Source organism: Bradyrhizobium sp. UFLA06-06 (genome assembly GCF_054820065.1).
This window is the reverse complement of record NZ_JADFUD010000021.1, coordinates 54,563-107,893: the sequence shown is the minus strand read 5'-3', so window position 1 is coordinate 107,893 and position 53,331 is coordinate 54,563. Positions and strand designations below refer to the sequence as shown.

Sequence of the window (53,331 nt, the reverse complement as noted above, 5' to 3'; positions counted from 1 at the left end):
GGAACGCATCGTCGCCGATCCAGCCCGGCGTCACCACCGCTTCGCGCAGCAGCGGCAGCACGACGTGGCCGCCGCCGAACACCAGCGCGCCCGAGCGGTAGAAGGCCTCGAACAGGCCGAGGCCGGGCCATGTCCGCGACAGCAGCGGCAGTCCGACCAACAGCGCGACGAACAGGATCAGCGCTGCGACGCCAACGCGGCGCGATACCGGCATCGCGATATGGGTGACCCCGTTGGCCTGTTGCGCCCGGCAGAACCAGAGCCCGGCGACGGCGCCGAGCACGATGGCGCCGATCTGCGCGATCGACGACGAACTGGCGAGGATGACGAGTGCCGCGACGGTCGTGATCGAGGCGCGTTCGCGGTCGGGGCAGAGCGAGCGCGCCATGCCCCAGACGGCCTGGGCGACGATCGCCACCGCAACCAGCTTGAGGCCGTGCACCAGGCCGGTACCCGCAGGGCCGCTCAATCCGCTGGCGCCGAAGGCAAACAGCACCAGCGCGATCGCCGAGGGCAGCGTGAATCCGGTCCAGGCCGCCAGCGCCCCCAGGTACCCGGCGCGCATCAGGCCGAGCGAAAAGCCAACCTGGCTGCTCGCCGGGCCCGGCAGGAATTGGCAGAGCGCGACCAGATCCGCATAGGCCTGTTCGTCAAGCCAGCGGCGGCGGGTGACGAACTCGTCGCGGAAATAGCCGATATGGGCGATCGGGCCGCCGAAGCAGCTGACGCCGAGCTTGAAGAAGATCAGCAGCACCTCCAGCGGCGAGTGCGTCGAGCTCGCGGTGGCGGGCGGTGTGCCGGGCTGCGGGACGTCGGTGTCGTTCAAGCGTCGTCAATTCCCGCAATTTGCGTCCCAGGTCAGGACTCGTCAGCGCGAGCATATCGCCATTCGATGACGTTTGATCGCGCTATTTCGCGCGGCTCACTCGTAGCGGATGTTCTTCGACGGCCGGCGCGCGGCGGGCATCGCCAGCACGACGAGACAGAGCGCGATCATCGCCAATCCCATAAATTCGAATGCAAATGCGTCCACGGGCCATTCTCCCCCCATCAGAAACAGTTAGACTTGTTGGGGGAGCGTTGACGCGCTGTTAAGCCTTATGGTTACCGCAGCCGGCCTCGGCGCATGGTGGAGAGTGAGTTAACGCTCACATGGGGGAACTCAAGCGCGGTGGTCACCGCGCTTGAGTTCTGAGTTTGCGCATGATCTCCGCGCAAACGCGTTCCGCGCTTGTCGCGCCGGAAAACCGCTTTGCACTTTTCCGGATCATGCGTTAGGCGGCCACGCTCAACGGTCCGGTGCGCAGCTTCAGATCCACCGGCGTCGGGTTCCGCAGGATGTCCAGCACGGGGCAATGACGGTCGACGGTTTCCTTCAGCCGAGCGATGTCGGCCGCGGAGGCCGGACTGTCGATGGCGACCTCGGCCTCGATCTGCTGGAAACCAGCTCGCACGTCTGGATCGACGCTGAAGAAGCCGCGCAGATCGATCGCGCCTGACAGCTTGACGGACACGCCCTTGAGGGGAATGCCGAGCGCGTCGGCATAGAGCCGATAGGTGATCTCCTGGCATGAGCCGAGCGCGGCGAGGATGTACTCGACCGGGTTCGGTGCGGTGTCCTGGCCGCCGAGCGCCGGCGGCTCGTCGACGCTGACGTTGAATTGCCGCACGGCAACGCGGCTATTGACGCCGTCGCCGAGTTGCGAAGTCGCCTGGAACACGGCCTGCGCCTGCGCCGGATCGGCGCCGAGCGCCTGCTGGGTGTCTGCGAAAACCTGCTTGAACCTGAAGCTCATCGTTCGTCTTCCCCATGGCATCGATGATGCGAGGCTGATCGAACGGCTCACGCAGGGCAATAGTCGCGGGATAAAAACGACGGCAGCTCCGCGAAGCGCGAAATTTTCAGCAGCATTTTTCCCGAACGCGTAGATGCGTAGGATGAGTAGAGCCAACGGCTCTACACATCCGGCGTTACGCGGTGAGGGCGTCCTGGTTGATCTCGCCCTTGGCGAGCGCCGTCAGCAGTGTGTCGACGTGCCGCTCTTCGTCGAGACTGTCGTGCAGCAGCCGCTGGTCGTCGCGCAGGTTGAGCTGGCCGGCGAGGGCGGCCGCACTGCCATAGGCGGCGATCTCGTAATGTGCGAGCTTCTGCGCCGACGCGACGAGGCCGGCATCGCGCAGATTGTCGTCGGGCAGCAGCGAGACCATCTTGGCGGTCTCGTGGATCAGCGCCTGCATGGCCTGGTCGGTGTGCTCCAGCGGATCGGCGCCATGCATCCGCAGCAACGATTTCAACCGCTCGCCCTGCACGATGGTCTCGCGGTGATGGCGGCTGAACGCATCCTTGAGCGACGGATGCGAAGCGATCTCCGCCATCCGCGCCAGCGCCACGGCGAGTTGCTCCTCGACGCTTGCCAGTTCCTGAAGCTCGGCGACATACATGTCCTTGAAGCTGGTGATCCTCATCATGAAACCCTTCTTGTTTCGGCGTTCAGGCGGTGTGGCCGCCGGAACCGGAATCGATCGGCGTTTTCTTGGCACGTTGTGGCGTCATCTTCGCCGGATCCGGTTGCCCGGGCACGCCGCGCGGCCCGAGTTGCTGGCGCTGCAGATCGTCCTCGGAGAAGGGCTGCTCGACGCCGTTCGGGTTGCTGCGCTCGATCGCAGTTTTCAGGTCGTCATCGCGCTGGTTCATGCTGGCGCTCCATCATCTCGGCGGCACGGAACCTGGATCGGACGAGGCCGCACGTTCCGCGCTGCCCGGCCAACGATGCGCGCGCGAAATCGTTGCAAACAAATCAGGTGCGCGGCGCCACGCCACCGGCCGGGATGCACAGGATGGGGAGGGCCGACGGGAGCTGCGCGAGCGGCGATCGATTGCTCGGGCGTGGACCTGGCCTTCTCTTGCTCGCCGTTTGGTTGTAGTCTGGCATCATAGTTGAGCGATACGGGTCGATGTCCATTGTTGGAGCGTCGATCCCCGATAAGAGCAAATCTATTTTGGGATGGCAGATGAATTCCCCGACGGTTCGCATTGTGGCCACGCCGAGAACGGCTCAGTGGATCAAGAGTTCGTATGACGCCTATTTTCGCGCCGTGACCAAGAAGGAAATTCCTATCCTGTCCTGTCCGGACGAACTGAAGCCAAATCGGGCCGGTGGTACTAACGATCGTCTTTGGGTGATTACCGTGGCGGATCCCTCGCACGGTCATATCATCGATTGGCACACGATGACCGCATTGCGCGCGCGCGATCGACGCATCAGTATCTGCCTTGTGGTTGCCTGGATCGCCGCGTTCTATGCTGCGATGTTCCTTGTCTTCGAGCGCGGAGTATGGATCACAATCCTTGCGTTTTGCGTTTGGTTGGGCCTGACCGCGCTGTTTGCCCGGCTTGCAGCAGCGCCAGCGCGGCGAACATTCGCATCGCTTACGAGAGTCGAATTTCCGATTGAACTGACCCAGGCGATCAAGCAAACCGCGCGACGCAAGCAGGTGTTCTCCATGGTTGGGAAGATCGTCGGGGGCGTCGGTGGGCTGGCTGCGGGTGGCGCCGTGCGTGCCATCATCGATAGCGATGGCGCTGCAAAAGTTGCAGAGGAGCTATCGAAAGCGCTGCTCGAAGCTGGCGGCGAGGTGATGACCGAGACCCTGGCTCATCGTCCGGTGCCCTTAGAATCCGAGATGGGGGCCGGATAATTCGGCGGGTCACCCGGCATTTGCTGGCGCTTTTTCGTGCGTGAGTGGCTTCACGTCCCGCAGAACGTCTGCGTCACGCGCTGCTCGGGGAGCGGCGGATCGGCGTAGGCCGCGAACTGCGGCTGGTCCTCGTAAGGTTTTGCCAGCACCGTCAGCAATTCCTCGAACGGCGTGTAGTCATCCGAGTTCACCGCAGCCGCAATCGCCGCCTCGATGCGGTGGTTGCGCGGGATGAAGGCCGGATTGACGGCACCCATCGCGGCCTTGCGCTCGGCCGGCGTCTGCTGTTCCAGCGCGAGGCGGGCGCGCCAGCGCGCGGCCCATTCGTCGAACGCCGCGGGATCGGTGAACTGCGCGCGGACGTCGGCGGCATCATCGGTCGCGGCCTCGCCGAGATGGCGGAAGGTCAGCGTGAAGTCGGCCGCGTTCTTGGCCATCGCGTCCAGCAGATCCTGGATCAGCGCCTCGTCACCGTCGCGCGCGGTGAACAGGCCGACCTTGGCGCGCAGCCCGGCATTATAGGCCGCGGTGAACCTTTCGGGGAATTCGCCGAGGATCACTTGCGCCTGTTCGATCGCCTTCTCCTGCTCGTCCGCGAACAGCGGCAGCAGGCATTCGGCGAGCCGGGTCAGATTCCACAACGCGATGCGCGGCTGGTTGGCGTAGGCGTAGCGGCCCATCTCGTCGATCGAGGAGAACACCTGTGCCGGGTTGTAGGCATCGAGGAAGGCGCAGGGGCCGTAATCGATGGTCTCGCCCGAGATCGAGGTGTTGTCGGTGTTCATCACGCCGTGGATGAAGCCGACCAGGAGCCAGCGCGCGACCAGCGCGGCCTGCCGCGCCACGACGCCGGCGAGCAGGGCGTGATACGGCTGGGCGGCGTCCTTCAGCTCGGGATAGTGCCTGGCGATGACATGGTCGGCGAGCGCGCGCACGCCGTCGGTGTCGCCGCGGGCGGCGAAGAACTGGAAGGTGCCGACGCGGATGTGGCTCGCGGCGACGCGGGTCAGCACCGCACCGGGCAGCGCGGTCTCGCGCATCACGGGCTCGCCGGTGACGACCGCCGCAAGTGATCTGGTGGTCGGGATGCCCAACGCGAACATCGCCTCGCTGACGATGTATTCGCGCAAGACCGGACCGAGCGCGGCGCGGCCGTCGCCGCGGCGGGAGAACGGGGTCGGGCCCGATCCCTTGAGCTGGATGTCGCGGCGGACGCCGTTTTTGTCGATGACCTCGCCGAGCAGGATGGCGCGGCCGTCGCCGAGCTGTGGAACAAAGTGCCCGAACTGGTGGCCGGCATAGGCCATGGCGATCGGGTCGGCGCCGTCAGGCAGCCGCTTTCCGGCAAGGATTTCGGCGCCCTCCGGCGTCGAGAGCAGGTCCGGGTCCAGCCCGAGCTGGACCGCGAGCGCCCGGTTCAGCTTGATCAGCCGGGGCGCTGCGACCGGGGTCGGCGCGACGCGGGCGAAAAAGTTCGCCGGGAGCGCCGAATAGGTGTTCTGGAACGGGAAATGAATGGTCATATCCGGAAGATAGGCCTGCGGGCCGAATAGGCAAACGGTTGGCGGCCACCTGGCGCCGGATCGCGGCAAAATCTGCAGTTTCGGGCCAAAAGCGGGCGTTCCCTTGGTTGCCGCCCCGAGCGGGCTCGGGTAAACCCAGCGCCTTCGGATAGGAAGTTTCCTATCGCGATTCTCCTCCGACATCAGTTTTTGGACAGACTATGCATCGCTACCGGTCACACACATGCGGCGCGCTCCGAGAGGGCGATATCGACCAGACGGTCCGGCTTTCGGGTTGGGTTCACCGGGTCCGCGACCATGGCGGCGTGCTGTTCGTCGATCTGCGCGACCATTACGGCATCACCCAATGCGTGGCCGATCCGGACTCGCCGGCGTTCGCCGAGGTCGAGAAGTTCCGCTCCGAATGGGTGGTGCGGATCGACGGCAAGGTGCGCCGCCGTCCCGCCGGCACCGACAATCCGGAGCTGCCGACCGGCATGGTCGAGATCTACATCAAGGAGATCGAGGTGCTGGGCCCGGCGGCCGAGCTGCCGCTGCCGGTGTTCGGCGAGCAGGAATATCCCGAAGATATCAGGCTCAAATACCGCTTCCTCGACCTGCGTCGCGAGAAGCTGCACCAGAACATCATGACCCGCGGCGCGGTGGTCGATTCCATGCGCAAGCGGATGAAAGAGCAGGGCTTCTTCGAATTCCAGACCCCGATCCTGACGGCGTCCTCGCCGGAAGGCGCGCGCGACTTCCTGGTGCCGTCGCGCATCCATCCCGGCAAGTTCTACGCGCTGCCGCAGGCGCCGCAGCAGTACAAGCAGCTGCTGATGATGTCGGGCTTCGACCGCTACTTCCAGATCGCGCCGTGCTTCCGCGACGAGGACCCGCGCGCCGACCGCCTGCCGGGCGAGTTCTATCAGCTCGACGTCGAGATGAGTTTTGTGACCCAGGACGACGTGTTCGCGGCGATGGAGCCTGTCATCACCGGCGTGTTCGAGGACTTTGCCAAGGGCAAGCCGGTGACGAAGAACTGGCCGCGGATTCCGTTCGCGGAGGCCGTGCGCAAATACGGCTCCGACAAGCCCGACCTGCGCAACAAGATCGTGATGCAGGAAGTCTCCGAACACTTCCGCGGCTCCGGCTTCAAGGTGTTCGCGCGGATGCTGGAGGACCCGAAGAACCAGGTCTGGGCGATCCCGGGCACCGGCGGCGGCAGCCGCGCATTCTGCGACCGCATGAATTCGTGGGCGCAGGGCGAAGGCCAGCCCGGCCTCGGCTACATCATGTGGCGCGAGGGCGGCGAGGGCGCGGGCCCCTTGGCGAACAACATCGGCCCCGAGCGCACGGCGGCGATCCGCGACCAGCTCGGCCTCAAGGAAGGCGATGCGGCGTTCTTCGTCGCCGGCGATCCCGAGAAGTTCTGGAAGTTCGCAGGCCTCGCGCGCACCAAGCTCGGCGAGGAATTGAACCTGATCGACAAGGACCGGTTCGAGCTCGCCTGGATCGTCGACTTCCCGATGTACGAGTATGACGAGGAGAACAAGAAGGTCGACTTCTCGCACAACCCGTTCTCGATGCCGCAGGGTGGCCTCGACGCGCTGACGTCGCAGGACCCGCTGACCATCAAAGCGTTCCAGTACGACATCGCCTGCAACGGCTACGAGATCGCCTCCGGCGGCATCCGCAACCACAAGCCGGAAGCGATGGTGAAGGCTTTCGAGATCGCAGGCTATGGCGAGCAGGAGGTCATCGACCGTTTCGGCGGCATGTACCGTGCGTTCCAGTACGGCGCCCCGCCGCATGGCGGCATGGCGGCTGGCCTCGACCGCATCGTGATGCTGCTCTGCGGCACCAACAATCTGCGCGAGATCTCGCTGTTCCCGATGAACCAGCAGGCCATGGACTTGCTGATGGGCGCGCCATCGGAAGCAACCCCGAAGCAGCTCAAGGAGCTGCACATCCGCACCAACCTGCCGGCGAAGGGTTAGGCGGAAGGAAGAGTGAAACCGTAGCCCGGATGGAGCGAAAGCGAAATCCGGGGCGGTCCCTCCTGCGGCGACGCTGTTCCCGGATTGCGCTTCGCTCCATCCGGGCTACGGGTGGGAGAATCACAACCCCGTCGAGGCCTCGATCCGGAACTGCGCCAGCGCCGATTGCGGGTCGGTCTTGAGCAATTGCATCAGCTGAAGCGCCGGCGCCTTCGCGCGCGGGGTCAGCTTGATGACCAGCGTCTGTCCCGGCGTCTCGATGAACTGGCTGATCGCGGTGAGGAGGGCGGTGGCATCGGGATTGCTCCCGCCGATCTCGCCGCCCTGCGCCTTGATGGCGTCGAGGATGACCTTGCGCGCCTCGTCGCGGCTGATGTTCCGGGTGCGCGCAAATTGGGCGATCGCGAGATCGATGACGCCGAGGTCATGGACCGTGAGCTCGATCGTGCCCGTCTCGATCTGCGCGGCCGCGCCCATCGCTTCCGCGGCGCTGGTCGAGAATGCCTCGCGCGGCACGTTGCCGAGCGCGACCTTCGCCGACGCGTTCAACAGGCCCGCCATGTCGAGCTTGACCGGCTCGAGTGCGAACGCGCGTGACGCCTCGGTCCAGGCGGCGCCGAGATCGGCATCGACGGCCATCCGGTCGATGCCGGCGGCGACGAGCGGTTGCTGCCGCGGATCGGCTGCATCCAGCGGTGCCGCCAGCTTCGCGATCAGCCGCAGCTTGCTCGGGATCGATCCGACGAACTGACCCCAGTCGAGGCTGAGGACGTCGATGTTGACCGGCTTGCCGGTGGCTTTGTAGGGCGACGCAACTCCCTTGACCTCGACGCCCTCGATCAGCGGGAACAACGCCAGCGCCTGTTCAGCGGACGGCTTCTCGGCGGCGAACTGCGCCGAGAGCCGCATGAAGCTGGCAACGTCAAGCGACTTCAGCGCGAAGCGTCCGACCTTGATGGGACCGTTCGGCGCGCGGGTATCGAGTCCCTCGACCGCAAGCTCGCCGATCTTGCCATGTTCGAAGTTGAACCGCATCGAGGCGAGCTTGAGCGGGCCCTGCGGCGTCTCGACCGAGAGCCCATGCATCTCCGCATTTCCGATTCCGACGCCCGAATAGAGGCTGGCGACCTTGTCCAGCAATTCGCGTGCCTGGGCGGCAGACGGCGGCGGACTCCCTTGCGGCGGGATCATTGCCAGCAGCGCCGGCAGTTGCATCCGCGACGGATTGATCCTGGTGTCGTCGACGGTCACGCCCTCGATCCGCAGGTTTACGCCGGGCGCAGCGGTGATGACATAAGGACCGGCCGATACGTGCCCCTGAACCCGGTACTCCCTGTCATCGTTTGCCTTGCCTGGATCGAATATCGCCGCCATCGCGCCGACGTCGATGTCGGCCGCGGCGATATTGGCGAGTTCGCCAGTCAGCTTGATCGGCTTGCCTGCTGCCTGCTGGTTGATCGTGAACACAACCTTGCCGGTCTTGCTGGACGCGATCTTTCCGTCCTTCATGTTTTCGATGGCGATGCCCGAATAGGCGAATTCGCCGCTGGCGCCGTCGCCGGCTTTTGCGGCGGCGCTGAAGGTCATCGTTCCGGTCAAGCTGGGCGCAGTGACCGATGACGCGTTGATGCTCGCGAGCAGTCCGAACGCGGACCGGTACAGTTCGAAGATCGACGACGAGGCCGGAAGCTGGGGCAGGCTGGCGGGGCTGGAATAATCCTTCACCGTGATCCGCGGCGCCTTGTAGGTCAGTGAGGTGATCGTCGGGGTCGGTCCCGCCACGCCGATCTCGATATCGCTAAACTCGACATTGCCGGCGGAGACCCGTGCCGTGTCGGTTTGACCGAGGCCGGTCATCGTGAGACTGGCAATCCTGACGCTGACCGGGGATTGCGTCCCCGACTCGGTGGCGACGTCCGCGATCGTCAGGGTGCGGCTCTTGGTGTCGAAGGTGATCTTGCCGTGGCTCGCCTTGGCGCCGGTGGCACGGACCTGCTCGAAGGCGGCCTCGACGTCGCGGGTGACCCGGCGCTGGGCATAGAAGTCGAAACCGAAGTAGCCGCCGGCCGCGAGGACTGCGACGGCGATCAGGCCGAGCAGAATTTTCTTCATTCGGTCAACTCCGGATCATCAAGGGAAAAAAATTGCCAATCCCCGGCCGAATGGCGCGGGGAGGGGCAGGCGTCGATGAACGGCCGGCCCGGGCCTGTTGACGGGGACATTATCGGATGTTGCATCCAAGCGGCTGGACATGCTTCACATCCGGCTCGATTTGCCGGACAAATGACTTTCGCCTGGATTAGCACAGAAACAAGAAATTTGGGCCGGAAACGCGGGGAGTACGCATGTCGTCATCGTCTGAAGAACTCCATAACGCGGCGCTCGCCTATCACCGGCTGCCGCGGCCGGGCAAGCTCGAGATCCAGGCGATCAAGCCGCTTGCCAACCAGCGCGACCTGGCGCTGGCCTATTCGCCGGGCGTGGCCGCCGCCTGCACCGAGATCGCCAAGAACCCGGCCGAGGCGGCGACGCTGACCGCCCGGGCCAATCTGGTGGCCGTGGTCTCGAACGGCACCGCGGTGCTCGGTCTCGGCAATATCGGTCCGCTGGCCTCCAAGCCCGTCATGGAAGGCAAGGCGGTGCTGTTCAAGAAATTCGCCGGCATCGACGTGTTCGACATCGAGATCAAGGCCGACACGATCGAGCGCGTGGTCGCGACCGTCGCCGCACTGGAGCCGACCTTCGGCGGCATCAACCTCGAGGACATCCGCGGACCCGAGTGCTTCGAGATCGAGGCGCAGCTCAAGGAGCGCATGAAGATTCCGGTCTTCCATGACGACCAGCACGGCACCGCCATCATCGTCGCCGCCGCGATCGTCAACGGGCTGTTGTTGAACGGCAAGCAACTGTCCGACGTGAAGATCGTCTGTTCGGGCGCGGGCGCGGCTGCGATCGCAACCCTCAATCTGCTGGTCTCGATGGGGGCGCAGCGCAAGAACATCTGGGTCTGCGACATCGACGGTGTGGTCTATGAGGGCCGCAACACGACGATGGATCGCTGGAAGGCGGTCTATACCCAGAAGACCGACGCACGCGTGCTCGCCGACGTCATTCCGGGCGCGGACATTTTCATCGGCCTGTCGGCGCCGGGCGTGCTGAAGCCCGAAATGGTCAAGCAGATGGGCGACAAGCCGCTGGTGATGGCGCTTGCCAATCCGGTGCCGGAGATCATGCCGGATGAGGCGCGTCTGGCGCGTCCCGACGCGATGATCTGCACCGGACGGTCGGACTTCCCGAACCAGGTCAACAACGTGCTCTGCTTCCCCTTCATCTTCCGCGGCGCGCTCGATGTCGGCGCCACCGCGATCAACGAGGCGATGAAGCATGCCGCGGTGGACGCGATCGCGCAGCTCGCGCGCGATCCGCCGTCGGATGCGGTGGCCCATGGTTTCGAGAGCGGCGAGACCCAGGGGTTCGGCCCGGGCTCGCTGATCCCGAGCCCGTTCGATCCGCGCCTGATCCTGCGCATCGCGCCGGCGGTGGCCAAGGCCGCGATCGAGTCCGGCGTCGCGACCCGGCCGATCACCAATTTCGACGAATACGCTGCCAATCTCGAACGCTTTGCCTTCCGTTCCGGCCTCACCATGAAGCCGGTGTTCGCCAAGGCGAAGACCCAGCCGGTGCGCGTGATCTACGCCGAAGGCGAGGACGAGCGCGTGCTGCGCGCGACGCAGGTGGTGCTCGAGGAAAAGCTGGCGCGGCCGATCCTGGTCGGCCGGCCATCGGTGGTCGAGACCAGGATCAAGCGCTTCGGCCTGTCGATCAAGGCCGGCCGCGATTTCGACCTGATCAATCCCGAGGACGATCCGCGCTACCGTTCCTATGTGCAGTCCTATATCGACGTCGCCGGGCGGCGCGGCGTGACGCCGGAGGCCGCGCGGACCGTGGTCCGCACCAACAATACGGTGATCGCGGCGCTTGCGGTCTCGCGCGGCGAGGCCGACGCCATGCTGTGCGGCGTCGAGGGCCGCTACATGAGCCATCTGCGCCATGTCCGCGAGATCATCGGCTTCCTGCCGGGTGTCAGCGACTATGCCGCGCTGGCGCTGATGATCACCTCGACCGGCGCGCATTTCCTCGCCGATACCCAGGTGCGGCCGAACCCGAGCGCGGAGGAACTCGCCGAAGTGGCATCGCTCGCGGCGATCCACGTCCAGCGCTTCGCCTTCAAGCCGAGGGTCGCCTTCGTGTCACATTCCGACTTCGGCAGCTATGACACGGATTCCTCGCGCAAGATGCGGCGGGCGACTCAGCTCCTGAAGGACAAGCATCCGGAGATCGAGGCCGACGGCGAGATGCAGGGCGACACCGCGCTGTCGGCGGCGGCGCGGCGACTGGTGCTGCCGCAGTCGCGGCTGGAAGGCGAGGCCAACATCCTGATCATGCCGAATCTCGATGCCGCCAACATCGCCTACCAGATGATCAAATCGCTGGCCAACGCGTTGCCGGTGGGGCCGATCCTGATCGGTCCGGCGCGCCCGGCGCACATCCTCACCCCCGGCGTGACGGCGCGCGGCATCCTCAACATGACGGCGGTTGCCGCCGTCGAAGCCCAGGAGCGCGCCGGCCGCGCGCAGCCGACGCTGTTCGGCTGACGGCCGTTGTTTGAGCACGTTATGTTCGGAAAACCGCAGCGCGGTTTTCCGCATCGTGTTTGAACCGGGATGGATTCGATTTGATCGAGGCAGGCGGAGCGACCATAATCGCTTCGCCTGCTTCGTCCGATTTCCGCCATCCAGTGAGGCCGACCCATGCCAGCGTTCATCACCTTCGGGCGGATCCTGTTCGCCGTGCTGTTCCTGTATTCGGGAGCGAGCAAGCTGTTCGGCATCCAGGCGACGGCGGATCTGCTCGCGGCCAAGGTGACGATCCCGGCCGTGGTCGCGCCCTATACGCAGCAGATCGAAGCCGCCGTCGGCATGCCATTCATGCAGCTGCTGGCGATCACGATCGGTGGCTTCGAGATCGTCGCGGGGCTGATGATCGCGGTGAACGTGCTGGCGCGGTTCTTCGCGATCCTCCTGATCATCTTCGTGTGCTTCGCCACCTTCTACTTCCATGATTTCTGGAATCAGCCGGCGCCCGACAACCTCAGGACGCTGATCGATGCGCTGAAGAACCTGTCGCTGATCGGCGCGCTGTTCATCATCGCCGGCTACGGCCGCGGCCCGCGCCGTGACGACCCGGCCTATGGGGACGTGTAGGACGATACGGCGTAGGATGGGTAGAGCGCAGCGAAACCCATCATCTTTGTGCCGAGCAATCGATGGGTTTCGCTGCGCTCTACCCATCCTACGGGCATTGCCGCTTTCAACCCACGCGCCGCCACGGCGTCACGCAGACATCATGCGCGGCGTCGATCAGTTCCGGCGCGCCGGCGTGTAGGCCGTGCGCTGAGAGTACCTGCTGCGGGGTGCGTGCGGGGACGCCGGGAAAGCACGGCTCGCCGTCGGGGATGCGGACGTTCGGCGCGACCGAGAGCCAGAACGTGTCGTAGCGGTCCATGAACATGCCGAACACGCCGGGACCGCCGATGATCGCGACCATGCCCGAGGTCACGCCGGCCTCGCGGCTCGCGGTCTCGAACGGGCAGCCGGCGGGATTCCACAACAGCGCTTTCGGATTATCGGGGTCGGGCGCGGTGGCCGCGACCTTGCGGGTCAGGATCAGGCGCCGCCGCCTTGGCGCGTTCGGCTGCTCTTCCTGGGAGTGGCGGCCATGCACGACGAGGTCGGCGCGGTCGAGGGCCGCGGTGAAGAACCGCTTGTCGCCCTCAATCTTGAGATCGTCGGGCATCACATTCCGCGCATTCGCCAGCCGGCCATCGGCGGAGACGATGACGAAGCCTTCGATACGCAGCGCACCCACCAGGATTGTCGCCGGCGCTATTGCTGATCGACGGTCGTGACGACGCTGTTCACCGGGCGCGAGCTTACGGTCGGCAGCTTGACGTCCTTGGCGAGCTCCTGCTCGTATTGCGGCAGCACCGTTACCGGGAACTTGGCGCGCATCGCGACCACCTTGTAGCCGCCGGCCTTGAGCTGCGTCAGCAGCGCGGGCAGCGCTTCCGCGGTGTGCTTCTGGAAGTCGTGCATCAGGATGATGCCCTTGCCGAGCTTGTTCAGCTTCTTCATCACGGTGTCGATCACCTGCTGCGGCTTGCTCGCCTTGAAGTCGAAGGAATCGAGGTCGCAGGAGAAGATTGCGATGTTGCGGTTGCCGAGATAGGTCACCATCTCCGGCGGATGCTGCAGCGCCGGGAAGCGGAAGAACGGCGAGGGCGAGGTCTCGAGCGCCCACTTGACCGCGGCATAGCCGCGCTCGATCTCGTCCTTCTTCTGATCCTCGGTGAGCTTCTTGTTGTTCAGATTGGCGTGCGACCAGGTGTGAGCGCCGACCGTGTGGCCGGCGGCATAGACCTGCCGCAGGATTTCGGGGTGATAGGTCGCGTGCTTGCCGATCGGGAAGAAGATGCCCGTGGTGCATTCATCCGCGAGCGCCTTCAGCACCGCCGGCGTGTTGCCCGGCCACGGGCCGTCGTCGAAGGTCAGCACCACCTCATGGTCGCGCAGGAAGTCGAGCTGCTTGAAATGCTCGAAGCCGAAGCCGGGACCGCCGGTAGTGTCGATCTCGACCGTGCGGCCGACGCCGAGCGCGTTCGGATTGTTGCAGGCGGCGCGCACCGGCTGTGGCGGTTGCTTCGGCGGAACCGGGGCTGCCGTTGCGGTCGCCGGTGCCGGGGCTGCGGCGGCGGGCGCGGGAGCCGCGGCCGCTGGTGCTGTCGGTGCCGCGGTGGCGCCCTTGGCGGGCGGCGTCTGCGACCAAGCTGCGCTCGACGCGAGCAACGATACGGTCCCTGCGAAAATCAGACCTGTCGCAATGCGCATGGCGTGTTCCCTGCTGATCGCGCTCCCGGCGCCGGCAATGCCGCGACCGGGTCGCTTCGCCCCCAACCGATCGTACCCTAGTCGCAGTGGCGACGCCAAGGCAATGAACGTGGCGAGCGCGTGTCCAAAATCCTCGTCGGATCAGTTAATTCCGGGGATTATCGCCATATCTCAGGCGGCCGCCAATGCCCGTGCGATTCCGGTCTTGATGCGCGTGTCGTCGGGCGCAACCGACTCAGCGAACACGTCGGCGATGTAGCCGTCGCGGCCGATCAGGTATTTGTGAAAATTCCAGCGCGGCACGTCCTTGGGCCGGGCCTCCGCCGCCCAGCGGTAGAACGGATGCGCGCTCGCGCCGCGGACGATTGCTTTCGCCGCGATCGGGAAGGTGACGCCATATTGATGCTGCGCAGTCTCGGCGATCTCGGTCGGGCCGCCGGGCTCCTGGCCGCCGAAATCATTGGAGGGGACGCCAATGATGACGAAGCCGCGATCGCGGAATTCGGTCCAGAGTTGCTGCAGGCCGGCATATTGCGGCGTGAAGCCACAGAGCGAGGCCGTGTTCACGATCATCAGGGGACGGCCGGCATAGTCGGCAAGTCTGATATCACCGCCGCCGAGTGCCGGGAATGAGAAGGCGTAGGCGGTGATCCGGCTCATCGCGGGCTGCTCGGCATGCAGCGGGCGGGATGCTGCAGCCGCGGCAAAGGCCGTCATGATCAATGTCCTGCGGTCCATCATGGTCTCGTCCCCGGAACAGATGTCGTGGACATCATAATCCAGCGGCCCGACTCAGGCTTTCAAGAAGGCGTTATGGGCGGGCGCCAATGGGGCGCCCGAACGGAGACCTCAGCGCAGCGGCAGGATGAAGTCGGTGCCTTCGCCGGTTTCGCCCTGGTTCACGCCGAGGTCGGAGACGATGATCGATCCGCCGGTGCCGAGCGATTCGCTGATCCGCGCCATCACGTCGGCCGGAACCGAGATGCGGTCGAGCGCCTCGGCCGGAGTGTTGGTCACCGGCTGCGGCTTGGCCTCGGCCACCGCTGCGGCCGCGACCTTGCGGCGATGCGACGCGCGCTCCTCGACGTCGATGCGGCCAGCGTTACGGGTCGGCAGCGTCACCACCGACCAGCGCAGCAGGTTCGTATCGGTCTTGTCGGCTTGCGCGGTGAACACATGCGTGCCGAGCGGCCGGTCGCTCGCCGCAATCGTCACCGGCACCTCGAACAGTGGCGCGAAATTCTGCCGCACATAGAGCTTGGAATCCTTGCGGCTGATGAACACCGCGATCTGGCCGGCGCGCTTCGACACGTCGATCCTCGCGACGCCCGGCAGCCGCGCCGGGTCCTTCTTGGCGTCGGGCGTATCGGCTGCGGTCGCTGCCTCGGCGGGCTTGTCATCGGCCTTCGATGCGTCGGCCTTCGATGCGTCGGTCTTCGATGCGTCGGTCTTGGGCGCCTCGGCAACGCCGGGCTTGGCGGCGTCCACCTTCGGCTCGTCGGCTTTGGCCTCCGCCTTCACCGGATCGCTTGCGGAAACCTCGCTCTTTGGCGTGTCGGTGCTGGCGGTGGTTTCGCCGACCGTGTTGTCATCCGTGGCCGTATTGCTGTCGCGGGCGGCGGCGGAATTGGTCTCGGCCGGCTTGTCGGCGGCGGCCGTCTCGGGCTTCACCGTCTCGGACTTGTCCGCGGCGAGCTTCTCCGCGATGGGGTCGCGCGCCGTGGAAGAGGACGCATCGGACATCGTCACCGACGCACTCGCTGCCGGCATCGCGCTGCTTGCGTCGGCGGTGTGGGTGTTGTCGCGCAGCGACGCTGCGGCATGACCGACGCTCGTGCGCAAATCGAGACTGGACTGCTTGTCGGCGCCCTTGTCGCTTTTCACACCGAGCGGCGCATCCATCTTCAGGATGTCGTCGGCGACCGGCTGCTGCGGGGCCACCTTCTGCGTGACCAGCAGCGGATGCGAGAAACTCTCCGGAGAGATCGTGCCCGGCGTGACGAACACGCGGGCGCCCATCCGCGTCCAGTTGTACATCTTGACCGCGAACGACATCGGCATGCGGATGCAGCCATGGGACGCTGGATAGCCGGGCAGCACCCCGGCGTGCATGGCGATGCCCGACCAGGTAATGCGCTGCATATACGGCATCGGCGCGCCGCTGTAGATGTTGGACTGGTGATACTTCTGCTTCTGAATGACGCTGAAGACACCCATCGGGGTCGAGTGCCCCTTCATGCCCGTTGACACCGGGCTCTCGGCATAGAGGCCGTTGGCGTCGTAGAGGCTGACCCGCTGCTGGTCGATCGAGACCGAGATGATCAGGGGACCTTGCGGCTTGCTGCCGGCCTCCTTCTCGAGCGCCGGATTCTTCTTGGCCGTGTTGCGCTTCGGCTTCTGCCGGTGCGGCTGTGGCATCGGCTCGTAGTCGCCGTAGAAGGCGGAGTCGCGGTTCCAGTAATAGAGCGCTGCATCGGCCTGTGTGGAGGCGGCAACGGTGCCGGCGGTCGTCAGAATTGCAAGCTGCCAGAACCGCTCATTCGCAAGATCAAAAATCGAAATCCGCCGTCCACCTGCGCGCATATTCCGAATCCCAGTCCAAACTACCTGTTGGTTGTCGCAGACGCACAACGCGTTCACCAGCGCAAGCGTTCTAACCCTTCCGTGAGGGGCGAATTTTCGACGAAAGAGTAGCAAAAAAGCCTCACAAGAGGTTAAAGCGCGCGGTCCGATCACCGAACTGTCAGCGCCTTCCTGTGCGGCGTTTGCGCACTACATAGGCGGGACCCACCCCGCGGAGACCTCAATGACATCGGGAACTGTGAGTTTGTGTGACCTGCGACGGTTGTCTCGCTGGGGATGCGCGGTGCTGCTGATGTTGCTGGCTTTGGGGCAGGCCGATCCCGCGGCCGCGGCCGACGAGCCGGACCTGATCTTCCGCCGCTCCACCGTGTTCAAATGGGTGAGCCCCAACGACAAGCTCGCGACCTATTGCGTCGACGATCCCGAGGTCGAGGGCGTCGCCTGCCACTTCACGGTGCCGGAGAAGGGCGGCTTCAAGGGCTGGCTTGGCCTTGCCGAGGAAGTCTCCGATATCTCGCTGGCGTGCCGACAGATCGGGCCGATCCGCTTCAAGACCAAGCTCGGGCAGGGCGACGACATGTTCAGCAAGCGCCGGTCGCTGTTCTTCAAGAAGATGCAGATCGTGCGCGGCTGCGACGCCAAGCGCAATGTGCTGGTCTACATGGTCTATTCGGACCGCCTGATCGAGGGCTCGCCAAAGAACTCGACGTCGTCGGTGCCGATCATGCCGTGGGGCGCGGCCGATGCCGCCGTGCAGAAGTGCGGCGAGTTCATTCAATAGCTGGAGCAGGGGCTTGGCCCAGGCGGTTGAGGCGGTGGGCGAGCTAGCGCTCGGTTTGCCCGAACTGCTTCGCGCTGATGCGAAGGCCCGGTTTGACCTTCGAGTCGCGGCAGCCGACGAGGCGGACCAGCTTCTGCGGTGCGCACTCATTGTCGCCCATGACGTAGGCGCCTTGCTGCGGCATCGCGGCCGTCATCTGCTGCTGGCCGGATTTGCTCGCCGCGGATTCATTGCCAACACCGATGTTGCCATTGCCCACGACTGACATCCTTCGTTGGATCGGGAGGGATTACGACAACGTGCCACCGCGAAGATGGTTGCACGGTGCCCAGATATGAGTCGGCCAAACCGCCGCCCGGTTCACGGCCGTACTTGCCGTGCTGCTTCCTCTCTCAGCAGAGGAAAGTTAACAAAGCGCGCTAGCTCGTTCAGTTTGCACGCATAATTGGCCGTCGGTCCGGCAGTGGCCGGGGGCGGGCATTGTCGCGTGAAGTTTTCAACAACCTTTCCCGGCACGCTCCTGCCGCTGAAATCATTGGTGTTTTCCGCCGAATGTTTCGTGGGCCGCTGGTCGACGAAACAATTCCAGTCCGACGAAACCATTTTCGGCTTGTTCCGCAGAACTCCGGAAACGGCAGATCGTTATCAGACCGTCACACAACGGCGCCGGATGCCGAGCGGAATAACGGAGACTGTCAGATGCGGACCATGAGCCTGATCCTCGCCTTCGCCTTTGTGATGGCCGGTTCGTCGATGGCAGGCTCCCCGGACAGCGGTTTGCCCGGAATCGGCACCTTCTCCTATAACGGCTCGCCGGTGGTCACCCCGGCCCCGATGGTGATGGCGCAGGCTAACTGATCGCGACGCAAAAAATAGAACTGCCGGTAAAGGCTCCCCCATGGTGCTCCGTATCTGTTCCGCCGCGATGTTTGCATCGCTCCTCCTGATGGGTCCCCTGGCGGGCGCCGCGCAGGCTCAATCCCAGCTCCCGCTCGAATCGATGCAGATCCGCTCGCTGTACCGCGTGCCCGAACCGCGCGACGAGTTCGTGCGGCAATGCGCGCCGCACATGCTTGGCCGCTGGGCGCATCCCGAGGCCGTGTGCGGCTGCCTGCACGACCACGCCGCTGCGACCGTGGACGATCCCGACCTGCGCCAGGCACTGCTGCGCGGCATCAGCGAGACCGGTGTGCCGACCATCGAGACCGATTGGGTGCCGCCGTCCAAGCAGGGCGAGATCGGCCCGACCTTCACCAAGATCGCCAAGCCGACCCTGCAATGCATGTTCGAGCCGGTCTCGAACTGAGCCGCGCATCAAAGCAACGAGGAACCAAGCGCCTCGCGAGAGCGGGGCGTTTTACTTTTTGGCGAGGCGCGGCACGCAGCTGCTGGTCCGCACCACGCCGTTCTGGCTCAGCCGGGAGCCGACGACCTGCTTGATCTGCCCGGCTGGGCACGAGCCGTCATCGACAAGGACGCGCTGGCCGACCCGCAGATCGACGATGTCGCCTTCACGCATGTAGGACTGCTCTGCTGCGGCGGATTGAGCCATCGCGCCAAGAGCTGCGACGCTGACCAGCGCGACGAATCCCAAGCGCAGCATCGCAGCCTCCTTCACTTGTTCTGGATCTTGAGCCCGTCGGGGCCGACATTGATCTGAAGGCCTTCGGGCTGCTTCTTCGCCTGATAAAGATTGTAGCCGAGCATGCCTGCGATCACGACCAGCGCGGCGATCACGAGATACAGGACGTTGCGATTTGGCATCCGGTATCTCCGTAAGCTCGCACTGGAGCGTTTTTCAAGCGAAGTGGATACCGGTTCGCGTGAAGAAAACGCTTCGAAACAAGGATCAAGAGCCCCGTTCCGATTCTATCGGAACGGAAGGGCTCTGACTCAACGCGTGCGACCTTAGTCAGGTGACTGCGATTCTCCTAGAGCGCCGCGGCTGGACGGATACCTTGCGCGTTCCACGCAATGCAGTCAGCGTTGTCTGCGCCAGTCGTTCCGCCGACGCGACGAGTTGCGGAACCGGGTGACCGGAAAATCCGAGCACGAAGCCGGGCAGTGGCGGCGCGCGATGATAGGTCTCGGCGAGCAGCCAGCCGCCGACGCCGGCATTAGCCTTTGCCTGCGCGGCAATCAGCGGATCGGTCGCGGGATCGAGCCGCGCCACGAGGTGCAGGCCCTGCGAGGGCACGGGAACCGTGAGCTCGCCCTCGGAGGCATTTGCGAGCGTCGACGCCAGGATGTCGCGCGCCTCACGATAGAGTTTGCGCGATTTGCGCAAGTTGGCCGCGAAGGCGCCGGAGTTCAGCATGTCGGCGACCGCGCCTTCCATCAACGTGGCGGGAAAGCGGTCGAGCGCGGCGCGCGCCGCCGTCACCGGGCCGATCAAGGCTTCGGGCAGCGCGCAATAGCCGATCCGCAATCCCGGAAACAGCGTCTTCGCAAACGTGCCGATGTAGATCACGCGGCGCAGATGATCGATGCCGGCGAGCGACAGCAGCGGCGCGCCGTCATAGCGGAACTCGCTGTCGTAATCGTCCTCGAACACGAAGGCGCCGGCATCCCTGGCCCAGTCGAGCAGCTCGAGCCGGCGCGGCATCGACATCTGCACACCGAGCGGAAACTGGTGCGAGGGCGTGACATAGGCGGCGCGCGCTTGCGGCGCGGACGCGCCCCCCTTGTCGATGCGCATGCCCGACATGTCGACCGGCACCGACACCGGACGATAGCCGCAATGCTCGATCGCACGCCGCGCCGCCGGATAGCCGGGGTCTTCGCACCACACCTGGTCGCCGGGCCTGAGGATCGCCCCGAGCACGATGCGCAGCGCATGCAGCGTGCCCGAGGCCAGCATGATCTGGTCGGGGTCGCAGCGCAGCCCGCGGGCCGACAGCAGATGGTCCGATATCGCCGCGCGCAGCTCGCTGCTGCCGCGGGGATCGCCGTAATGCAGATGCTCGGACCCGAACGCGCGCAGCCTGCGGCCGGCAAAGGCGCGGAAGCGCTGCAGCGCGCGCTCGTCGATATGGGTGCAGCCGAGCGACAGCGCATTGTGCTGCGGCGGCTCGATCGCGATCCTTGCGCGGCGCGGCGCGGCGGCCTGCGCCGGAATGCGCGCCGCGACGAAGGTTCCGGAGCCCGTGGTTGCCACCGCAAAGCCGTCGGCGATCAGCCGCTCATAGGCCGTGGTGACGGCGTTGCGGCGGAAGCCGGTCTGCCTGGCGAGCGCACGCGACGGGGGCAGCGGCTCGCCCGGCTTGACGAGGCCGCCGACGATCGCGTGGCACAGCGCCTGATAGAGCCGCTGCTGCGAGGCCGCGCCGGGCGTCACATGCGGGCCGCCGAGGTCGAGCGGCAGCTCGGCCTTGCGCGCCGCGGGCTCCCGGGAATTGGTCGGAATTTTTCGCATGGAATTGGCACTATCGCAGACCAAATGGGCCGCTACAACTCTGGACAGATTCCAGATTTCGAAAGGCACCACCGTGACCGAAGGCGCATCCGCTCCGTCCTACCCTATGTCCTCCCGCAACCGGGTGAAGCGCCGCCACGACCGCGGCTTCTACGACCACGCCACCGTGCACAGGATCCTCGACGCCTCGATGCTGTGCCACGTCTCCTACGTGATCGACGGCCAGCCCTATTGCACGCCGACCTTCTTCTGGCGCGAGGGCATCAGGCTCTACTGGCACGGCTCGAGCGCGAGCCGCATGCTGGAGAACCAGTCCGAAGGGCAACGCGTGTGCCTGACGGTCGCCCATCTCGACAGCCTGGTGCTGGCGCGCTGCGGCTTCAATCACTCGGCCGACTATCGCGCGGTGATGGCGTTCGGCACTGCCTATCTCGTCACCGACCCCGCAGAGAAGGAACGCGCGATCGTCGCGATGGTCGACCGCTTCTTTCCCGAGCGCACCGCGAGCCTGCGTGCCAGCAACAAGCAGGAGATCAAGGCGACCTCGTTCATCGCGATGGAGATCGAGGAGGCTTCGGCAAAAATTCGCGCCAAGGGCGTCGCCGACGATGACGAGGATTATGAGTTGCCGATCTATGCCGAGCGCATTCCGGTGCGCACCGTGCTCGGCGCGCCCGAGCCGTGTCCGCGGCTGCTCGACGGCGTGACGCGGCCGAAGACGCTCGATGGCTATTCGGAGGGCCGGCTGCTCGAAGATGCATTGCGGGATGCCTATTTTGCGCAATACAAGGCGGACTGAAATCGGGCTACGTTGCGGCTCCCGCCTGATCTGTTTTCCCGATGGAGCCAAAGCATGACTGCCGAGACGCAACAACGAATCCTTAGCGCCGTTGACGAGGGATTCGATGCGCAGCTTGCGACGACGCAGGCCTTTGTCGCGATCCCCTCGACCCGCGGCGCCGAGGGGCCGTGCCAGGACATGATCGGCGATCTCCTGCGCGAGCGCGGCTACGAGGTCGACGACTGGCACATCAATCTCGACGAGCTCAAGGATTTGCGCGGCTTCGGCCCGATCGAGCATGATTTCTCGAAGGCGCGCACGGTGGTTGGCACCTACCGCCCGGCCACCAATGCCGGCAAATCGCTGATCCTGCAGGGCCACTGCGACGTGGTGCCGACCGGTCCGCTCGAGATGTGGGAGACGCCGCCGTTCTCGCCCGTCATCAAGGACGGCAGGATGTATGGCCGCGGCGCCTGCGACATGAAGTCCGGCACCATCGCCGCGCTCTATGCTCTCGACGCGATCAGGAAGGCCGGGTTGAAGCCGACGGCGCGGATTCACTTCCAGTCCGTGATCGAGGAGGAGAGCACCGGCGTCGGCGCGCTCTCGACCCTGCAGCGCGGCTATCGCGCCGATGCGTGCTTCATCCCGGAGCCGACCAACGGCACGATGATCCGCTCGCAGGTCGGCGTGATCTGGTTCCGCCTGAAGGTGCGCGGTTTCCCGGTGCATGTGTTCGAGGCCGGCGCGGGCTCGAACGCGATCATGGCGGCGTATCATCTGGTGCATGCGCTGGAGAAGCTCGAGATCGCCTGGAACGAGCGCGCCAAGGCCGACCGCCATTTCAAGGACGTCAATCACCCGATCAATTTCAATCCGGGCATCATCAAGGGCGGCGACTGGGCCTCCAGCGTGCCCGCCTGGTGCGACGTCGACTGCCGCATCGCGGTCTTGCCGGGCTGGTCGATCGCCGAATGCCAGAAGGAGATTTTGGCGTGCGTGTCGGCGGCGGCGCGCGACCATCGCTTCCTCTCCAACAATCCGCCGCAGGTCGAATGGTCGGGCTTCCTGTCGGAAGGCTACGAGTTGGTCAACTCCGAGGCACCGGAAGCTGCCTTCGCCAAGGCGCATCAGGTCGTCTATGGCGGCGTGGTGGAAGACCGCGCCTTCACCGCGTTGACCGACACGCGCTTCTACGGCTTGAACCACAACATCCCGAGCCTCTGCTTCGGCGCCACCGGCGCGGCGATGCACGGCTTCAACGAATATGTCGAGCTGGAGTCGCTGCGAAAAGCGACCAAGGCGATGGCACTGTTCATCGCGGAGTGGTGCGGCGTGGAGAAGGCGTAGTGGTCCTCTCGGTCACGTCATTGCAATGACAGTCTTGCGCGCGATAGCACAACAAATTCGCTGTCGTCCCGGCGAAAGCCGGGACCCATACTCCGCGGCGGATGTTGTGATCGGGACTCGTCCCTTGCAGAGCCGCACAACAAGCAAGATCTGTGGTTATGGGTCCCGGCTCCGTGCGCAATCGCGCACTCGGCCCGGACGACGTTGGAAGGCTCAGCGCTCGCGCCACAGCGCTTTCACGATCGCATCGAGCCCATCGGTCAGCGCGGCGGGGCCGGGCTGCAGGATGATCGGCGACTTGATCTCGACGATGCGGTCGTTGCGTACCGCCGGGATGTCGCTCCAGCCCTCACGCTTGCGGATGCGGTCGGGCACGACCTTCTTGCCGCACCAGGACGCCAGGATCACGTCGGGCATCGCCGCACGTACCGCGTCAGGCGTGACGATGCGATCCTTGGCCGCCTTGTGCGCGCGCAGATGCGGCAGCGCATCGGTGCCACCGGCGATCTCGATCAGTTCAGACACCCAGCCGATGCCGCTGATCAGCGGATCGTCCCATTCCTCGAAATAGACCCTTGGCCGCGGTGCCGGACGCGGCGTTGCCGCGATCGTGGCCAGCCGTTGTTCGAGGCTTTGCGCGAGCCGGTCAGCGCGGTCGGCGGCACCGACCATCGCGCCGAGGCTGCGGATCATCGCGAGGATGCCGGCGACGTCGCGCTGGTTGAAGACGTGGACGGCGACGCCGGCGCGCACGAGATCGGCGACGATGTCGGCCTGCAGATCGGAGAAGGCGAGCACCAGATCAGGATCGAGCGCGAGGATCTTTGGCATGTCGGCGGAGATGAACGCCGAAACGCGCGGCTTCTCGCGGCGGACCTGCGGTGGCCGCACCGCGTAGCCGGAGACGCCCACGATGCGGTCCTGCTCGCCAAGCAGATAGAGCGTCTCGACCGTCTCTTCGGTCAGGCAGACGATCCGGCGGGGAGGGAAGTCGCGCATCGATGACGATATGCAGACTCGGCGACACGTTGTCACGGATGTCATGACGTCATTCGCGCCATTACCTCAGACGTCATTGCCGGGCCCGCTCAGGCAATCCATCATGCCGATATCAACCTCGAAGAAGGCCACGAAGCAGGAGTGCCCATGACGCCGCTCGAAAAGATCCAATCGATGAAGATGCCGTTTGCGGAACTGAAGGGCGTCACCTTCACCGAGGCCGACCAGGACCGGGTGGTCGCGAAAATGGTGGTGAGGCCGGACCTCTGCACCCTCCGCAACACGATCCATGGGGGCGCGGTGATGGCCTTTGCGGATTCGGTCGGCGCCGCCGCGACCGTGATCAATCTGCCTGAGGACGCCAAGGGCACCACGACGCTGGAGAGCAAGACCAACTTCATCGGCGGCGCCAAGGAGGGGACGACCGTAATTGCGACCGCAACACCGGTTCACCGCGGGCGGCGGACCCAGGTGTGGCAGACCAGGCTGGAGACCGATGACGGCAAGCTGGTCGCCATCGTCACCCAGACACAACTGGTATTATAATGGGGCGATGATGTGATTTTGTAATCACAGCATTGTTTACTTAAATGAATCTCAGTGGTTGAATTTTATGGTGCGTCGCACAATATAGGAGTTGCTAGGGACTCGACGCCTCCTCGAGGGCTACCAAGAGGAGTTATGAAATGAACTATGATTCCATTCGTCCGACGCCCGCCAAGGGCACCGTGCGGACGTTGAGCCAGCAGGAAGAGCTTCCGCTGCTGCGCGATCACCTGTTGCGGCTGGATCGCACCAGCCGTCATGATCGTTTTCATGGCTTCATCGACGACAGCTTCATCCGCCGCTACGCCGAGCGCTGCGCCAATGACGGCACGGTCATCATCGCCTATTTCGAGGATGGCGTGGTCCGCGGCGCGGCCGAATTGCATCCCCCGGAGCAGTCACCGGATGCCCAGCCCGAAATTGCCTTCAGCGTCGAGCGGTCGGCGCGTCGGAAGGGCGTCGGCAGCACCCTGTTCCGCAAGCTGATCGCCGAGGCGCATGCCAAGGGCTACGGCAGCCTGCGCATCACCACCGGCGCCCAGAACGATGCGATGCGGGCGCTGGCCACCAAGTTCGGTGCCCAATTGACCTTCCGTCATGGGGAGTCGACCGGCAGCATCGACCTGAGCGAGCAGCAGCAGCCCGAAGCGGCGCCGGCTGTCGCCGCGGTGACGCCGGTCGAGGCCGCGCGCGCGATCGTCGACATGAACCGCGCCTATTGGCGCATGGTGATGCAGATCTCTGGCTGGGGCCGGGCGGCCTGAGCCGCGATCTTAAGTCAAACGAAAAAGGGCAATCCATTCAATGGATTGCCCTTTTTCTTTCAGCGATTGGATGGCGCTTCTCAGGTGCCGGTGCGCTTGTCGGTCGCAAAGCGGCGGACCACGCGGCGCTCGACCACGACGGAGCGCTGCGCGCCCTGTTCGCCGGCGATGACGCGGGTTGCCGTGCCGGTCCGGGCACTGACGCGCGCAGTCTTCTTCACCTCGGCGAGCACATCGTCATAGGGCAGCCCCATCAGGGCCGACGCGATCTCGGCCTGGGCCTCCACATCATCGGTGATTCCGATGGCAGCGAAGATTGCTTCTTCCAGCGTCGGGGGATCATGCCGCACGCGCCGGGTGCCATACTTGGTATTCCAGTCTCCGCTCATCGCCGCCTCATCTTTGAATCGCGGGAGATACGTAAGGTCCCCAATGTTGCATTGCAATATGAATGTGAGATGGCAATCCAGCCATGCAGCTAGAGTCTCTCAATCTTGTGAGCGTCATAAAGTTCGATGGTGGTCGCCGCGGCAGCGAGAGATTGCAGCGAGCGGACGAAATCGCGTGACGCAGGGACCGCGAAATGCGCAGCCAGCGCGTCGCGGTCGGCCCATTGCTCGAAGAACACCAGCCTGAGCGGATTTTCGCAGTCGACATGGACCGCATGCGAGATGCAGCCGGGCTCGGTGCGCGAGCGATGCACATGCTCGAGGCTCAAGCGCCGCACCTCGACGAACGAGTCGGGGCGGGCGGTGACGCTGCCGGTGACGACGATCATGATATCCCCCTCCAACGCGCGATGAAGCCAGGTCATCATCGCGCTTTAGGTTCTTGTTTGAGCATGATCTTTTCGGAAAACCGCTTCGCACTTTTCCGGATCATGCTCTACGGGGTGGCTTCTGCCCCGGATGCACTCATCTGTTGCTGCGGCCAGCGCTTCAGCGCGGCGCGGCCGGCATCGGTCAGCACATAGATGCCGCGCTCGGCGCGATCGAACCAGCCATAGACATTATGCAGCAGGATCTTGCCGGCGTCGGGAATATCCGCGCGGAGGTCACGCACCCGCCGGGGCCCATCCGACAGCGCCGAGGCGCAGGCCAGCGCCTGCTGACGATAGGCGGTCATGATCGGCGCCCGCGTCGATCCGCCCATGGCGGGATCGCCCTTGCGCTTCCGGTGTTCGGTGATCAGGCGTGAACGCTTCTTCGGATTGCGGCGGGGCGCCGCGGTCGGCGGCGGCACCAGCACCTCGACGTCGCCGCGATCGGTCACGCCGAGCATGCCGAAGCCGAGCCGCCGGCACAGATTGCGATAGCGCGCGTCGCTCTCGCGGCCCTTGCCGCGGGCCGACACCTTTGCCGCGATCCACACCTCGTCGGCGGCGCCGGCGCGATCGACCGCCTGCAGGATCAGTTCGAGATTGAAGGCGAGCTTGAGTTCACCGACCACGACGACCGGTGGATCATCGCCGCTCAACGCCACGAGATCGCAGCCACCGATCTCGCCCTTCACCGTGAAGCCGAGCTTTTCCAGGAAGCGTTTGACGGGCAGATAAAGCGCGGTTTCCAACAGGCAGGCTCCTGCGGCATCCGGCCGCGACTCGGTGCGCCAGCATAGCGCGGAATTGCGTCCGCCGAAGCGGATGGAATTTGCTCAAGGCACGGCCGAGCGGCTATTGTCGGAACCGGGACCAGGCGCAGCTCATGATCCGGAACGGGCTCTATCACATCACCGTCGAATTTCTCGACGGCGTCTCTGGCGGCAACCAGGGCGTCATGGTGCTGCGCGACGGACAGATGCGCGGCGGCGACTCGTTTTTCTTTGCCTATGGCAGCTACACCGCAGCCGACGGCAAGTGGAAGGGCGAGGTCACCAACGAGGAGCATTCGCCGACCTATGGCGAGCGCCCGGTGTGGGAACGCAAGGTGGTTACGATCGGATTTACCGGCACCTATACCGATCAGACCGCCGAAGGCGACGGCATGGCGCTCGCCGGCAAGCAGAGCATCCGCTTCAGGTCGAAACTGCGGCTGCTGGTAGCGGATTGAACTGCCGATGCTGGCCGCGCCCGCGGCGTCAGCTGATCAGGCGGTCATATTCTGCGTGAGAGCCGATCCAGAACCAGAGATATCCCTCGTTTGTTTCGACAGCGAGCGCGCGATAACGCTAGCCAACCCGAACGGACCAAAATCGCCCGATCTTCTTGAATTGTAGGGATGGATGACGTGGATCGCGCTTCAACAGCGCAAAGTTCGCGTCGGCAAGCTCGCGGATTGGAACGGGTAGTTGTTCGTAGGCAGTCCAAAATTTGGGGGAGGCCGAGTGCTTCACAAGTCGCGCGACTGTCCGGCGCGATGAACTGCCAAGGCCCCGTCCGCCAAGGCGTCGAGTTTCCCGGCCTTTGCGTCGCGTTCGATCGCTGCATCGAAACGTTCGGCATCGAACGTTTCAAACCAGGCGCGAAAGCGGGCCAGCTCACGAGGAGGCAGCCGTTCGACGGCCTTTTCGATGTCTTCTGCAGTAGTCATCACGAACATATAGCATTGGCCGGATCGACCCGAAAGGCGTCCAGGAGAGGGGCGGGTCTAAACCCGCCCGTTGACCGGCAGCAGCGCGCCGGTGACGGCGCTCGCGGCATCGCTGGCGAGGAACAGGATCACCTCGGCAAGCTCCTTCGGCGTCACCCATTTGGAGATGTCGGCCTTCGGCATCGCGGCGCGATTGGCTGCAGTGTCGATGATCGAGGGCAGCACCGCGTTGACCGTGACCTTGCCCTTGAGTTCCGCGGCGAGCGACTCGGTGAGGCGGTGCACGCCGGCCTTCGAGGCGGCGTAGGGACCCATGCCGGAGGCGGCCTGCAAGGCGCCGAGTGCGCCGATATTGATGATCCGCCCGGCGCCCGACTTGGTGAGATGCGGGATGGCGGCGCGCGAGGTGTTGAGCGCCGTCATCACGTTCATCGCATACATGCGCTGCCAGGTCGCCGGGTCGCCGTCGCTGACCGCCTCGAAGGTAAAGCCGCCGGCGATGTTGATCAGCCCGTCGAGCCGGCCGAAATGCGCGGCCGCCTTGTCGATCGCCGCGGTCGCCTGCGCGGTGTCGGTGAGGTCGACACCGCCCAGCTCGATATGGTCGGCCGTCGCCGCAAGCGTTGACGCGGCATGATCGATGCCGGCGACGCGCGCGCCGCGCGCCAGCGCCTCTGTGGCGACCACTTTGCCAAGCGCGCCGAGCGCGCCCGTGATGACGATGGCTTTTCCGTGCATGGCGGTCTCCGCATTCGCGAGCAAACGAATGCCCACTATGATCAGGCGGAATTCATTTGCAATGCCGCCAATTTCGCCTCCTACTGCGCGCATTCATCAATTCATTCGCCTCAAGGATGTTTGCGATGCCGACGCCCAGACCGTGCGAAACCCATCTCGATCTCGTCAAATTCGGACATAAGCTGCCGCACTTCGCGGATGCGCTCCGGCATCAGCGCAAGATCAAGCTGGTGGCGCTCGGATCGTCGTCGACCGCGGGCGCCGACAACATCCTGCCGTTCCCGCCGCGGCTCGAGATGCTGCTGCGGCAACGCTTCTTCGGCCGGATGATCGACGTGATCAACCGGGGGATCGGCGGCCAGGAGGCGCCGGAGGAGTATTCGCGCATCGAGTCCGACGTGACCGTTGAGGCGCCGGTGCTGGTGATCTGGCAGGTCGGCACCAACGCCGTCTACAAGAGCTACAATCCCGCCGAAGTGCGCGCCACGCTGGAGGCGGGGCTCGACGTGCTCGCAGCGCTTCCGCTTGACGTGGTCGTGATGGATTCCCAGTACACGCAGGCGATCGTCGGCACGGAAGCTGCGCTCAATCTCGCCAACGTGATCATGCCGATGATCGCCGAAGTGGCCGCAAGCAGGAAGGTGAATCTGTTCAGCCGCTTCGCGCTGATGAAGCGCTGGACCGATGACGGGATTCCGCTTGGCGAGCTCGACGATGGCGGACAGCTTCACACCAGCGAGTGGGCGACCAATTGCGTGACCCAGTCGCTGTTCGGCGCGATCGACGACGCATTGAAGCCGGAGGCGATCACGTGACGCCGACTACGTAAGACTACGGGGTAGGGCCGGATGGATAAAATTTGCAGCAGTTCCGTAAGTCGTTTGCAGAACCCTTTCCTTAGAAGCGGAACTCCAGCCAAGGTAGGGGTTATGCGAATGGGAAATCTTCCGGACCACGGTTTACCGCTCGTTCAGCTTAAGGAGCAGCGGCGCGATCTCGTGGTGGCGCTGCAAAACCGCAAGGGACCAGTGGGCAGCTGGGAATTGATGCAGATCGCGGCGATCCAGCAGGCGATCTCGGCGTTCGAGGATGTGATTGCCGACCTCGATGCGGAGCTCGAGCTCGAGGCCGCAGCGGCCTGAGCTTTTCGGCTTGGCCGCGTTTTCTTCACGCGAACCGGTGTCCACTCCGCTCGAAAACGCTGTCGCGCGGACGGATCAGGCCTGCAGATAGCGGCCTTCAAGCGCCTTGCGCTCGGCCTCGCCGAGCCCGAGGCCGTCGCGGAAATAACCGTCGAGGCTGCCGTAATCGGCATCGATCGCCTCGAATGCAGCCTCCAGAAACGCCGCGCGCACCGTGCCGAGCACCTGCTTGACATCATCGGGCAGCTCGGTGCTGTGGGCCGGGTCGCGTTTGTAGAACTGGTTGGTCAGGAGATAGTCGTCCGCGATCACCTGATCGGACACGCCGAGCGCATGCAGGATCAGCGCGCAGGCAAAGCCGGTGCGGTCCTTGCCGGCGGTGCAGTGGATCACGAGCGGCGCCCGGTCTTCCAATAGATGGGCGAACAGCGTGCGGTAGCGCGCGGTGTTGTCCTGCACATAGCCCCGGTAAGAATCACGCATCACGTCGATCGCATCGGCTTCGGAGAGCTGACGGTTGCTGGCGATCTCGCGCAGCGAAGCCACCACGGTCGGCTCGACAGGGAGCGAATGCACGGTGACGTCGCTCATGCCGCACAGCGCCTCGGCGCGCTCGGCGACGCCGCGAAAATCGAACGCGCTTCTGACCCCGAGTGAGCGCACCACGGCGACGTCGTGCTCGGTGAGATGCGCAAGATGGTTGGAGCGGAAGATCTGGCGCCAGCGCACCGTCCGCCCGTCGCGCGTCTGGTAGCCGCCGAGGTCGCGAAAATTGCTGGCGCCGGCGAGATTGAGATGACGGGCAGGGGCTTCGGACATCGGGCGGGCCTGTTGCAGCTGATGAGGTCTTGGCGCAGGAATAGCGGCGCAGACAGGTCTATAACCGGCCCGTCAGGGGGAGAATATGACTTATCGCGGGGGCGCCATTGTCATCGGCGCAATTCTTTTCGAGCTCTTCGGTTCCGCGAACGTGTCGGCGCAGTCCGCCTTCCGGAATTATCGCTGTGCCGACGGCACGCAGTTCATTGCCGGGTTCTTCAACGGGGATACGCGCGCGCATCTACAGCTCGACGGCAAGGCGGTGACGCTGAAGAAGCGCCTGTCGCTGACGGGCACACGCTACAGGGGTGGCGGGGTCACGCTCGAGATCAACCGGGCTGGGCTTGCCAGGCTCCGGCATGCGAGGCGGCCGGCGACGACCTGCGAGCTGGCATGAAAAAAGGGCCGAAACGCTCGCGTTCCGACCCTTGTTATTGCTCTGCTGCTGTCTGACGTTTTTGCGTCACGCCTCTCTGTCGCGTCGGCATCAGTGATCGCGGCCCGGCTTGGCGTCGTCGATGGCCGCCTGATGGTACCAGCTCTCGCTGCAGGCCGAGGTCTCGACTTCAGCGGCGAGTTCGAGCGCGGTCCGCGCCTCGCCGTAGCGGCGTCCGCCAAGAGCCGCGCGGCCCCCTGCCGGGAATTGATAGATCGTTGCCGATCCCTGGATCGGTCCTTGGCTTTGGCCCGTGGTGATCATGTCAAAGTCTCCTTTGGCCGGAGCGAGCCTCCATGGTGCGCCCGACTCATTCGCGTGTGGTTACCGTAGTTTCGATATCGGCCCGGGCTGGGCGGGGTGCAAGTGACCAAGAAATAGTCATTGTTTGGCTAATTCGTAGGCAGATTCGGGTTTGCTTCCTGTGAGGCAGGATGCAGCTGAGCAACGCTTGAGCCGTGACGGTGGTTGCAGGGCGCCCGACCGTTGGACACGAACTGTCACATCGCGCTGCCGCCGCATTAAGCGGCAGGCGATGCCGTAGCCGAATTTGCTGCAGAAACGGGCGGCGGAGGGCGCTGGGAGAAGATTTTGACTGACCGCGGCGCATGCCAGCCGCGCTGCTATGTCGCAGAAAAAAATGCGATCTCCGCTGTGGACATCCGCGGCCGGGCGGCCGCCGCAGTGCAGCGACTGGCATTTTAATTGCTTAGTAAGAGCCGGCCGATGGTGGCCGGGTACGCGTGCGGCGGCCGACTGGCTTTCGGTTCCTCACGGATTTGCATCATCAACAGAGAGGTTCAATGACCAAGTACAAGCTCGAGTATATCTGGCTCGACGGATATACGCCGACGCCGAGCCTGCGCGGTAAGACGCAGATCAAGGAATTCGCGTCGTTCCCGACCCTCGAACAGCTTCCGCTGTGGGGCTTTGACGGTTCGTCCACCCAGCAGGCTGAAGGCCACAGCTCTGACTGCGTGCTGAAGCCGGTCGCCTGCTATCCCGACGCCGCGCGCGAGAACGGCGTGCTGGTGATGTGCGAAGTCATGATGCCCGACGGCAAGACGCCGCATGTCTCGAACAAGCGCGCCACCGTTCTGGATGACGAAGGCGCCTGGTTCGGCTTCGAGCAGGAATACTTCTTCTACAAGGACGGCCGTCCGCTCGGCTTTCCGGAAGAGGGTTATCCGGCGCCGCAGGGCCCGTACTACACCGGCGTCGGCTACAAGAACGTCGGCAGCGTCGCCCGCAAGATCGTCGAAGAGCACCTCAATCTCTGCCTCGCGGCCGGCATCAACCACGAAGGCATCAACGCCGAAGTGGCGAAGGGCCAGTGGGAATTCCAGATCTTCGGCAAGGGTTCCAAGACCGCCGCTGACCAGATGTGGATGGCCCGCTACCTGATGCTGCGCCTCACCGAGAGCTACGGCATCGACATCGAATTCCATTGCAAGCCGCTCGGCGATACCGACTGGAACGGCTCGGGCATGCACGCCAACTTCTCCACCAAGTACATGCGCGAAGTCGGCGGCAAGGAGTACTTCGAGAGCCTGATGAAGGCCTTCGACAAGAACCTGATGGATCACATCGCCGTCTACGGCCCGGACAACGACAAGCGCCTGACCGGTAAGCACGAGACCGCGCCCTGGAACAAGTTCAGCTACGGCGTGGCTGACCGTGGTGCCTCGATCCGCGTGCCGCACTCGTTCGTCAACAACGGCTACAAGGGCTATCTGGAAGACCGCCGCCCGAACTCCCAGGGTGACCCCTACCAGATCGCTTCGCAGATCCTGAAGACGATCTCCGAGGTTCCGACCGGCGCCAAGGCTGCGGCTTAAATGGCTGCGGCCTAAGCTGCTATCGGACCCGGATGGAGCCATCCGGTACCGCAAATCGGGTCCGCCAGAGCGACAGCCTTGGCGGACCTTCGCTATTTAGCGATACCCTTTGCAGGTGGCGTTCCGCCGAAACCGGTTTCGCTGCGTTATGAACCGCGCTAGATAACGGGTACGTCTTGGCTGCCGGGGACGCGGCGCTTGTTTGAGGGGTTTTACAAGGTCCGGTTCGAACTCGGCGGCGCCGTCGGCCGCAGCGTGATGTATGTCGGCGACGGCAAGATGCTCGGCGGCAATTCGGCGTTCGCCCATATCGGCACCTACCAGAAAGCCGGCGACGAGGTCGCAGTCGAGATCCAGACCGTCCGCCACAACCCCGATCCGAACTACCGCGCGATGGCCGGCACCGATGACGCCACGCTGATTGCCAAAGGCCGGCCAGACGGCGACCTCTACCGCTTCAAGGGCGAGCTGAAGGAGTTGCCCGGCGTGCCGTTCCAATCTGTGATGACGCCGATCACCGGGGAGGACATCCCGATCGCCGGCGGGGTCGGCGAGGGTGGTGTTATCAACGGGCTCTATTCGATTCACATCCGCGTGCTCGACGGGGTCGACGGCGGCCTCACCGGCGTGATGCTGCTGAATAACGGCCGCATCCTCGGCGGCGACGCCTTCTTCTACTATCTCGGCACCTACACCTCCGAGAAAGGCCGCTGGAAGGGCCAGATCCTCAATCAGGAGCACACATCGGCGATGGGCGAGAATCCGATCTTTGGCGGCCACGAGGTCGGCATCGGCTTTGCCGGCACCTGCGACGCCGAGGGCGCCGTGCTGGAGGCGACCGCGCTTGCCGGCAAGCGCAGCCTGCGCCTCACGGCCGCGCTCAAGCTGATGCGGCGGGCATAGGCCATATGGGCAATTCGGTTCGCGTTCTTTCGACGCTGGCGCTGAAGGGCGCCGTCGCGCGGCTTGCCGCCGCCTATCAGGCGGCGAGCGGCGTTGCGATCGACGCCGATTTCGCCCCGACACTGGCACTGCTCGAACGCCTGCGCGGCGGCGAGGGCGCCGATCTCGTGATCCTGACCCGCGAGGGCCTTGATGAGATGATCGGCGAGGGCCGCGTTGCGCGGGAAAGTGCCGTCGATCTCGCGCGCTCCTATGTCGGCGTCGCGGTGAAGGCGGGGGCCGCGCATCCTGACATCGCGACTGAAGCCGCGCTGCGTGCGGCGCTGCTCGATGCGCGGGCGGTGGCCTATTCGCGGCTCGGCGCCAGCGGCATCCTGTTCGCGCAGCTGATCGAGCGTCTCGGCATTGTGGAGGCGATCAACATGCGGGCGGTGATCATTCCGAGCGGCTTCACCGCGGAGAAGCTCGTCAGCGGCGACGCCGATCTCGCAATCCAGCAGATCAGCGAGTTGAAGCAGATCGAGGGCATCGAGGTCGTCGGGCCGATTCCGCTGGATTTGCAGACCCCGGCGGTGTTCTCCGCCGGCCGCATGGCAGCGTCGCAGCGCGCAGCGGTCGCCGATCATCTGCTGCGCTATCTGTCGTCGGCCGATGTCGCGCCGGTGCTGCGCGAGACCGGGCTCGAGCCTTGAATTCGCCCGCACCGCGACGCAACCTGCTGGTCATGCTCAAACCACTTCACGCGATTGTCTTCGCTGTGGCGCTGGCCGCGCCCATGCTTGCCCATGCGCAATCGGCCGACCTCGTGCTGTGCGACCGGCTTGCCGCCGATCCCACCGATCCCGACAAGCCGGCCGACGTGAAGGGCGTGCCCGACATCGCGTCGGCCGACATCGCGACCGCGATCAAGTACTGCGCGGTGGCGGCAAGATCGTCGCGCCGGGCGATGTACGAGCTCGGCCGGGCCTATGCCGCCAACCGGCAGACCGCCGAAGCAATGTCGGCCTGGCGCAAGGCGGCCGACAAGGGCTCGACGTCGGCGATGGTCGAGCTCGGCGTGCTCTACGGCAACGGCACCGGCGTTGCCAAAGACGAGGCGCAGGCCCGCAAATTGTTCGAGCGCGCGGCGCAGGCCGGCAACGCGCGCGGCGTCAGCAATCTCGCGGCGCTCGGCGGCGGCGGTGCGGCTGTCGATCCGGCACGCGCGCGCGAATTGCTCGCCAAATCCGCCGAGACCAATGCCGAAGCGCAGTACCAGCTCGGCATGATGCTGGCCGAAGGCAAGGGCGGCGCGCAGGACGATGCCGGCGCGCGGGCGCTGTTTGAGAAGGCCGCTGCGCAGAACCATCCCGGTGCGCTGGAGCGGATGGGCGCCTTCGCGCAGGCTGGCCGCGGCGGGCCGAAGGATAGCGATGCCGCAAAAGCCTATTACGAGCGGGCTGCGGCGCTCGGCGACGAGGATGCCAAGAAGGCACTGGAGCGGGCCCGCTGTCCCTATGTCATCAAGGACAAGCGCGGCAATGCCGTGACCAATCTCTGCTTCTAACCGAACTGGAACGCTCGCCGCGGCATGTCGTTGACATGCGAAAAGCATTGGCGAGGCGATGTCATGATCCGCAAACTGCGTTCCGGCGAGTACCGACTCTATTCCCGCAAGGTCAATCCGAAGACCGGCAAGCGCCGCAATCTCGGCACCTTCAAGTCGCGCGCGGCGGCGGAGAAGCACGAGCGCGACGTGCAGTATTTCAAGCGCCACTAAGCGCGATGAGATTTGGGTAAATCGTCATCGCGCTTTAGCTCTTTGTTTGAGCATGATCTTTCGGAAAGCCGCTTCGCACTTTTCCGGATCATGCTTTAGTTCGGACGCTGCGTCGTTACGGAGGCGGGCAGGCGGCGCCGGTTTTCACCCAGGCCTCGACCAGTGCGCCGGCCTGCGCCTGCGTGCCCGGTGCCGGTGCGCGGCCGAAGCCGGGATGCCAGGCCCAGCCCACCAGCGTGTCCTTGCCGATATGCTCGATCAGCTCCTCGACCTTGCGGCCGCCATTGCGTGCGGGGTCGCGGATCTGCGCGCAGATCTCGCCGACGGTCTTGCCGGCCCATGCCATCTCGCGCGGCGCAAGGTGCCATTCCGGGTGGCCCGGCACCCGACCGGGATCGAAATTGGCGTGCTGGTGACAGATCGAGCAGCGCATGGCGTCCTTGCCGTGGCCGTCGGCACCGCGCGTCACTGGTGGCTGATGCATGCGGCTGATATCGCCCTGCCGCGGGCTGTCGCCGGCGGGATGGCAGTTCGTGCAGCGCGGATGCGTCAGAACCTTGCCGAGCTCGGTGAAGATCGCCGCCGAGCGCTGCTCGACATTCTCGATGCCGGCAAAGCTTTCCGGCGCGGCGAGGGCGTGGCTCGCGCTCTCCGACGCCGCGTAGCCTGCGCACAGGCTGGTCGCGAGCGCCGTCAGCACTGCAACGATCCGAAACCGCGTTTCCGATGGCATTGCGCGCGCGCTCACTTGTTGGCGGTCAGATAGCGTTTGGAATCGGCGAGGATCACGTCGCGCACCGCCTGGTGATACTTGATGTAGCCGGTGCAGCGGCACAGATGGCCGTCGAGCGCATCTGCAATGACGCTTTCGAGCTGGTCCCGCGCCACCGGCGTCTTCGCCAGCCGTTCGAGCAGCACCTGGCCCTCGTTGAGGAAGCCGGCCGTGCAATGGCCGCACTGGAACGCGAAGTGGTCGATGAAGGCGCGCTGCAACGCCGAGAGTTCGCCGTCCCTGGCATGGCCCTCGACGGTACGGATCGCCTTGCCGTCGAAATTCGCCGCCGGCACCACGCAGGTCGGGGTGGTGTAGCTCGTGCCGTCGGGATTATCGATGATAACGGCACAGCTCAGGCATTGCGCGGCGCCGCAGCCGAACTTGGTGCCGGTCATGCCGAGCATTTCCCGAAGGAAATCGTTCATCGAGAGGTCGTCGCGGACCTCGATCGGGCCGTGCTTCTGGCCGTTGATGGTGAGGTTGAGCGTCGTCACGCCAGCGCTCCCTTGAGCAGGCTTGTTGTCACCGGGAGTGAGCGGAAGCGGTGACCGGTGGCATCGTTAATGGCGTTGAGCAGCGCCGGCACGATCGGGATCATCACCACCTCGGCCATGCCCTTCGGCGGCTCGTCCGGCGTCAGTGGCGGCAGCATCTCGATCTCGAGATCGTGCAGCGGCAGGTCGGAGCCGCGCGCGATCAGGTACTGGCCGAGATTCCACTGCCCGTTGCCGGGGCCGCCTTCGAACGGCGGCAGGGTTTCCAGCAAGGCGTAGCCGACGCCCATCGCGAACCCGCCATGCGACTGGCCGAGCACCACTTCAGGCACCAGCGCCTGGCCGCATTCGAACACGCTGTAGGCCTTGGCGATGCCCAAACTGCCGGTCGCGCGCTCGATCTCGACGCGGACCAGCGTGCCGCACATCGAGGTGTAGGCGGTGCCGATCCGGTTGTTGTCGGTCGGCGGGAATTTCACGCTTGTTCGGTCGATCCGCTCGAACCGGCTCCGGCCGCGACGAACAGCGAGCGCGTCGATCTCGGCGCGGTACTGTTCGCCGAACAGCGGGAAGCGGGCGCGCGACCAGGCCCAGCGCGAGAAGCTGTGCGTGATGGCGCCGGTGACGAAGCCGCGCGTATGTGCGGTCGCGGCAAGCTTTGCCAACGGCAGCGGTGCGAGATCGTCGAGCACGAGCTGCCGGTCCTGCCAGTGCGCCTTGTCCCATTGGCGGGCGCGGGGATCGGCCTTGGCGATGTGCCAGAGCTCGAGCGCCGCCGGCCACAGGCCGAAGCGGAAGATGACGCGGGCCGCCTCGGCCGAGGAGTGGGTGCCGACATGGGCGCCGATCGACGCGCTGGTCGCCGAGCTGATCGCAGGCACCCAGCGCGGATTCTTCTCGGCGATATCCTGGGTCTTCTGATCCATCGTGTAGGGATCGCCCGAGGTGACCAGGCCAAGCGCGTCATAGCTGTCGACGCGGGAGACGGCGACCTCGTCGGCGACGGCGCCGAGATGACTCGCGACCCGGTTGGCGAGCGCGGTGCCGACGCCATTGCCCATCTCGACGTGGTCGCAGTGGATCGCGATCCGTCCCTCGGGATCGATCTCGACCCGGCCGAGCGAGCAATCCGCGCCCGAGCCGTAATCCTTGGTGACGCAGGCGACGCCGGTGCCGACCAGACGTCCCTCCGGCGCCTTCTGCTTGAAGTCGGCGCGCTGCCGCCAGATCGGATGCTTCTCGAGCTTGTCGAGGATGTCTGGCGTGCGCACAGATACGATGTAGGGATTGCCGGTCATGGTCCGGCCATTCTGCTTCAGCGCGTTGTTGCGCCGGAACGCGATCGGATCGACCTTGAGCTCGCTCGCCGCCTCGTCGATCAGGACTTCGAGCGCGGTCATGGTCTGCAGCGTGCCGTAGCCGCGCATCGAGCCTGCGGTGACGCCGCGCGAATGCAGCGCCACGGTGGTGACGTCGACCTTGGGGATGTCGTAGATGCCGATCGCGGCGGTCGCGGCGACGACCGCGACATTGGCCGAGAAGTTGGCAAGCCCGCCGCCGTCGAGCACGTGGTCGGCGGCGAACGCGGTGATCTTGCCGCTCGCGCGATCGATGCCGATCCGCGAGCGCATCTTGATCGGGTGGCGTTTGATGCCGCCCTGGAATTGCTGGTAGCGGTCCTGCGCCAGCCGCACTGGCCGGCCCGGGAAGAACATCGCCGCCAGCGCCACGTAAAGCACGAACGGGGTATGGTCGCGGCCGCCGAAGCCGCCGCCCACATGGGCGAACTGCGCGTTGATGTGCGAGGGCCGGAACGGCGGGCGGGCCTTGCCGAGCATGAAGGCGATCGACTCGGTCGCCTCATAGGGCGACTGCACGCCGAGCACCAGTTCGAGATTGCCGCTGTTGTCGCTGTACCAGGCGAGACCGCTCTCCGGCTCAAGGAACATCGGATCGACCGACTGGGTCTCGAACTCGCGGTCGAGCACGAGCTGTGTCGGATCGTCCTTGGCGAGCTGGGCGCGGACCGCTTCGCCATGGGTCGCGGCCTTGGCGTAGTCGGCTTTGGTCTCCTTGGCGAGCGGCAGCCAGACCGGCAACGCCGCGTTCTGGATGCGGCTCGGCGAAACCCAGCCGGCCAGGATCGGCGAATAGACGTCGGGCGCGTCAGGCGTGACGCCCGCGATGCGCGTGAAGCGATACGCGCCGTAGTTCGGCAGGATGACCGGCCCGGTCTCGTCGCCGAATTTGACGAAGCCGCCGTCGCGCAGCGCGAGGCGCGCGCGGTCGAAAGCGTCGAACTGCTCGAAGATCAACAGCGCGACCGGCTGTCCGAGATAGAGCGGCGTCTTGCCGACCGGGCAGAACAGGTCGCCGGTGTAGAATTCCGGGACCCGCGCGCCGATCCGGTCGAGATCGGCAGCGGTCACGACAACCGACGGCTTTGCCGGACCATCGAGGCGGGCGAGGTCCATGCCGGCATAGACATGCGTTGCGTCATCGGCGCGGACCAGGATGGCGTGCGCGGTGGTCGCGGGCCAGCCCGGCATGTCGGCGGCGCGAAAGTCGGACGCATAGAGCTTTGCGCCGGTGACCTTGGCCACGCCGTCGACGCGGCCGGCGCCCTTTTCCGCCGGATTGAAATGGCCGCGCCCGGGCAGCGTCTCGCGGGTCGCGAAAGCCGGTTCCTTCGCCAGCGCCAGATGCGACAGGCTGACCGAGATGCCGCCTGCCGACAACCACTTCACGAATTCGCGTCGCGAAGGCCGCATGGTCTGATCTTTCATCGACACCTCGACGACGGCATATCGCGCCGGGGTTTAACAATTGGTGCAATGCACGCGAAAGTATTGCGGCAAAGCGAGCGCAACCGCAATGCCGCAATAGGTCGTAGCTGCCTCACTTGTAGCTTTGGCCTCACTTGAGGTCGGCGATGGTGGCCGGTCCCGGACCCGGCGTGATCAGCGTCGGCCACTGCTTGGACCCGAACGGCACCAGCGGCGGCAGGAAGGCCGTCATGCCGCGCTTCCTGGTCTCGGCGATGATCGCCTCGCGCGCATCGCCCCCCATCAGCTCATAGTCCATCAGATGGTAGCTGCCGAAGAACAGCGCGCCGACCGAACGGTCCGCGATGATCCGGGTCAGCGACTCCAGCATGTCCGACGGCGTCGTGGTGAAGGAGATCGTCTCGATCAGCATCAGGCGGCTGTTGATGGCGTCAGGCCCGAAGAACTGCGCCAGCACGCTGAAAATCACGTTGTTCTGCCGCGCCACATAGATCGTGTTGCTCGCGCCGTAGGTCTTGTCCCAGTCGGCGCCGAGCTGGCTCTTCCAGTCGGCCATGACCGTCATCCAGTGCGCGACCTGGGTCTGCGCGGCCCAGGCGACGTTCTTGGCGAGCAGCGGCGCCTGCTTCTTGCCGAACGCCTCCAGCGTGGCGAAGGGGATCGCGCCAGCGGTGAGGCATTCATCCATGAAGGCGATGTTGTTCTTGAGGATGGCGCGGTTGTTGTCGCGCCAGTCCGCCTGCATCGGCGTGGCATCGAGCCCGTCGAGCGCCGACTGCATCCGGCTGCGATAGGCCTGCATCGACCCGCGCCACGCCTTGTCGTCGGGATTGTTGACATAGGGGCCGACCACCTCGGCCAGCGCCATCGTGCTGTGGCCGACCGACTTGAGCAGCTGATAGACGATCGGCACCTGCGGCGCTTCGGTCGGCGGCTTGCCCGGCCGGTACAGGATCAGACGGCCGCCGGCGCCGGAGAACAGGCCGAGGATCACCGGATGCTTGTCGAGGATGTTCTTCTGGAAGATCCGCGCCGCATCGCCATAGAGCTCGAACATGCCGGTGTTGAGCGCGAGCACGTCCTTGGTCGCGACGTCGGCCGGCGTTGATGAGGTCTTGCCGGAGATCGGCCCCATATAGTCGGGCAGCGACTGCGCCAGGGCTCTGCCGCCGCTGCCGAGCAGCAGCGCCAGCGCGGCGGCCAGGCCAAAGCGATTGATCATGTGATGCTCCTCGAAGCCTCGCCTGCGTCGGGCCGGGTGCGGCCGCGCGACCATTGGCGGAATGCGCAAATGCTTGGACACAATGAACTGGGAGAGTAGAGAACCGGCAGACCAGATCCCGCGTGACGCGGCACGACGCGGACGGTGGCTACAGCTAAGCGACGAATCGGCTGCTGTCCACACCCGGACATTGCGGGGGTTGCCTGCGCCAAAAGACGCAATGGTGCGGCGTTCGGCCCGGTGCTATGTGGCGAACAGAATCAATTTTATTTTTTGGATTTTTACGTGCTCAACGGACTTTACAAGGTCGAGTACGGCATCAACGGCGCATTCGGCCGCAGCATCATGTGCATGCATGACGGCAGGATGCTGGGCGGCAATTCGGCCTTTGCCCATCTCGGCACCTATCAGGTGACGGAAGGCGAGATCGCCGCCGAGGTGATCACCGAGCGCCACAATGACGATCCGAACTTCAAGCCGCTGATGGGCGCCGACGTCACCGTCATCAAGGTGCGCGGCAGGAGCGAAGGTTCCACCATCCTGCTCGAGGGCAAGGCCGACGCCATGCCGGACGGCGTGTTCTGGGCGAATTTGGCGCCGCTCGACGACGAGGCCTTGCCGCCGCGCGGGGCGGTCGGTCCCGGCGGCATCGTCAACGGACTGTACTCCATCCAGCTCCGCGCGCTCGACGGTGTCGACGCCGGGCTCACCGGGGTCATGCTGCTGATGGACGGCCGCATCCTCGGCGGCGATGCGTTCTTCTACTATCTCGGTTCGTATTCGTCCGCGGATGGCCGCTGGCGAGGCGAGATCGTCAACCAGGAGCATACGCCGGCGAAGGGCGAGTACCCGGTGTTCGGCGGTTATGAAGTCGGCATCGGCTTCGCCGGTTCGTGCGGTGCGGACGGTGCCGAGCTCGAAGGCATCGCGCTGGCCGGCAAGCGCAGCCTTCGCCTGTCCGCCGAATTGCGGCTGATGCGCCGCGCCTGACTAGAGGTCCGTCAATCCTTGATCAGAAGCACGCCGCCGATGATCAGCGCGATGCCGGCCAGCCGTGACACCGACACAGGGTGCTGCGCCAGCCCGAACAGGCCAAAATGGTCCATTGTGATGCCCGCGAGCATTTGACCCGCAACCACCAGTGCCAGCAGGGTCGCGGCGCCGAGCGGCGGCAGCAGCAGGATCATCAGCAGGATAAAGATGCCGCCCAGGACGCCACCGCTCCAGGCCCACCACGGCACAGCCGTCACCAGTTTCCAGGACGGCACCGGCTCCCGCGTCGCGACCAGCACGACCGCCATGGTCACGAGCCCGCCGAGATAGCTGATGAGCCCGGCCCAGGCCGGCGAGTTGAGGGCGGACCTGAGATTGCCGTTCAGGACCTGCTGAACGGCGACGCAGATGCCGGCGCCAAGCGCGAGGAGATAGAGAAGCCAGACTTGCATAAGATGCCCCAAAACTGATCGTCGAACCGCTTGATGTCATATTCGATTGGCAACGATCGTGGCATGCACGAAACGCGGCACGAACCTGCGGAATGGGCTTCCACCCGTGTCCCAGATCGAATAAGAGGCCGCAAACCCTCAGTTCCCAGTATTAGAGCATGATCCGCCTCGATAACGTCTCCAAGCAAGTCGGCCACCAGATCCTCTTCATCGAAGCCTCCGCGGCGCTCCAGAAGGGCGAGAAGATCGGCCTCGTCGGGCCGAACGGCGCCGGCAAAACCACGCTGTTCCGGATGATCTCGGGCCGGGAAATCCCGGACGAGGGCCAGGTCTCGCTCGATCGCGGCATCTCGATCGGCTACTTCAGCCAGGATGTCGGCGAGATGTCCGGCCGCAGCGCGGTCGCCGAGGTGATGGATGGGGCAGGGCCCGTCAGCGTGGTCGCGGCCGAGCTCAGGGAACTCGAGGCCGCGATGGCCGACCCCGACAAGGCCGACGAGATGGACGACATCATCGCGCGCTATGGCGAAGTGCAGCATCAATTCGAGGAACTCGACGGCTACGCGCTCGACGGTCGCGCGCGCGAAGCGCTGGCGGGTCTCGGCTTCAGCCAGGAGATGATGGACGGCGACGTTGGCAAGCTCTCCGGCGGCTGGAAGATGCGGGTAGCGCTGGCGCGCATCCTCTTGATGCGTCCGGACGTCATGCTGCTCGACGAGCCGAGCAACCATCTCGATCTCGAAAGCCTGATCTGGCTCGAGCAGTTCCTGAAAGGCTATGAGGGCGCGCTGCTGATGACCTCGCATGACCGCGAGTTCATCAACCGGATCATCAACAAGGTGGTCGAGATCGACGCCGGCCAGCTCACCACCTATTCCGGCAATTACGAGTTCTACGAACAGCAGCGCGCGCTCTCCGACAAGCAGCAGCAGGCGCAGTTCGAGCGGCAGCAGGCGATGCTCGCCAAGGAGATCAAGTTCATCGAGCGATTCAAGGCGCGCGCCTCGCACGCCGCCCAGGTGCAGAGCCGGGTCAAGAAGCTCGACAAGATCGAGCGGGTCGAACCGCCGCGGCGGCGGCAGACGGTGGCGTTCGAATTCCAGCCGGCGCCGCGCTCCGGCGAGGACGTCGTCAGCCTGAAGAACGTCCACAAGACCTATGGCAGCAAGCGCATCTATGACGGCCTCGACTTCATGATCCGCCGCAAGGAGCGCTGGTGCGTGATGGGCATCAACGGCGCCGGCAAGTCGACGCTGCTGAAGCTGGTTGCCGGTTCAACCGAGCCCGATGACGGCGCGGTCGCGGTCGGCGGCAGCGTCAAGATGGGCTATTTCGCCCAGCACGCGATGGACCTGCTCGACGGCGAGCGCACTGTGTTCCAGTCGTTGGAAGATGCGTTTCCGCAGGCCGGCCAGGGCAGCCTTCGCGCGCTCGCCGGCTGCTTCGGTTTCTCCGGTGACGACGTCGAGAAGAAGTGCCGGGTGCTCTCGGGCGGCGAGAAGGCGCGGCTGGTGATGGCCAAGATGTTGTTCGATCCGCCGAACTTCCTGGTGCTGGACGAGCCGACCAACCATCTCGATCTTGCCACCAAGGAAATGCTGATATCAGCGCTCTCCGAGTTCGAGGGCACGATGCTGTTCGTCTCGCACGACCGGCATTTCCTCGCGGCGCTCTCCAACCGCGTGCTGGAGCTGACGCCGGATGGCATCCAGCAATATGGCGGCGGCTACACTGAGTATGTCGCGCGTACCGGCCAGGAAGCACCGGGACTGCGGAGCTAGCTCAAGCTCTCCACCGCGCGCAAAACGCCTCGACATCGCCTGACTGGAATTCCGGCAGGCGCTCCCAGATGGTTTCAGGCGGCCAGTTCCACCAGGCGATCTGCGACAGCTCGGCGGCGATCTTGCGGTTGAACCGCTCCTTGATCGGCCGGGCCGGCACGCCGCCGACGATGGTGTAGGGCGCGACATCGCGCGAGACCACCGCGCCGGCCGCCAGCACCGCGCCGTCTCCGACGGTGACGCCGGGCAGCACGATCACGCCGTGGCCGATCCAGACGTCGTTTCCGATCACGACGCGATCCGCGCGTCGGTTCCTGAAGAAGTCATGGTCGCGCTCGGCGGAGGCCGTGTAGTATTCCGGGCAGTAGGTGAAGCGATGCTGGGAGGGGCGCTCGAGCGGATGATTGGGCGCGCCGATCCGGACCTGCGCCGCGATCGCGCAGAACCGGCCGATCACGGCGTCGGCGACCATGCAGCCGCTGCCGAGATAGGAGTAATCGCCAAGCTCGGTGTATTCGATCGCGGTGTCGCCGAGCACTTCGCAGCAACGTCCGAGCTTGACCTCGCGCAGCTTGACCGTCGGCTCGATGACGGTTTCGGCAATCTTGGGGCGGGTCAGGCTCGGTGCGTTCATAGCGTTGTCCTCGATGCGACGAGCCGCTTCAGTCGCACAATTTCTATGACGGAGAGATGACAGGAGGAGGCCGGATCTAACGCCCGGTGAGGCGGGCGATGGTCTCGATCTCGTTGGTCCAGATGCCGCCGGAATAGCTTTCGGGCAGGCGCCGGAACAGATCGACATCGTCGATCCCGGTCGAGAATTCACCGCCCTGATAAGGCCCGAGCACGAAGACCGCGCTGTTGGCCGTGGCCATGCGGTTGAGGAGGCGGTCCGGCCATCCCCAGAGCCAGGGCGCGTAGTTGATCGGCACCAGCACGATGGCGTTGCGGCAGGCATCGGGCACGATGCCGGTCCAGCCATAGCCGATATAGCGGACGAGGCAACTCTTGAGCGCCGCGCGCGAAATGGTCCGGGTCTCCGGCGAAAGCCGCCGGATCGTCTCGATCGGCTCGTCGCCGCCATAGACCATGATCAGCCTGCGCCGTTCGGCGGGGAGCCGGTTCAAGACCGTTGCGAGCTTCTCGCCCTCGGCGGGATCGCGGCTCTTGACGTTGATCAGGAGCCGGCGATCCGGAAAGGTCTTCAGCACCTCGTCCAGCGACGGCATCAGGCCGATGCCCTTGCCGCGGAACGGGAAGGTCTTACCGCCATCGGCGGTGTAGCCATAGCCGATATCGAGCATCTTCAGCCGCGCCATCGGCTGCTCGCGGGTGATGCCTTGGCCGTCGGTGCGGCAATCGACGGTCCAGTCGTGAAACACCGCGAACTCGCCGTCGGTCGTCGGATGGACGTCGAGCTCGACGATATCGGCGCCGCGATCGAAGCTCGCCCGCATCGAGCGGATCGTGTTCTCGAGATAGTCGTGGGTCGGCGGCAGCATGCGCGCCGCGGTGCAGGTGTCGTTCCTGAGGTCGTGCTCGTCGAAACGCTGCGCCATGCCGCGATGGGCGAGCAGCACTGGCTTGCCGCCGGCATGCGTTGCGAGAAGGCTGGTGTTGTTGAGGTAGATTGCGGCGGCGACGGCAACGATCGTCGCTGCCGCGTATTTCAGTTTCCTGCCCAAGCGACTCGGTTCCTTGCTGGATCGACGCTCCGCCTAGGGGGCGTTTTGGGTCGATTTGCGGCGGCCTAATCCTTCAAGCCGTCGATTGCGGCAATCGCCCGCACCATCGCGTCCTGGAGCGCCGCGCTGTTGGCGGGATTCGACTGACGGCCGCGGCCGGGATCATCGAAATCGTGGGTGGCACCCGGATAAACCACGACGTCGATCTTGCTGCCGGCAGCAACGGAGCGGCTGGCGACGTCCCGGCAGCGGTCGGGCGATACTTCCTCATCGTCCCCGCCGAGCAACATCGTGATCGGTGCTGCCGAACTGAGCGTCTGCGCCAGCAGCGCGGCCGGCCCGCAGCCCGGATAGAACACGAGCGCGGCGCGATAGCCCGACGTCGCCGCGCCTTGCCGCTGCATGACGTTCAGCGCCGTGCTGCCGCCGTTCGACCATCCCTGCAGGAAGATGCGGTTTCCCTGCACATCCTTCTGGCTGCGCAGCCAGCTCAGCGCGCCCTCGGCGTCGAGCGGCCGCACGGTCTTTTCATTGACGTCGGTGCGATCAGGATCGTCATGCGTGAAGCGGCCGAAGCCGTGCGCCTTGCCGCGCGGGCCAAAACTGTCCGGCAGCAGCACGACATAGCCGTGGTCGGCCCAATACTGTCCCCACATCGCGTGGCGCTTGGACAGGCTGCCGGCGTTGCAGGCGGCGGACGGATTGGTGCGCGACACCAGCGTGCAGTCCCTGTTGACGTTGATCGAATAGGGCCCGCCGCGGCCGTGCAGCAGCACGATGGCGGGGTGCGGGCCCGGCGTTTGCGGCCTGAACAGGTAGCCGACGATCTCGGTCTTGCCGTCGGCGCTCGGAAAGAAAACGGTGTCGGGCGCGGCGGCCGCCGCTGTCGGCAATGTCGTGAGCATCAGGAGGACGATCGGAATCGCGCGATGGGGCATTCCCGCAGCATCAGCAACATTCCGGATGAATTGCGGCATGACTGTTTCCCTCCAGCAATGCAAAGCCGCATGGCGCGCTGCGCGGCGCTCGGCTTGTGGGGTTGGGCACCGCCCGCTACGCTTTACAAAAAGCCGGGAGCGAAACAACCATGAAGCAAATCAGGATCGGCGACATCACGATCGACGCGGTGATCGAGCGCGAAGGGCCGTGGCGGCGGCCGCAGGATTTCTTCCCGACCTACAACGACGACGTGTTCAAGCATCATCTGAAGACCATGGAGTCGGAGGTCTTCGACGCCGCGCGCGGCATGATGGTGATCACCTATCAGACCTTCGTGGTGCGGACGCCGCGCTACACCATCCTGGTCGATACCTGCACCGGCGAGGACAAGGGGCACCCGCCGCCGTTCGACTTTCCGGGCAAGGAGCGCTGGCGCAACGAGCTGTTTGCGCTCGGCATCTCCTATGAGCAGATCGACTATGTGTTCTGCACCCATCTGCATATCGACCACACCGGCTGGAATACGACGCTGCGCGACGGGCGCTGGGTGCCGACCTTTCCGAACGCGAAATACGTCTTTCACAAGGGCGAGTATGCGGCCTGGGAGGCCGAGAACGCCAAAGGCGCCAATCCGCCCGGCACGGTGTTCCGCGACAATTGCCTGCCGATCGTCGAGGCCGGGCAGGCGCTGCTGGTCGACGACGACTATGCGCTCGACGACACCGTGACGCTGACGCCGACGCCGGGCCATTCGCCCTGCCATTGCTGCGTCAATATCTTCTCGAAGGGCCAGCGCGCGGTGGTCGCGGGCGACCTGATGCACCATGCGATCCAGTGCCGCGAGCCGGAGTGGTCGGCCAAGCCCGATTGGGACCCGAAGCAGTCGGCACTATCGCGGCGGAAGTTCTTTGCCTCGGTTGCCGGGACCGACACGCTGATCCTGCCGATCCATTTTCCGGCCCCGACGGTCGGCCTGATCAAGGCGGATGGCGATCGCTTCGACTATCGCTTCAAGCGGGAGTAGGGCTGCGCGCCGTCCGCAGGTCAATGTCAGCGTGCTACGCGGGTCTTGTGCTGAGCCTGGGTCAGAAACCGTTCCAGATCGGCGCACAGGCGATGCGCCATTTCCTCGTCGATCGCAAACGTCGCGACGGTGCCGGCGCAGTCGATCTCGATGGTCCCGCGCAATGGTGCGGCGGAGGCGGTCGATACCGCGATGTTGGTCGCTCTCTGCACGCTCATGTTGTCAACTTTCCTTCAGGCCTGACGCCGCCAATCCTCATTTCGGCAATGCCTATTTCGGAATGACGGGACGTCCCTTTCGCCTTCGCTCTTCGATGAATCTCACGCCGATCTCGGCGCCGTCGACGCGAACCAGCTCGCAGCGGCGGAAGGCCAGTCCGCGCGAGGACAGCACCAGGAAGAACTCCTGGGCCTTCAGCACATCGAGCGTTCCGTCGACCTCGAGCCGGGCCCCGCTCTGCGAGACGTCGAGCAGGATGCAACTCCGCCGCCACGTGCCGTCGACACCCATGAGATTGACGGGATAGCGCGTCTCGAGCCTGACGCGTTCCGCCCTGCGGTCACCATATGTCATTGCTGGGAGCGCTTCGCGGTCAGCTCGCTAAGCGAACCAAACCGGATCGTGCGCTGCGCGTTGGATAGCGCCAGTCCTTCAAACATGTCCCGTGCGCGCTGCAGCTCATCCGGTGCAACCGTCAGCCCGGCCTTCCGGTAGCTGACGATGGCAGCCGTCGTGTTCCAGTTCAGTCGCGATGCGCGGCAGGCGATCACGAGTCCGCTGATGTCGGCGGCTTCTATCAGCGGTGTGATCGTCTCGATCGGAACGGTTGCAAGCTGCGCCAGCGCCGCAACGACGTTGCGGACCTCTCGCCTGATCGCGAAACGGTTGACGCTGGAATCGTTCAACTGCCCGGTTCTGTTCAAGGCCAGCACGGTGGCCCGCGCCTCCGCATAGTCGATTGTGGCTGGTGGGGTTGCGGAGGCGCGGGCTGCGCTTGCGTCGATCGCAGCGCGGATCGCGTCCTGAATGTCGGGGCGTGCGCGTTTGAGTAGTCGGGCCTGTTGGCGCGGCGTGGATCGCATCACGAGGTCGACAAGAACGCGGTGGGGCAAGTCGCTGCGCGATATCAGCGCGTCGGCGATGTCGTCGTCGCGCTCGGCGGCATCGACCATCATGGCGAGGCCCGCGCTGGTCAGATCAGCGCCGGGATTGCGCGCGAGGACTCGAAGCACGCTGCTGTCGCCTCGCATCAAGAGAATGTCCGTGAGCTCCGCATTGACGACCTTGCGTCCTGCAATCGCGCAGAGGTGTCCCTCGGCCCGCATCCAGGCGATGTCGATCAAATCGGCATCGGGGAGGCATTCGCATTTGCGCAGGATCGGAGCGGCGACATCGGCGTCGTCATGGTTGGCCAGACGGCGCGCGAGTTCCAGCGGCACCAGGCGCAAATCGGCAAGCGAGCGGCTGAGCGTGGTCAGGGTCCGCAGTTCGACGCTCTCGATCAGACGGACCAGGATGCCGTCGAACATCTCGACGTGGTGCGCGCTGAGACGGTGAGCGTCGTCGAGAAACATCCCGGCCACCTCCTGCAGCATGCGCGTGCGGAGGTCTGGGGAACCGGCTCTCAAGACATGGTCGAGCTTGGCAATAAGATCGGGCGAGGCAATGACTGTCATTGCGGTCTCTAAAATGGTCCGCGACGAGGAACATCATCGTTCCCAGTGCCAATCTGCTCCCCGAATCTTTAATAGGGGTATAGAAATTGATGGGGAGGATCGATCTCGGCGGTGGATATCCCGCTAAAGACTATCGAAATTCGGCAGCCGCGTTACATTGCCGGATTGTCCGGTTCGACGAACGGACCGCATTTTTCCTGATTGAACCTATTGGACGATTCGCATTTTGTGCATGGAAGTTATTGATGGAGCCGGCGCGCAAGGCGCCGCGTCGCGCGCAATTTTTCAAGAGCATTTCACAGGAGCGGTCATTTGACGGCGCCATTGCCGGTGCCGAGAGTCTTTCGTTTTGACGATGTTGATGCATTCCGGAGTTCGATCCGAAATCTGGATGTTGATTTCACGCCACTTGCGCGGAAGATTTCGGCCGAGCAGGTCATCCTGAGTTTGCCGGGATGCGAGCTAAACTACACGCAGTCCTTTCCGCGGATTGTCGACGCGCAGCTTGCGCCGCACACCACCGCGGTCGGCTTCACGATGGATGACGGGGTCCCGATCCGCTTTAACGGCGTCGAGCGCGATCGCGCGGTCATTGTGCTCGGTGGCGGCGGTGCGTTCTACTCGTCGGTGGAGGAGACGCCCCGGCAATATGCTTCGGTGATGTTTACGCCGGAGATTGTCGACCGCGGCTGGCCGCAGGCGGGTCTTCATTTCAGCATTCACGAAATTTCTCAACGCGCGCAGGATCGGCTGCGTGAAGTGGTAAGGCACATCCTGCTCGTGACCTCGCAGCCGACTGACGATGCCCCGTTCGCCAGCGGCGAGTCGATCAAGGAGACGCTGCTTGCGGCGATCGACAACGCGTTCGCCGAGATCGTGCCGGCCAAGTGGACGACGCGGGCCAACACGACGCGCCAGTTCAAGGTCTTCAACGACGCGCGCGCAATTCTGGCAGGCGACGTGGCGCACCCGATCTACAGCGGCGAACTCGCCAGGCAGATCGGCGTGTCGGTGCGCACGCTGCATGATGCCATCCAGCGCTACCGGGGCATCAGCCTGCATCGCTATTTGCGGTTGCGCCGGCTCTGGCTGGTGCGCCAACAACTGCTTGCCGGTGCGCCGAGCGTCAAGACGTGCGCGCTGGCCTACGGATTTTGGCACCTGAGCGATTTTTCGCGCAGCTATCGGTCGCAGTTCGGGGAAGCGCCGTCGGAGACGCTGGCCGCCTCGCGCCGTCCGGGCGTCACCGACGCCGATCCGTCCCGCAGACACGGTTCGTAACCATCGATCTGAACGGAATCTTAACGACCGCCGACGAGCCTGTGGGTACGATTTCACCAGAGGCGGCCTGATGCATCCCCGGAGATTTGCGCGTGTTCGTCCGAGCGGATGCGTGTCCAGTGTGGTCAAGCTCCAGCTTGAACCGAAGGCGCCACTGATCGAATGCCGGCTGGTGGACTATTCCGCCGGCGGGGCCTGCCTGGAATTCTCGAAGCCGGTCGATCTGCCCGAACGTTTCGAAATGTTTCACGGCAACACCAGGAAGCGTTGCCGGCGGGTCTGGCGCAGGGGCGTGCGGGTCGGCGTTTCGTTCTGAGGGCGCCCGCCGTCAGGGGCGATCCACCGGCCAATAGCCGTTCGGGCCGCGCCCTGCGCGACCCGATGGTCTGTCCCGATTGAAGTCTGTTCCCGATGAGGGGTGAAAAGGCGTCGGCGAGGGGCTCAGGCGCCGCTCTGGCACTTCTTCATGAACGAGGTTTTGGCCGCGCCGGCGAGCTTCTTGCCGTCGGAGCCGACCGCCTTGCTCGCGCAGGCATCCGTCGTGCACTTCTTCATGAACGAGGTCTTGGCCGCGCCGGCCAGCGGCTTGCCGTCTTTGCCGACCGCCTTCGTCTCGCAGGAGGCGTCCTGTGCAAATGCCGAACCGGCGGCAAAGGTCGCGATCACGGCCGCCAAGAAAATCCGCTTCATCTGGGTTCTCCCTAAACCAAACCAGTGGTCGGATTGGATACGGGATTCTTGGCCCGATCAAGTTCCCATGGTCGATTTTGTCGATAAAATACCCCGATCAGATCAAGGAAATTCCGCGTGCAGCGCGGAACAAAATCGGGGAAGCGCGGAATGGAATTCGAGACGCTGGTACAGTCACGCAAAAGCGTGCGCGGGTTCAAGAAGCAGCCGGTGTCGCGGGCGACTGTCGAGGAGATCATCGAGGTGGCCAAGCGCGCGCCGTCCTCGATGAACACCCAGCCCTGGCATGTCCACGTCCTGACCGGGGCGCCGCTGGAGGAAGTGCGCCGCCGCAACATGGACGAGATGGTCGCCGGCGCCAAGGTGAAGCGCGACATCGTCAGCCATGGCGAGTACCAGGGCGTGCACCGCGGCCGCCAGGTCGACATCGCCAAGAAGCTGTTCGGCGCGATGGGGATCGCCCGCGACGACAAGCCGATGCGGCAGGATTGGGTGCTGCGCGGCTTCCGTCAGTTCGATGCTCCGGTGTCGCTGGTCCTGACCTACGACCGGATCCTCGATCCCGGCGCGGTCTGCCATTTCGATCTCGGCGCGCTCTGCTACGGCATCGTGCTGGCGGCCTGGGATCGCGGCCTCGGCAGCGTGATCAACGGCCAGGGCATCATGCGCTCCGACATCGTGCGCGAGGTCGCCGACATCCCGGAAGACGAGGTGATCATGACCTGCGTCGCGATGGGCTATCCCGACGACGGCTTTGCCGCCAACGCAGTGCGCTCCGACCGCGAGGCCAACAACGATTTTGTCCGCTACGTCGGCTTTGCCGATTAGCGTCGCGTCGATCGCTTGTTCAGGGGCAACAACCTCGTGAGGCGCGATCGGCTGCTCGATGCATGGGCGTGTCCGGCGCATTTGCGTACGCGCCGACCACGTCGCGGGATATTGAATTCCGCGCCGTGAAACCATCGCGCGAGCGTGAGCGCGGCTGCGCGTTTCCGCTATTCCCGCCGATAAAAAATGCGCTACTGGTTTTTTGAAGCACAACAGCGCAGGCGAGGAATCTCAGATGAGCGATGATGAACAGACAGCCATGATCCGCGAGACCGTCGCGAGATTCGTCGATCGCGAACTGATCCCGCTCGAGCCGCACTATCTGAAATCGAAGCTGCCCGGCAGCGATCACCCCGAACTCACGTCGGAACAGCGCAAGCGGCTGCGCGACGTCTCGAAGGAACTCGGCCTCTGGGGCCTCGATGCGCCCGAGGATCTTGGTGGCCACGACCTGCCGACGCGCACGATGGCTGCGGTCCACGAAGAACTCGGCCGCAGCTGCGTGCCATTCGTGCTGCCGCCGGACTCGCCGAACCTGCGCATGCTGCAGGCGGTCGGTACCGAAGCGCAGAAGAAGAAATATCTGCAGCCCTATATCGAGGGCCGGATGGCATCGGCGATCGCGATCTCCGAGCCCGGCGCCGGCGGCGATCCCGCGGGCATGAAGACGCGCGCGGTGCTCGAAGGCGAACAGTGGGTGCTCAACGGCCGCAAGATCTGGATCAGCAATGCGCGCGCCGCCGACTTCATCATCGTGATGGCGCGGGTCGGCAACGATCAGCGCCAGGGCGGCATCACCTCCTTCATCGTCGAGAAGGGTACGGCGGGCTTCATCATCGAGCGCGAGATTCCGATGGTCGGCGGCGGCTCGACCTACGAGATCGTGTTCGAGGACTGCCGCATCCCGAAGGACTCCGTGCTGGGCGAGGTCGGCAAGGGCTACGCGCCGATGCAGCTGCGGCTGCGCACGCGGCGGCTGGAGATGGGATCGACCTGCGTCGGCATCACCAAGCGTGCGCTCGACATGATGTGCGAGCACGCCAAACAGCGCGAGACGTTCGGCGTCAAGCTCGCCGAGCGCCAGGCGATCCAGTGGTGGATCGCCGACATCTCCACGCGCATGCATGCGTGCCGGCTGATGGTGCGCGAGGCCGCCGACAAGACCGACCGCGGCGAGG

General features: G+C 64.9%; 62 protein-coding genes (2 of these 62 only partly in view). 28 read left to right on the top strand and 34 right to left on the bottom strand.

What is annotated here, in order from left to right; genetic code table 11:
• The 4 genes from chrA to IF803_RS19740 all read right to left on the bottom strand — a co-directional run.
• A protein-coding gene (chrA, locus tag IF803_RS19755) for a chromate efflux transporter (protein WP_461193173.1) crosses the window boundary here: on the bottom strand, window positions 1–826 show its 5' portion. 398 nt of this gene lie to the left of the window's left edge; the window shows 826 of its 1,224 coding nt (coding positions 1–826); it begins with the start codon at window positions 824–826; its stop codon lies off the left edge, out of view.
• 448 nt (window positions 827–1,274) lie between these two features.
• Window positions 1,275–1,796: an OsmC family protein gene (locus tag IF803_RS19750; RefSeq protein WP_461193172.1), complete on the bottom strand. Its 522-nt coding sequence runs from the start codon at window positions 1,794–1,796 to the stop codon at window positions 1,275–1,277.
• Window positions 1,797–1,971: 175 nt separating this feature from the next.
• Window positions 1,972–2,469, bottom strand: a complete 498-nt coding sequence (locus IF803_RS19745; protein WP_304499977.1) for a YciE/YciF ferroxidase family protein — start codon at window positions 2,467–2,469, stop codon at window positions 1,972–1,974.
• 22 nt (window positions 2,470–2,491) lie between these two features.
• On the bottom strand, window positions 2,492–2,695 hold the full coding sequence (locus IF803_RS19740; protein ID WP_304499978.1) for a hypothetical protein: 204 nt from the start codon (window positions 2,693–2,695) through the stop codon (window positions 2,492–2,494).
• 260 nt (window positions 2,696–2,955) lie between these two features.
• Here IF803_RS19740 and IF803_RS19735 point away from each other — a divergent pair, with 260 nt between their 5' ends.
• The gene (locus IF803_RS19735; protein ID WP_461193171.1) at window positions 2,956–3,699 is read left to right on the top strand and encodes a hypothetical protein; all 744 of its coding nucleotides are present in this window, start codon (window positions 2,956–2,958) and stop codon (window positions 3,697–3,699) included.
• 50 nt (window positions 3,700–3,749) lie between these two features.
• Here IF803_RS19735 and IF803_RS19730 read toward each other — a convergent pair whose 3' ends face one another.
• Window positions 3,750–5,222: a protein adenylyltransferase SelO gene (locus IF803_RS19730; protein ID WP_461193170.1), complete on the bottom strand. Its 1,473-nt coding sequence runs from the start codon at window positions 5,220–5,222 to the stop codon at window positions 3,750–3,752.
• A 200-nt stretch (window positions 5,223–5,422) separates the two neighbouring features.
• Between IF803_RS19730 and aspS the strand changes: the two genes are divergently transcribed.
• Complete coding sequence (gene aspS, locus IF803_RS19725; protein WP_212057621.1) at window positions 5,423–7,198, top strand: aspartate--tRNA ligase; 1,776 nt, start codon at window positions 5,423–5,425, stop codon at window positions 7,196–7,198.
• 120 nt (window positions 7,199–7,318) lie between these two features.
• Here the strand turns inward: aspS and IF803_RS19720 are convergent, their stop codons facing one another.
• Window positions 7,319–9,310, bottom strand: coding sequence for a hypothetical protein (locus tag IF803_RS19720; RefSeq protein ID WP_461193169.1), 1,992 nt, complete (start codon window positions 9,308–9,310; stop codon window positions 7,319–7,321).
• A 233-nt stretch (window positions 9,311–9,543) separates the two neighbouring features.
• Between IF803_RS19720 and IF803_RS19715 the strand changes: the two genes are divergently transcribed.
• Both IF803_RS19715 and IF803_RS19710 read left to right on the top strand, forming a co-directional pair.
• The gene (locus IF803_RS19715) at window positions 9,544–11,853 is read left to right on the top strand and encodes an NADP-dependent malic enzyme (protein ID WP_461193168.1); all 2,310 of its coding nucleotides are present in this window, start codon (window positions 9,544–9,546) and stop codon (window positions 11,851–11,853) included.
• A 156-nt stretch (window positions 11,854–12,009) separates the two neighbouring features.
• Window positions 12,010–12,462: a DoxX family protein gene (locus tag IF803_RS19710; RefSeq protein WP_028344830.1), complete on the top strand. Its 453-nt coding sequence runs from the start codon at window positions 12,010–12,012 to the stop codon at window positions 12,460–12,462.
• Between the two features lie 106 nt (window positions 12,463–12,568).
• On the opposite strand, the gene IF803_RS19705 is transcribed toward IF803_RS19710, so the two are convergent.
• The 4 genes from IF803_RS19705 to IF803_RS19690 all read right to left on the bottom strand — a co-directional run bounded on the left by IF803_RS19705 (window position 12,569) and on the right by IF803_RS19690 (window position 16,728).
• The gene (locus IF803_RS19705) at window positions 12,569–13,126 is read right to left on the bottom strand and encodes a dihydrofolate reductase (RefSeq protein WP_461193167.1); all 558 of its coding nucleotides are present in this window, start codon (window positions 13,124–13,126) and stop codon (window positions 12,569–12,571) included.
• A gap of 17 nt (window positions 13,127–13,143) precedes the next feature.
• Window positions 13,144–14,145 (bottom strand): polysaccharide deacetylase family protein, encoded by a 1,002-nt coding sequence (locus IF803_RS19700; protein ID WP_461193166.1) that lies wholly within the window; start codon window positions 14,143–14,145, stop codon window positions 13,144–13,146.
• Between the two features lie 171 nt (window positions 14,146–14,316).
• Complete coding sequence (locus IF803_RS19695) at window positions 14,317–14,886, bottom strand: glutathione peroxidase (RefSeq protein WP_461193165.1); 570 nt, start codon at window positions 14,884–14,886, stop codon at window positions 14,317–14,319.
• A 108-nt stretch (window positions 14,887–14,994) separates the two neighbouring features.
• Window positions 14,995–16,728, bottom strand: coding sequence for a L,D-transpeptidase (locus tag IF803_RS19690; protein WP_461193164.1), 1,734 nt, complete (start codon window positions 16,726–16,728; stop codon window positions 14,995–14,997).
• Window positions 16,729–17,020: 292 nt separating this feature from the next.
• Between IF803_RS19690 and IF803_RS19685 the strand changes: the two genes are divergently transcribed.
• Complete coding sequence (locus IF803_RS19685) at window positions 17,021–17,509, top strand: CreA family protein (protein ID WP_461193194.1); 489 nt, start codon at window positions 17,021–17,023, stop codon at window positions 17,507–17,509.
• A gap of 43 nt (window positions 17,510–17,552) precedes the next feature.
• Here IF803_RS19685 and IF803_RS19680 read toward each other — a convergent pair whose 3' ends face one another.
• Window positions 17,553–17,777 carry a hypothetical protein gene (locus IF803_RS19680; RefSeq protein WP_028344836.1) on the bottom strand — a complete coding sequence of 75 codons (225 nt, stop codon included), beginning with the start codon at window positions 17,775–17,777 and terminating at the stop codon, window positions 17,553–17,555.
• Between the two features lie 440 nt (window positions 17,778–18,217).
• Between IF803_RS19680 and IF803_RS19675 the strand changes: the two genes are divergently transcribed.
• Both IF803_RS19675 and IF803_RS19670 read left to right on the top strand, forming a co-directional pair.
• Window positions 18,218–18,367, top strand: a complete 150-nt coding sequence (locus IF803_RS19675; protein WP_196238897.1) for a hypothetical protein — start codon at window positions 18,218–18,220, stop codon at window positions 18,365–18,367.
• Window positions 18,368–18,407: 40 nt separating this feature from the next.
• Window positions 18,408–18,815 carry a hypothetical protein gene (locus IF803_RS19670; protein WP_461193163.1) on the top strand — a complete coding sequence of 136 codons (408 nt, stop codon included), beginning with the start codon at window positions 18,408–18,410 and terminating at the stop codon, window positions 18,813–18,815.
• Between the two features lie 51 nt (window positions 18,816–18,866).
• On the opposite strand, the gene IF803_RS19665 is transcribed toward IF803_RS19670, so the two are convergent.
• The 3 genes from IF803_RS19665 to pdxR all read right to left on the bottom strand — a co-directional run bounded on the left by IF803_RS19665 (window position 18,867) and on the right by pdxR (window position 20,924).
• A complete protein-coding gene (locus IF803_RS19665) occupies window positions 18,867–19,112 on the bottom strand; it encodes a DUF6719 family protein (protein ID WP_051110164.1) in 246 nt (81 codons plus the stop codon).
• Window positions 19,113–19,123: 11 nt separating this feature from the next.
• Window positions 19,124–19,273, bottom strand: coding sequence for a hypothetical protein (locus IF803_RS19660; RefSeq protein ID WP_016843044.1), 150 nt, complete (start codon window positions 19,271–19,273; stop codon window positions 19,124–19,126).
• 148 nt (window positions 19,274–19,421) lie between these two features.
• Window positions 19,422–20,924, bottom strand: coding sequence for a MocR-like pyridoxine biosynthesis transcription factor PdxR (gene pdxR / locus IF803_RS19655; RefSeq protein WP_461193162.1), 1,503 nt, complete (start codon window positions 20,922–20,924; stop codon window positions 19,422–19,424).
• Window positions 20,925–21,030: 106 nt separating this feature from the next.
• Between pdxR and IF803_RS19650 the strand changes: the two genes are divergently transcribed.
• Both IF803_RS19650 and IF803_RS19645 read left to right on the top strand, forming a co-directional pair.
• Window positions 21,031–21,723 carry a pyridoxamine 5'-phosphate oxidase family protein gene (locus tag IF803_RS19650; protein ID WP_461193193.1) on the top strand — a complete coding sequence of 231 codons (693 nt, stop codon included), beginning with the start codon at window positions 21,031–21,033 and terminating at the stop codon, window positions 21,721–21,723.
• Window positions 21,724–21,777: 54 nt separating this feature from the next.
• The gene (locus IF803_RS19645) at window positions 21,778–23,055 is read left to right on the top strand and encodes an ArgE/DapE family deacylase (protein ID WP_461193161.1); all 1,278 of its coding nucleotides are present in this window, start codon (window positions 21,778–21,780) and stop codon (window positions 23,053–23,055) included.
• Between the two features lie 213 nt (window positions 23,056–23,268).
• Here the strand turns inward: IF803_RS19645 and IF803_RS19640 are convergent, their stop codons facing one another.
• Window positions 23,269–24,054: a cobalamin-binding protein gene (locus IF803_RS19640; RefSeq protein ID WP_461193160.1), complete on the bottom strand. Its 786-nt coding sequence runs from the start codon at window positions 24,052–24,054 to the stop codon at window positions 23,269–23,271.
• Window positions 24,055–24,201: 147 nt separating this feature from the next.
• Between IF803_RS19640 and IF803_RS19635 the strand changes: the two genes are divergently transcribed.
• Both IF803_RS19635 and IF803_RS19630 read left to right on the top strand, forming a co-directional pair.
• Window positions 24,202–24,600: a PaaI family thioesterase gene (locus IF803_RS19635; protein ID WP_461193159.1), complete on the top strand. Its 399-nt coding sequence runs from the start codon at window positions 24,202–24,204 to the stop codon at window positions 24,598–24,600.
• A gap of 140 nt (window positions 24,601–24,740) precedes the next feature.
• Window positions 24,741–25,364 (top strand): GNAT family N-acetyltransferase, encoded by a 624-nt coding sequence (locus tag IF803_RS19630; RefSeq protein ID WP_461193158.1) that lies wholly within the window; start codon window positions 24,741–24,743, stop codon window positions 25,362–25,364.
• An 80-nt stretch (window positions 25,365–25,444) separates the two neighbouring features.
• Here the strand turns inward: IF803_RS19630 and IF803_RS19625 are convergent, their stop codons facing one another.
• The 3 genes from IF803_RS19625 to IF803_RS19615 form a co-directional block, all read right to left on the bottom strand.
• On the bottom strand, window positions 25,445–25,753 hold the full coding sequence (locus tag IF803_RS19625; RefSeq protein WP_016843036.1) for a hypothetical protein: 309 nt from the start codon (window positions 25,751–25,753) through the stop codon (window positions 25,445–25,447).
• Window positions 25,754–25,842: 89 nt separating this feature from the next.
• Entirely contained in the window at window positions 25,843–26,142 is a 300-nt protein-coding gene (locus IF803_RS19620; protein ID WP_461193157.1) for a putative quinol monooxygenase, read from the bottom strand.
• Between the two features lie 107 nt (window positions 26,143–26,249).
• On the bottom strand, window positions 26,250–26,933 hold the full coding sequence (locus IF803_RS19615; protein ID WP_304499997.1) for a DUF2161 domain-containing phosphodiesterase: 684 nt from the start codon (window positions 26,931–26,933) through the stop codon (window positions 26,250–26,252).
• 134 nt (window positions 26,934–27,067) lie between these two features.
• Here IF803_RS19615 and IF803_RS19610 point away from each other — a divergent pair, with 134 nt between their 5' ends.
• A complete protein-coding gene (locus tag IF803_RS19610) occupies window positions 27,068–27,412 on the top strand; it encodes a GrlR family regulatory protein (RefSeq protein ID WP_035634127.1) in 345 nt (114 codons plus the stop codon).
• Between the two features lie 279 nt (window positions 27,413–27,691).
• Here the strand turns inward: IF803_RS19610 and IF803_RS19605 are convergent, their stop codons facing one another.
• Both IF803_RS19605 and fabG read right to left on the bottom strand, forming a co-directional pair.
• Window positions 27,692–27,901, bottom strand: a complete 210-nt coding sequence (locus tag IF803_RS19605; protein ID WP_411783709.1) for a hypothetical protein — start codon at window positions 27,899–27,901, stop codon at window positions 27,692–27,694.
• A 48-nt stretch (window positions 27,902–27,949) separates the two neighbouring features.
• Complete coding sequence (gene fabG, locus IF803_RS19600; RefSeq protein ID WP_028344847.1) at window positions 27,950–28,630, bottom strand: 3-oxoacyl-ACP reductase FabG; 681 nt, start codon at window positions 28,628–28,630, stop codon at window positions 27,950–27,952.
• Window positions 28,631–28,755: 125 nt separating this feature from the next.
• On the opposite strand from fabG, the gene IF803_RS19595 reads away from it, so the two are divergent.
• Window positions 28,756–29,445: an SGNH/GDSL hydrolase family protein gene (locus IF803_RS19595; protein WP_411783708.1), complete on the top strand. Its 690-nt coding sequence runs from the start codon at window positions 28,756–28,758 to the stop codon at window positions 29,443–29,445.
• A gap of 120 nt (window positions 29,446–29,565) precedes the next feature.
• A complete protein-coding gene (locus IF803_RS19590) occupies window positions 29,566–29,772 on the top strand; it encodes a hypothetical protein (protein WP_035634033.1) in 207 nt (68 codons plus the stop codon).
• Between the two features lie 75 nt (window positions 29,773–29,847).
• On the opposite strand, the gene IF803_RS19585 is transcribed toward IF803_RS19590, so the two are convergent.
• The gene (locus IF803_RS19585; RefSeq protein ID WP_028344848.1) at window positions 29,848–30,591 is read right to left on the bottom strand and encodes a tyrosine-protein phosphatase; all 744 of its coding nucleotides are present in this window, start codon (window positions 30,589–30,591) and stop codon (window positions 29,848–29,850) included.
• Window positions 30,592–30,676: 85 nt separating this feature from the next.
• On the opposite strand from IF803_RS19585, the gene IF803_RS19580 reads away from it, so the two are divergent.
• Window positions 30,677–30,988, top strand: a complete 312-nt coding sequence (locus IF803_RS19580; protein ID WP_028344849.1) for an MliC family protein — start codon at window positions 30,677–30,679, stop codon at window positions 30,986–30,988.
• 90 nt (window positions 30,989–31,078) lie between these two features.
• Here IF803_RS19580 and IF803_RS19575 read toward each other — a convergent pair whose 3' ends face one another.
• Window positions 31,079–31,291, bottom strand: a complete 213-nt coding sequence (locus tag IF803_RS19575) for a DUF2735 domain-containing protein (protein ID WP_028344850.1) — start codon at window positions 31,289–31,291, stop codon at window positions 31,079–31,081.
• Window positions 31,292–31,830: 539 nt separating this feature from the next.
• Here IF803_RS19575 and IF803_RS19570 point away from each other — a divergent pair.
• From IF803_RS19570 to IF803_RS19550, 5 genes are all read left to right on the top strand, one after another.
• Window positions 31,831–32,865 (top strand): glutamine synthetase beta-grasp domain-containing protein, encoded by a 1,035-nt coding sequence (locus IF803_RS19570; RefSeq protein WP_024581543.1) that lies wholly within the window; start codon window positions 31,831–31,833, stop codon window positions 32,863–32,865.
• Window positions 32,866–33,063: 198 nt separating this feature from the next.
• Window positions 33,064–33,768, top strand: a complete 705-nt coding sequence (locus IF803_RS19565) for a GrlR family regulatory protein (protein ID WP_461193156.1) — start codon at window positions 33,064–33,066, stop codon at window positions 33,766–33,768.
• A gap of 5 nt (window positions 33,769–33,773) precedes the next feature.
• Window positions 33,774–34,460, top strand: a complete 687-nt coding sequence (locus tag IF803_RS19560) for a substrate-binding domain-containing protein (RefSeq protein ID WP_461193155.1) — start codon at window positions 33,774–33,776, stop codon at window positions 34,458–34,460.
• A gap of 32 nt (window positions 34,461–34,492) precedes the next feature.
• Window positions 34,493–35,314 (top strand): tetratricopeptide repeat protein, encoded by an 822-nt coding sequence (locus IF803_RS19555; RefSeq protein ID WP_461193192.1) that lies wholly within the window; start codon window positions 34,493–34,495, stop codon window positions 35,312–35,314.
• Between the two features lie 63 nt (window positions 35,315–35,377).
• Window positions 35,378–35,527: a hypothetical protein gene (locus IF803_RS19550; RefSeq protein ID WP_016843021.1), complete on the top strand. Its 150-nt coding sequence runs from the start codon at window positions 35,378–35,380 to the stop codon at window positions 35,525–35,527.
• Between the two features lie 115 nt (window positions 35,528–35,642).
• Here the strand turns inward: IF803_RS19550 and IF803_RS19545 are convergent, their stop codons facing one another.
• From IF803_RS19545 to IF803_RS19530, 4 genes are all read right to left on the bottom strand, one after another.
• Entirely contained in the window at window positions 35,643–36,260 is a 618-nt protein-coding gene (locus IF803_RS19545) for an Isoquinoline 1-oxidoreductase subunit (protein WP_461193154.1), read from the bottom strand.
• An 11-nt stretch (window positions 36,261–36,271) separates the two neighbouring features.
• Window positions 36,272–36,796: a (2Fe-2S)-binding protein gene (locus IF803_RS19540; protein WP_461193153.1), complete on the bottom strand. Its 525-nt coding sequence runs from the start codon at window positions 36,794–36,796 to the stop codon at window positions 36,272–36,274.
• Complete coding sequence (locus IF803_RS19535) at window positions 36,793–39,567, bottom strand: xanthine dehydrogenase family protein molybdopterin-binding subunit (protein WP_461193191.1); 2,775 nt, start codon at window positions 39,565–39,567, stop codon at window positions 36,793–36,795. The genes IF803_RS19540 and IF803_RS19535 overlap by 4 nt, the downstream gene beginning before the upstream one ends.
• Before the next feature lie 145 nt (window positions 39,568–39,712).
• Entirely contained in the window at window positions 39,713–40,804 is a 1,092-nt protein-coding gene (locus IF803_RS19530) for a hypothetical protein (protein WP_461193152.1), read from the bottom strand.
• A gap of 285 nt (window positions 40,805–41,089) precedes the next feature.
• Here IF803_RS19530 and IF803_RS19525 point away from each other — a divergent pair, with 285 nt between their 5' ends.
• Entirely contained in the window at window positions 41,090–41,794 is a 705-nt protein-coding gene (locus IF803_RS19525) for a GrlR family regulatory protein (protein ID WP_461193151.1), read from the top strand.
• A gap of 11 nt (window positions 41,795–41,805) precedes the next feature.
• On the opposite strand, the gene IF803_RS19520 is transcribed toward IF803_RS19525, so the two are convergent.
• A complete protein-coding gene (locus IF803_RS19520) occupies window positions 41,806–42,249 on the bottom strand; it encodes a DMT family transporter (protein WP_461193150.1) in 444 nt (147 codons plus the stop codon).
• A gap of 158 nt (window positions 42,250–42,407) precedes the next feature.
• Between IF803_RS19520 and IF803_RS19515 the strand changes: the two genes are divergently transcribed.
• Complete coding sequence (locus IF803_RS19515; RefSeq protein ID WP_461193149.1) at window positions 42,408–44,030, top strand: ABC-F family ATP-binding cassette domain-containing protein; 1,623 nt, start codon at window positions 42,408–42,410, stop codon at window positions 44,028–44,030.
• 1 nt (window position 44,031) lies between these two features.
• Here IF803_RS19515 and IF803_RS19510 read toward each other — a convergent pair whose 3' ends face one another.
• The 3 genes from IF803_RS19510 to IF803_RS19500 form a co-directional block, all read right to left on the bottom strand.
• Window positions 44,032–44,664 carry a DapH/DapD/GlmU-related protein gene (locus IF803_RS19510; protein WP_461193148.1) on the bottom strand — a complete coding sequence of 211 codons (633 nt, stop codon included), beginning with the start codon at window positions 44,662–44,664 and terminating at the stop codon, window positions 44,032–44,034.
• A 76-nt stretch (window positions 44,665–44,740) separates the two neighbouring features.
• Window positions 44,741–45,715 carry a glycerophosphodiester phosphodiesterase family protein gene (locus IF803_RS19505; protein WP_461193147.1) on the bottom strand — a complete coding sequence of 325 codons (975 nt, stop codon included), beginning with the start codon at window positions 45,713–45,715 and terminating at the stop codon, window positions 44,741–44,743.
• A gap of 65 nt (window positions 45,716–45,780) precedes the next feature.
• Window positions 45,781–46,692 (bottom strand): dienelactone hydrolase family protein, encoded by a 912-nt coding sequence (locus IF803_RS19500; RefSeq protein ID WP_461193146.1) that lies wholly within the window; start codon window positions 46,690–46,692, stop codon window positions 45,781–45,783.
• Window positions 46,693–46,802: 110 nt separating this feature from the next.
• Here IF803_RS19500 and IF803_RS19495 point away from each other — a divergent pair, with 110 nt between their 5' ends.
• On the top strand, window positions 46,803–47,678 hold the full coding sequence (locus IF803_RS19495; protein ID WP_461193145.1) for an MBL fold metallo-hydrolase: 876 nt from the start codon (window positions 46,803–46,805) through the stop codon (window positions 47,676–47,678).
• Window positions 47,679–47,704: 26 nt separating this feature from the next.
• Here IF803_RS19495 and IF803_RS19490 read toward each other — a convergent pair whose 3' ends face one another.
• Genes IF803_RS19490 through IF803_RS19480 form a run of 3 tightly spaced genes read right to left on the bottom strand, consistent with a single transcriptional unit; the run spans window position 47,705 to window position 49,354 of the window.
• Window positions 47,705–47,896: a hypothetical protein gene (locus IF803_RS19490; protein WP_461193144.1), complete on the bottom strand. Its 192-nt coding sequence runs from the start codon at window positions 47,894–47,896 to the stop codon at window positions 47,705–47,707.
• A gap of 52 nt (window positions 47,897–47,948) precedes the next feature.
• Entirely contained in the window at window positions 47,949–48,251 is a 303-nt protein-coding gene (locus IF803_RS19485) for a PilZ domain-containing protein (RefSeq protein ID WP_038383769.1), read from the bottom strand.
• Entirely contained in the window at window positions 48,248–49,354 is a 1,107-nt protein-coding gene (locus IF803_RS19480; RefSeq protein ID WP_461193143.1) for a DUF2336 domain-containing protein, read from the bottom strand. Before IF803_RS19480 ends, IF803_RS19485 begins: the two co-directional genes overlap by 4 nt.
• An 86-nt stretch (window positions 49,355–49,440) precedes the next feature.
• On the opposite strand from IF803_RS19480, the gene IF803_RS19475 reads away from it, so the two are divergent.
• From IF803_RS19475 to IF803_RS19465, 3 genes are all read left to right on the top strand, one after another.
• A complete protein-coding gene (locus IF803_RS19475; RefSeq protein WP_461193142.1) occupies window positions 49,441–49,707 on the top strand; it encodes a hypothetical protein in 267 nt (88 codons plus the stop codon).
• Window positions 49,667–50,635 (top strand): AraC family transcriptional regulator, encoded by a 969-nt coding sequence (locus IF803_RS19470; RefSeq protein ID WP_461193141.1) that lies wholly within the window; start codon window positions 49,667–49,669, stop codon window positions 50,633–50,635. The genes IF803_RS19475 and IF803_RS19470 overlap by 41 nt, the downstream gene beginning before the upstream one ends.
• 70 nt (window positions 50,636–50,705) lie before the next feature.
• On the top strand, window positions 50,706–50,951 hold the full coding sequence (locus IF803_RS19465) for a PilZ domain-containing protein (protein WP_028344868.1): 246 nt from the start codon (window positions 50,706–50,708) through the stop codon (window positions 50,949–50,951).
• Between the two features lie 125 nt (window positions 50,952–51,076).
• On the opposite strand, the gene IF803_RS19460 is transcribed toward IF803_RS19465, so the two are convergent.
• Window positions 51,077–51,325, bottom strand: coding sequence for a hypothetical protein (locus IF803_RS19460; protein WP_028344869.1), 249 nt, complete (start codon window positions 51,323–51,325; stop codon window positions 51,077–51,079).
• Window positions 51,326–51,475: 150 nt separating this feature from the next.
• On the opposite strand from IF803_RS19460, the gene IF803_RS19455 reads away from it, so the two are divergent.
• The gene (locus IF803_RS19455) at window positions 51,476–52,153 is read left to right on the top strand and encodes a nitroreductase (RefSeq protein ID WP_028344870.1); all 678 of its coding nucleotides are present in this window, start codon (window positions 51,476–51,478) and stop codon (window positions 52,151–52,153) included.
• Between the two features lie 235 nt (window positions 52,154–52,388).
• Window positions 52,389–53,331: the 5' portion of an acyl-CoA dehydrogenase family protein gene (locus IF803_RS19450; RefSeq protein WP_461193140.1), read on the top strand. Its footprint extends 221 nt past the window's final position; only the first 943 of its 1,164 coding nucleotides appear in the window; it begins with the start codon at window positions 52,389–52,391; its stop codon lies off the right edge, out of view.

What these genes read in the sequence shown, in the direction of transcription:
- IF803_RS19670 (WP_461193163.1), top strand. Translation starts at nt 18,408, where the DNA reads ATGGTGCTCCGTATCTGTTCCGCCGCGATGTTTGCATCGCTCCTCCTG.
- IF803_RS19555 (WP_461193192.1), top strand. Translation starts at nt 34,493, where the DNA reads ATGCTCAAACCACTTCACGCGATTGTCTTCGCTGTGGCGCTGGCCGCG.
- IF803_RS19650 (WP_461193193.1), top strand. Translation starts at nt 21,031, where the DNA reads ATGTCCTCCCGCAACCGGGTGAAGCGCCGCCACGACCGCGGCTTCTAC.
- IF803_RS19590 (WP_035634033.1), top strand. Translation starts at nt 29,566, where the DNA reads ATGGGAAATCTTCCGGACCACGGTTTACCGCTCGTTCAGCTTAAGGAG.
- IF803_RS19745 (WP_304499977.1), bottom strand. Translation starts at nt 2,469, where the DNA reads ATGATGAGGATCACCAGCTTCAAGGACATGTATGTCGCCGAGCTTCAG.
- IF803_RS19645 (WP_461193161.1), top strand. Translation starts at nt 21,778, where the DNA reads ATGACTGCCGAGACGCAACAACGAATCCTTAGCGCCGTTGACGAGGGA.
- IF803_RS19635 (WP_461193159.1), top strand. Translation starts at nt 24,202, where the DNA reads ATGACGCCGCTCGAAAAGATCCAATCGATGAAGATGCCGTTTGCGGAA.
- IF803_RS19515 (WP_461193149.1), top strand. Translation starts at nt 42,408, where the DNA reads ATGATCCGCCTCGATAACGTCTCCAAGCAAGTCGGCCACCAGATCCTC.
- IF803_RS19625 (WP_016843036.1), bottom strand. Translation starts at nt 25,753, where the DNA reads ATGAGCGGAGACTGGAATACCAAGTATGGCACCCGGCGCGTGCGGCAT.
- IF803_RS19520 (WP_461193150.1), bottom strand. Translation starts at nt 42,249, where the DNA reads ATGCAAGTCTGGCTTCTCTATCTCCTCGCGCTTGGCGCCGGCATCTGC.
- IF803_RS19580 (WP_028344849.1), top strand. Translation starts at nt 30,677, where the DNA reads ATGACTTATCGCGGGGGCGCCATTGTCATCGGCGCAATTCTTTTCGAG.
- IF803_RS19730 (WP_461193170.1), bottom strand. Translation starts at nt 5,222, where the DNA reads ATGACCATTCATTTCCCGTTCCAGAACACCTATTCGGCGCTCCCGGCG.
- IF803_RS19605 (WP_411783709.1), bottom strand. Translation starts at nt 27,901, where the DNA reads ATGTTCGTGATGACTACTGCAGAAGACATCGAAAAGGCCGTCGAACGG.
- IF803_RS19735 (WP_461193171.1), top strand. Translation starts at nt 2,956, where the DNA reads ATGTCCATTGTTGGAGCGTCGATCCCCGATAAGAGCAAATCTATTTTG.
- pdxR (WP_461193162.1), bottom strand. Translation starts at nt 20,924, where the DNA reads ATGCGAAAAATTCCGACCAATTCCCGGGAGCCCGCGGCGCGCAAGGCC.
- IF803_RS19595 (WP_411783708.1), top strand. Translation starts at nt 28,756, where the DNA reads ATGCCGACGCCCAGACCGTGCGAAACCCATCTCGATCTCGTCAAATTC.
- IF803_RS19495 (WP_461193145.1), top strand. Translation starts at nt 46,803, where the DNA reads ATGAAGCAAATCAGGATCGGCGACATCACGATCGACGCGGTGATCGAG.
- IF803_RS19500 (WP_461193146.1), bottom strand. Translation starts at nt 46,692, where the DNA reads ATGCCGCAATTCATCCGGAATGTTGCTGATGCTGCGGGAATGCCCCAT.
- IF803_RS19485 (WP_038383769.1), bottom strand. Translation starts at nt 48,251, where the DNA reads ATGACATATGGTGACCGCAGGGCGGAACGCGTCAGGCTCGAGACGCGC.
- IF803_RS19710 (WP_028344830.1), top strand. Translation starts at nt 12,010, where the DNA reads ATGCCAGCGTTCATCACCTTCGGGCGGATCCTGTTCGCCGTGCTGTTC.
- IF803_RS19695 (WP_461193165.1), bottom strand. Translation starts at nt 14,886, where the DNA reads ATGATGGACCGCAGGACATTGATCATGACGGCCTTTGCCGCGGCTGCA.
- IF803_RS19740 (WP_304499978.1), bottom strand. Translation starts at nt 2,695, where the DNA reads ATGAACCAGCGCGATGACGACCTGAAAACTGCGATCGAGCGCAGCAAC.
- IF803_RS19560 (WP_461193155.1), top strand. Translation starts at nt 33,774, where the DNA reads ATGGGCAATTCGGTTCGCGTTCTTTCGACGCTGGCGCTGAAGGGCGCC.
- IF803_RS19465 (WP_028344868.1), top strand. Translation starts at nt 50,706, where the DNA reads ATGCATCCCCGGAGATTTGCGCGTGTTCGTCCGAGCGGATGCGTGTCC.
- IF803_RS19530 (WP_461193152.1), bottom strand. Translation starts at nt 40,804, where the DNA reads ATGATCAATCGCTTTGGCCTGGCCGCCGCGCTGGCGCTGCTGCTCGGC.
- IF803_RS19510 (WP_461193148.1), bottom strand. Translation starts at nt 44,664, where the DNA reads ATGAACGCACCGAGCCTGACCCGCCCCAAGATTGCCGAAACCGTCATC.
- IF803_RS19665 (WP_051110164.1), bottom strand. Translation starts at nt 19,112, where the DNA reads ATGCTGCGCTTGGGATTCGTCGCGCTGGTCAGCGTCGCAGCTCTTGGC.
- IF803_RS19460 (WP_028344869.1), bottom strand. Translation starts at nt 51,325, where the DNA reads ATGAAGCGGATTTTCTTGGCGGCCGTGATCGCGACCTTTGCCGCCGGT.
- IF803_RS19700 (WP_461193166.1), bottom strand. Translation starts at nt 14,145, where the DNA reads ATGCGCATTGCGACAGGTCTGATTTTCGCAGGGACCGTATCGTTGCTC.
- IF803_RS19490 (WP_461193144.1), bottom strand. Translation starts at nt 47,896, where the DNA reads ATGAGCGTGCAGAGAGCGACCAACATCGCGGTATCGACCGCCTCCGCC.
- IF803_RS19750 (WP_461193172.1), bottom strand. Translation starts at nt 1,796, where the DNA reads ATGAGCTTCAGGTTCAAGCAGGTTTTCGCAGACACCCAGCAGGCGCTC.
- IF803_RS19575 (WP_028344850.1), bottom strand. Translation starts at nt 31,291, where the DNA reads ATGATCACCACGGGCCAAAGCCAAGGACCGATCCAGGGATCGGCAACG.
- IF803_RS19685 (WP_461193194.1), top strand. Translation starts at nt 17,021, where the DNA reads ATGTTGCTGGCTTTGGGGCAGGCCGATCCCGCGGCCGCGGCCGACGAG.
- IF803_RS19680 (WP_028344836.1), bottom strand. Translation starts at nt 17,777, where the DNA reads ATGTCAGTCGTGGGCAATGGCAACATCGGTGTTGGCAATGAATCCGCG.
- fabG (WP_028344847.1), bottom strand. Translation starts at nt 28,630, where the DNA reads ATGCACGGAAAAGCCATCGTCATCACGGGCGCGCTCGGCGCGCTTGGC.
- IF803_RS19585 (WP_028344848.1), bottom strand. Translation starts at nt 30,591, where the DNA reads ATGTCCGAAGCCCCTGCCCGTCATCTCAATCTCGCCGGCGCCAGCAAT.
- IF803_RS19690 (WP_461193164.1), bottom strand. Translation starts at nt 16,728, where the DNA reads ATGCGCGCAGGTGGACGGCGGATTTCGATTTTTGATCTTGCGAATGAG.
- IF803_RS19640 (WP_461193160.1), bottom strand. Translation starts at nt 24,054, where the DNA reads ATGCGCGACTTCCCTCCCCGCCGGATCGTCTGCCTGACCGAAGAGACG.
- IF803_RS19630 (WP_461193158.1), top strand. Translation starts at nt 24,741, where the DNA reads ATGAACTATGATTCCATTCGTCCGACGCCCGCCAAGGGCACCGTGCGG.
- IF803_RS19550 (WP_016843021.1), top strand. Translation starts at nt 35,378, where the DNA reads ATGATCCGCAAACTGCGTTCCGGCGAGTACCGACTCTATTCCCGCAAG.
- IF803_RS19715 (WP_461193168.1), top strand. Translation starts at nt 9,544, where the DNA reads ATGTCGTCATCGTCTGAAGAACTCCATAACGCGGCGCTCGCCTATCAC.
- aspS (WP_212057621.1), top strand. Translation starts at nt 5,423, where the DNA reads ATGCATCGCTACCGGTCACACACATGCGGCGCGCTCCGAGAGGGCGAT.
- IF803_RS19455 (WP_028344870.1), top strand. Translation starts at nt 51,476, where the DNA reads ATGGAATTCGAGACGCTGGTACAGTCACGCAAAAGCGTGCGCGGGTTC.
- IF803_RS19535 (WP_461193191.1), bottom strand. Translation starts at nt 39,567, where the DNA reads ATGCGGCCTTCGCGACGCGAATTCGTGAAGTGGTTGTCGGCAGGCGGC.
- IF803_RS19675 (WP_196238897.1), top strand. Translation starts at nt 18,218, where the DNA reads ATGAGCCTGATCCTCGCCTTCGCCTTTGTGATGGCCGGTTCGTCGATG.
- IF803_RS19620 (WP_461193157.1), bottom strand. Translation starts at nt 26,142, where the DNA reads ATGATCGTCGTCACCGGCAGCGTCACCGCCCGCCCCGACTCGTTCGTC.
- IF803_RS19720 (WP_461193169.1), bottom strand. Translation starts at nt 9,310, where the DNA reads ATGAAGAAAATTCTGCTCGGCCTGATCGCCGTCGCAGTCCTCGCGGCC.
- IF803_RS19660 (WP_016843044.1), bottom strand. Translation starts at nt 19,273, where the DNA reads ATGCCAAATCGCAACGTCCTGTATCTCGTGATCGCCGCGCTGGTCGTG.
- IF803_RS19545 (WP_461193154.1), bottom strand. Translation starts at nt 36,260, where the DNA reads ATGCCATCGGAAACGCGGTTTCGGATCGTTGCAGTGCTGACGGCGCTC.
- IF803_RS19610 (WP_035634127.1), top strand. Translation starts at nt 27,068, where the DNA reads ATGATCCGGAACGGGCTCTATCACATCACCGTCGAATTTCTCGACGGC.
- IF803_RS19570 (WP_024581543.1), top strand. Translation starts at nt 31,831, where the DNA reads ATGACCAAGTACAAGCTCGAGTATATCTGGCTCGACGGATATACGCCG.
- IF803_RS19480 (WP_461193143.1), bottom strand. Translation starts at nt 49,354, where the DNA reads ATGACAGTCATTGCCTCGCCCGATCTTATTGCCAAGCTCGACCATGTC.